General features: G+C 39.9%; 56 protein-coding genes and 1 pseudogene (2 of these 57 cut by a window edge). 19 read left to right on the top strand and 38 right to left on the bottom strand.

Features of this window, described 5'->3' with window-relative positions; genetic code table 11:
- On the bottom strand, nt 1–210 hold the 5' portion of the coding sequence (locus tag ACFSY7_RS19940; RefSeq protein WP_380149371.1) for an LCP family protein. 789 nt of this gene lie to the left of the window's left edge; 210 of the gene's 999 nt are visible here — the first part of the coding sequence; the start codon lies at nt 208–210; its stop codon lies off the left edge, out of view.
- A gap of 163 nt (nt 211–373) precedes the next feature.
- Here ACFSY7_RS19940 and msrA point away from each other — a divergent pair, with 163 nt between their 5' ends.
- The 7 genes from msrA (at nt 374) to ACFSY7_RS19975 (ending at nt 8,567) form a co-directional block, all read left to right on the top strand.
- Nucleotides 374–904, top strand: coding sequence for a peptide-methionine (S)-S-oxide reductase MsrA (msrA, locus tag ACFSY7_RS19945; protein ID WP_126990201.1), 531 nt, complete (start codon nt 374–376; stop codon nt 902–904).
- Between the two features lie 89 nt (nt 905–993).
- Nucleotides 994–1,899, top strand: a complete 906-nt coding sequence (locus ACFSY7_RS19950) for an AEC family transporter (RefSeq protein ID WP_126990202.1) — start codon at nt 994–996, stop codon at nt 1,897–1,899.
- Nucleotides 1,900–1,948: 49 nt separating this feature from the next.
- Nucleotides 1,949–2,860: a DMT family transporter gene (locus ACFSY7_RS19955; RefSeq protein WP_380149373.1), complete on the top strand. Its 912-nt coding sequence runs from the start codon at nt 1,949–1,951 to the stop codon at nt 2,858–2,860.
- Nucleotides 2,861–3,020: 160 nt separating this feature from the next.
- On the top strand, nt 3,021–3,782 hold the full coding sequence (locus tag ACFSY7_RS19960; RefSeq protein ID WP_380149374.1) for an SH3 domain-containing protein: 762 nt from the start codon (nt 3,021–3,023) through the stop codon (nt 3,780–3,782).
- Between the two features lie 108 nt (nt 3,783–3,890).
- Nucleotides 3,891–4,949, top strand: a complete 1,059-nt coding sequence (locus ACFSY7_RS19965; protein ID WP_233600541.1) for a DHH family phosphoesterase — start codon at nt 3,891–3,893, stop codon at nt 4,947–4,949.
- 354 nt (nt 4,950–5,303) lie between these two features.
- Nucleotides 5,304–6,821, top strand: a complete 1,518-nt coding sequence (locus ACFSY7_RS19970) for a succinate CoA transferase (RefSeq protein ID WP_139992289.1) — start codon at nt 5,304–5,306, stop codon at nt 6,819–6,821.
- Nucleotides 6,822–6,962: 141 nt separating this feature from the next.
- Nucleotides 6,963–8,567, top strand: a complete 1,605-nt coding sequence (locus ACFSY7_RS19975; RefSeq protein WP_126990207.1) for an ABC-F family ATP-binding cassette domain-containing protein — start codon at nt 6,963–6,965, stop codon at nt 8,565–8,567.
- Nucleotides 8,568–8,623: 56 nt separating this feature from the next.
- Here the strand turns inward: ACFSY7_RS19975 and ACFSY7_RS19980 are convergent, their stop codons facing one another.
- Together ACFSY7_RS19980 and ACFSY7_RS19985 are read right to left on the bottom strand one after the other, a co-directional pair.
- A complete protein-coding gene (locus tag ACFSY7_RS19980; RefSeq protein ID WP_139992291.1) occupies nt 8,624–9,046 on the bottom strand; it encodes a hypothetical protein in 423 nt (140 codons plus the stop codon).
- A gap of 113 nt (nt 9,047–9,159) precedes the next feature.
- Nucleotides 9,160–9,459, bottom strand: a complete 300-nt coding sequence (locus tag ACFSY7_RS19985; protein WP_126990209.1) for a hypothetical protein — start codon at nt 9,457–9,459, stop codon at nt 9,160–9,162.
- A gap of 315 nt (nt 9,460–9,774) precedes the next feature.
- Here ACFSY7_RS19985 and ACFSY7_RS19990 point away from each other — a divergent pair, with 315 nt between their 5' ends.
- On the top strand, nt 9,775–10,515 hold the full coding sequence (locus ACFSY7_RS19990) for a GTP pyrophosphokinase (protein WP_126990210.1): 741 nt from the start codon (nt 9,775–9,777) through the stop codon (nt 10,513–10,515).
- Between the two features lie 118 nt (nt 10,516–10,633).
- On the opposite strand, the gene ACFSY7_RS19995 is transcribed toward ACFSY7_RS19990, so the two are convergent.
- Nucleotides 10,634–10,828, bottom strand: coding sequence for a hypothetical protein (locus ACFSY7_RS19995; RefSeq protein WP_126990211.1), 195 nt, complete (start codon nt 10,826–10,828; stop codon nt 10,634–10,636).
- Between the two features lie 518 nt (nt 10,829–11,346).
- On the opposite strand from ACFSY7_RS19995, the gene ACFSY7_RS20000 reads away from it, so the two are divergent.
- A complete protein-coding gene (locus ACFSY7_RS20000; RefSeq protein WP_380149376.1) occupies nt 11,347–11,589 on the top strand; it encodes a hypothetical protein in 243 nt (80 codons plus the stop codon).
- 32 nt (nt 11,590–11,621) lie between these two features.
- Here ACFSY7_RS20000 and ACFSY7_RS20005 read toward each other — a convergent pair whose 3' ends face one another.
- The 7 genes from ACFSY7_RS20005 to ACFSY7_RS20035 form a co-directional block, all read right to left on the bottom strand.
- Nucleotides 11,622–12,407 carry a hypothetical protein gene (locus tag ACFSY7_RS20005; RefSeq protein ID WP_380149377.1) on the bottom strand — a complete coding sequence of 262 codons (786 nt, stop codon included), beginning with the start codon at nt 12,405–12,407 and terminating at the stop codon, nt 11,622–11,624.
- A gap of 227 nt (nt 12,408–12,634) precedes the next feature.
- Nucleotides 12,635–14,338, bottom strand: a complete 1,704-nt coding sequence (locus tag ACFSY7_RS20010) for a hypothetical protein (RefSeq protein ID WP_380149378.1) — start codon at nt 14,336–14,338, stop codon at nt 12,635–12,637.
- 281 nt (nt 14,339–14,619) lie between these two features.
- Nucleotides 14,620–16,344, bottom strand: coding sequence for an assimilatory sulfite reductase (NADPH) hemoprotein subunit (gene cysI, locus ACFSY7_RS20015; RefSeq protein WP_380149379.1), 1,725 nt, complete (start codon nt 16,342–16,344; stop codon nt 14,620–14,622).
- A 14-nt stretch (nt 16,345–16,358) separates the two neighbouring features.
- Nucleotides 16,359–18,146 carry an assimilatory sulfite reductase (NADPH) flavoprotein subunit gene (locus ACFSY7_RS20020; RefSeq protein ID WP_380149381.1) on the bottom strand — a complete coding sequence of 596 codons (1,788 nt, stop codon included), beginning with the start codon at nt 18,144–18,146 and terminating at the stop codon, nt 16,359–16,361.
- Nucleotides 18,088–18,906 carry a sirohydrochlorin chelatase gene (locus ACFSY7_RS20025; protein WP_380149383.1) on the bottom strand — a complete coding sequence of 273 codons (819 nt, stop codon included), beginning with the start codon at nt 18,904–18,906 and terminating at the stop codon, nt 18,088–18,090. Before ACFSY7_RS20025 ends, ACFSY7_RS20020 begins: the two co-directional genes overlap by 59 nt.
- A gap of 13 nt (nt 18,907–18,919) precedes the next feature.
- Nucleotides 18,920–19,684, bottom strand: a complete 765-nt coding sequence (cobA, locus tag ACFSY7_RS20030; protein ID WP_380149385.1) for a uroporphyrinogen-III C-methyltransferase — start codon at nt 19,682–19,684, stop codon at nt 18,920–18,922.
- Between the two features lie 196 nt (nt 19,685–19,880).
- Nucleotides 19,881–20,042 (bottom strand): YezD family protein, encoded by a 162-nt coding sequence (locus tag ACFSY7_RS20035; protein WP_126990219.1) that lies wholly within the window; start codon nt 20,040–20,042, stop codon nt 19,881–19,883.
- Between the two features lie 183 nt (nt 20,043–20,225).
- Between ACFSY7_RS20035 and ACFSY7_RS20040 the strand changes: the two genes are divergently transcribed.
- From ACFSY7_RS20040 to ACFSY7_RS20060, 5 genes are all read left to right on the top strand, one after another.
- Nucleotides 20,226–20,849, top strand: coding sequence for an NAD(P)-dependent oxidoreductase (locus tag ACFSY7_RS20040; protein ID WP_380149386.1), 624 nt, complete (start codon nt 20,226–20,228; stop codon nt 20,847–20,849).
- Nucleotides 20,850–20,913: 64 nt separating this feature from the next.
- Entirely contained in the window at nt 20,914–21,444 is a 531-nt protein-coding gene (locus ACFSY7_RS20045) for an isochorismatase family protein (RefSeq protein WP_139992307.1), read from the top strand.
- A 120-nt stretch (nt 21,445–21,564) separates the two neighbouring features.
- Nucleotides 21,565–22,479 (top strand): alpha/beta hydrolase, encoded by a 915-nt coding sequence (locus ACFSY7_RS20050; protein WP_380149387.1) that lies wholly within the window; start codon nt 21,565–21,567, stop codon nt 22,477–22,479.
- Nucleotides 22,480–22,597: 118 nt separating this feature from the next.
- Complete coding sequence (locus ACFSY7_RS20055) at nt 22,598–23,488, top strand: ferrochelatase (protein ID WP_380149388.1); 891 nt, start codon at nt 22,598–22,600, stop codon at nt 23,486–23,488.
- A 59-nt stretch (nt 23,489–23,547) separates the two neighbouring features.
- Nucleotides 23,548–24,021 (top strand): S-ribosylhomocysteine lyase, encoded by a 474-nt coding sequence (locus ACFSY7_RS20060; RefSeq protein ID WP_380149389.1) that lies wholly within the window; start codon nt 23,548–23,550, stop codon nt 24,019–24,021.
- 48 nt (nt 24,022–24,069) lie between these two features.
- On the opposite strand, the gene ACFSY7_RS20065 is transcribed toward ACFSY7_RS20060, so the two are convergent.
- From ACFSY7_RS20065 to ACFSY7_RS20085, 5 genes are all read right to left on the bottom strand, one after another.
- Nucleotides 24,070–24,678, bottom strand: coding sequence for a flavin reductase family protein (locus tag ACFSY7_RS20065; protein WP_380149391.1), 609 nt, complete (start codon nt 24,676–24,678; stop codon nt 24,070–24,072).
- A 72-nt stretch (nt 24,679–24,750) separates the two neighbouring features.
- On the bottom strand, nt 24,751–26,277 hold the full coding sequence (locus tag ACFSY7_RS20070; RefSeq protein ID WP_380149392.1) for a fatty acid--CoA ligase family protein: 1,527 nt from the start codon (nt 26,275–26,277) through the stop codon (nt 24,751–24,753).
- Nucleotides 26,278–26,432: 155 nt separating this feature from the next.
- Entirely contained in the window at nt 26,433–27,371 is a 939-nt protein-coding gene (gene rnz, locus ACFSY7_RS20075) for a ribonuclease Z (protein ID WP_126990227.1), read from the bottom strand.
- A gap of 8 nt (nt 27,372–27,379) precedes the next feature.
- Nucleotides 27,380–28,606, bottom strand: a complete 1,227-nt coding sequence (locus tag ACFSY7_RS20080) for a DNA polymerase IV (protein WP_380149393.1) — start codon at nt 28,604–28,606, stop codon at nt 27,380–27,382.
- 34 nt (nt 28,607–28,640) lie between these two features.
- Nucleotides 28,641–29,471 carry a helix-turn-helix transcriptional regulator gene (locus ACFSY7_RS20085; RefSeq protein ID WP_380149394.1) on the bottom strand — a complete coding sequence of 277 codons (831 nt, stop codon included), beginning with the start codon at nt 29,469–29,471 and terminating at the stop codon, nt 28,641–28,643.
- A gap of 102 nt (nt 29,472–29,573) precedes the next feature.
- On the opposite strand from ACFSY7_RS20085, the gene ACFSY7_RS20090 reads away from it, so the two are divergent.
- A complete protein-coding gene (locus ACFSY7_RS20090; protein ID WP_380149395.1) occupies nt 29,574–30,464 on the top strand; it encodes a DMT family transporter in 891 nt (296 codons plus the stop codon).
- 73 nt (nt 30,465–30,537) lie between these two features.
- Nucleotides 30,538–31,230 (top strand): annotated as a pseudogene (locus tag ACFSY7_RS20095) (D-alanyl-D-alanine carboxypeptidase family protein); the annotation flags it as partial.
- Between the two features lie 309 nt (nt 31,231–31,539).
- On the opposite strand, the gene ACFSY7_RS20100 reads toward ACFSY7_RS20095, so the two are convergent.
- From ACFSY7_RS20100 to mce, 5 genes are all read right to left on the bottom strand, one after another.
- On the bottom strand, nt 31,540–32,661 hold the full coding sequence (locus ACFSY7_RS20100; protein ID WP_139992327.1) for a M20/M25/M40 family metallo-hydrolase: 1,122 nt from the start codon (nt 32,659–32,661) through the stop codon (nt 31,540–31,542).
- 97 nt (nt 32,662–32,758) lie between these two features.
- Nucleotides 32,759–33,916: a hypothetical protein gene (locus ACFSY7_RS20105; protein ID WP_126990233.1), complete on the bottom strand. Its 1,158-nt coding sequence runs from the start codon at nt 33,914–33,916 to the stop codon at nt 32,759–32,761.
- A gap of 77 nt (nt 33,917–33,993) precedes the next feature.
- Complete coding sequence (locus tag ACFSY7_RS20110; RefSeq protein WP_380149397.1) at nt 33,994–35,196, bottom strand: D-serine ammonia-lyase; 1,203 nt, start codon at nt 35,194–35,196, stop codon at nt 33,994–33,996.
- Nucleotides 35,197–35,339: 143 nt separating this feature from the next.
- Nucleotides 35,340–36,887, bottom strand: a complete 1,548-nt coding sequence (locus tag ACFSY7_RS20115) for an acyl-CoA carboxylase subunit beta (RefSeq protein ID WP_126990235.1) — start codon at nt 36,885–36,887, stop codon at nt 35,340–35,342.
- A 21-nt stretch (nt 36,888–36,908) separates the two neighbouring features.
- Nucleotides 36,909–37,307: a methylmalonyl-CoA epimerase gene (mce, locus tag ACFSY7_RS20120; RefSeq protein ID WP_126990236.1), complete on the bottom strand. Its 399-nt coding sequence runs from the start codon at nt 37,305–37,307 to the stop codon at nt 36,909–36,911.
- Between the two features lie 401 nt (nt 37,308–37,708).
- On the opposite strand from mce, the gene prli42 reads away from it, so the two are divergent.
- Nucleotides 37,709–37,804: a stressosome-associated protein Prli42 gene (gene prli42 / locus ACFSY7_RS20125; RefSeq protein ID WP_158620982.1), complete on the top strand. Its 96-nt coding sequence runs from the start codon at nt 37,709–37,711 to the stop codon at nt 37,802–37,804.
- A 203-nt stretch (nt 37,805–38,007) separates the two neighbouring features.
- On the opposite strand, the gene ACFSY7_RS20130 is transcribed toward prli42, so the two are convergent.
- The 3 genes from ACFSY7_RS20130 to ACFSY7_RS20140 all read right to left on the bottom strand — a co-directional run bounded on the left by ACFSY7_RS20130 (nt 38,008) and on the right by ACFSY7_RS20140 (nt 39,788).
- Complete coding sequence (locus ACFSY7_RS20130; protein ID WP_380149399.1) at nt 38,008–38,991, bottom strand: aromatic acid exporter family protein; 984 nt, start codon at nt 38,989–38,991, stop codon at nt 38,008–38,010.
- Nucleotides 38,992–39,071: 80 nt separating this feature from the next.
- Complete coding sequence (locus tag ACFSY7_RS20135; RefSeq protein ID WP_139992333.1) at nt 39,072–39,512, bottom strand: BrxA/BrxB family bacilliredoxin; 441 nt, start codon at nt 39,510–39,512, stop codon at nt 39,072–39,074.
- 66 nt (nt 39,513–39,578) lie between these two features.
- Nucleotides 39,579–39,788 carry a hypothetical protein gene (locus ACFSY7_RS20140; protein WP_126990239.1) on the bottom strand — a complete coding sequence of 70 codons (210 nt, stop codon included), beginning with the start codon at nt 39,786–39,788 and terminating at the stop codon, nt 39,579–39,581.
- 182 nt (nt 39,789–39,970) lie between these two features.
- Between ACFSY7_RS20140 and ACFSY7_RS20145 the strand changes: the two genes are divergently transcribed.
- Nucleotides 39,971–40,381: a GyrI-like domain-containing protein gene (locus ACFSY7_RS20145; RefSeq protein ID WP_380149400.1), complete on the top strand. Its 411-nt coding sequence runs from the start codon at nt 39,971–39,973 to the stop codon at nt 40,379–40,381.
- 111 nt (nt 40,382–40,492) lie between these two features.
- A complete protein-coding gene (locus ACFSY7_RS20150) occupies nt 40,493–40,831 on the top strand; it encodes a hypothetical protein (RefSeq protein WP_126990241.1) in 339 nt (112 codons plus the stop codon).
- Between the two features lie 38 nt (nt 40,832–40,869).
- On the opposite strand, the gene meaB is transcribed toward ACFSY7_RS20150, so the two are convergent.
- From meaB to folD, 14 genes are all read right to left on the bottom strand, one after another.
- On the bottom strand, nt 40,870–41,940 hold the full coding sequence (meaB, locus tag ACFSY7_RS20155; RefSeq protein WP_126990242.1) for a methylmalonyl Co-A mutase-associated GTPase MeaB: 1,071 nt from the start codon (nt 41,938–41,940) through the stop codon (nt 40,870–40,872).
- Nucleotides 41,940–44,084, bottom strand: coding sequence for a methylmalonyl-CoA mutase (gene scpA, locus ACFSY7_RS20160; protein ID WP_126990243.1), 2,145 nt, complete (start codon nt 44,082–44,084; stop codon nt 41,940–41,942). Before scpA ends, meaB begins: the two co-directional genes overlap by 1 nt.
- Nucleotides 44,081–45,724, bottom strand: coding sequence for a methylmalonyl-CoA mutase family protein (locus tag ACFSY7_RS20165; RefSeq protein WP_139992335.1), 1,644 nt, complete (start codon nt 45,722–45,724; stop codon nt 44,081–44,083). Before ACFSY7_RS20165 ends, scpA begins: the two co-directional genes overlap by 4 nt.
- Before the next feature lie 286 nt (nt 45,725–46,010).
- Complete coding sequence (locus ACFSY7_RS20170) at nt 46,011–46,724, bottom strand: glycerophosphodiester phosphodiesterase (protein WP_380149403.1); 714 nt, start codon at nt 46,722–46,724, stop codon at nt 46,011–46,013.
- Nucleotides 46,717–48,288 (bottom strand): DUF342 domain-containing protein, encoded by a 1,572-nt coding sequence (locus ACFSY7_RS20175; RefSeq protein WP_380149405.1) that lies wholly within the window; start codon nt 48,286–48,288, stop codon nt 46,717–46,719. Before ACFSY7_RS20175 ends, ACFSY7_RS20170 begins: the two co-directional genes overlap by 8 nt.
- Nucleotides 48,289–48,630: 342 nt before the next feature.
- Nucleotides 48,631–49,440 (bottom strand): sporulation transcription factor Spo0A, encoded by an 810-nt coding sequence (gene spo0A, locus ACFSY7_RS20180; protein ID WP_126990247.1) that lies wholly within the window; start codon nt 49,438–49,440, stop codon nt 48,631–48,633.
- A gap of 319 nt (nt 49,441–49,759) precedes the next feature.
- Nucleotides 49,760–51,457 carry a DNA repair protein RecN gene (recN, locus tag ACFSY7_RS20185; RefSeq protein ID WP_380149407.1) on the bottom strand — a complete coding sequence of 566 codons (1,698 nt, stop codon included), beginning with the start codon at nt 51,455–51,457 and terminating at the stop codon, nt 49,760–49,762.
- Between the two features lie 16 nt (nt 51,458–51,473).
- Complete coding sequence (ahrC, locus tag ACFSY7_RS20190) at nt 51,474–51,923, bottom strand: transcriptional regulator AhrC/ArgR (protein ID WP_126990249.1); 450 nt, start codon at nt 51,921–51,923, stop codon at nt 51,474–51,476.
- 103 nt (nt 51,924–52,026) lie between these two features.
- Nucleotides 52,027–52,848, bottom strand: coding sequence for a TlyA family RNA methyltransferase (locus ACFSY7_RS20195; protein ID WP_126990250.1), 822 nt, complete (start codon nt 52,846–52,848; stop codon nt 52,027–52,029).
- The gene (gene dxs / locus ACFSY7_RS20200; RefSeq protein WP_380149410.1) at nt 52,848–54,752 is read right to left on the bottom strand and encodes a 1-deoxy-D-xylulose-5-phosphate synthase; all 1,905 of its coding nucleotides are present in this window, start codon (nt 54,750–54,752) and stop codon (nt 52,848–52,850) included. Before dxs ends, ACFSY7_RS20195 begins: the two co-directional genes overlap by 1 nt.
- Before the next feature lie 200 nt (nt 54,753–54,952).
- Nucleotides 54,953–55,834: a polyprenyl synthetase family protein gene (locus tag ACFSY7_RS20205; RefSeq protein ID WP_126990252.1), complete on the bottom strand. Its 882-nt coding sequence runs from the start codon at nt 55,832–55,834 to the stop codon at nt 54,953–54,955.
- A 1-nt stretch (nt 55,835) separates the two neighbouring features.
- Complete coding sequence (locus tag ACFSY7_RS20210; RefSeq protein WP_126990253.1) at nt 55,836–56,066, bottom strand: exodeoxyribonuclease VII small subunit; 231 nt, start codon at nt 56,064–56,066, stop codon at nt 55,836–55,838.
- Nucleotide 56,067: 1 nt separating this feature from the next.
- Nucleotides 56,068–57,414, bottom strand: coding sequence for an exodeoxyribonuclease VII large subunit (gene xseA / locus ACFSY7_RS20215; protein WP_380149411.1), 1,347 nt, complete (start codon nt 57,412–57,414; stop codon nt 56,068–56,070).
- 144 nt (nt 57,415–57,558) lie between these two features.
- Nucleotides 57,559–57,671: the 3' portion of a bifunctional methylenetetrahydrofolate dehydrogenase/methenyltetrahydrofolate cyclohydrolase FolD gene (folD, locus tag ACFSY7_RS20220; RefSeq protein WP_126990255.1), read on the bottom strand. The gene runs 739 nt beyond the window's last position; the window shows 113 of its 852 coding nt (coding positions 740–852); its start codon lies beyond the right edge, outside the window; its stop codon occupies nt 57,559–57,561.

The following is a 57,671-nucleotide window of genomic DNA, read 5'->3' on the forward strand; positions in this document are numbered from 1 at the left end:
AATATTTTCAACATTATTAATCGAAGGATCTCCTTTAAATTCAATTTCTTGTTTATTTTCTTTTGACGCGAGATTATGCCCCGCCTTGTATTGGAAATAAAAATATCCCCCTAGTGCAAGCAAAATAGCGAAGAAAAATACGCCAAAGACACGTCCTTTACGCAATTTACGTTTTTTTCTTTTTGCCTGCTGTCTACGCTGTTCTGTCATCGAGAAGCCTCCTTTATTCCTTATATAAACACTAAGAATTATCTTTACTAACGAAAGCAAGTATGTTTACAATGAAAACGTATAAACGCCCTTCTACATATTAGTAGTGATTTGTAGTAGAATCAAGCGTTATCAATCATTCCCCCACGAAGGAGATTTCATAATGACACAGTCAACTTTACACAAAGCCACATTTGCAGGTGGTTGTTTTTGGTGTATGGTCAAACCATTCGTTGAATGGGATGGCATCGAATCCGTTATTTCAGGTTATATGGGCGGTACAGCCGCTACTGCTACGTATGAGCAAGTTAAAAAAGGCACTACGGGGCATAAAGAGGTTGTCCAAATAACCTATGACCCTACTCTGTTTTCATATGAACAATTGCTTGAATTATATTGGCAGCAAGTCGACCCTACTGATGATGAAGGGCAGTTCCAAGACCGCGGTGACAATTACCGTGCAATGATTTTTTATCACGATGAAAAGCAGCGTCAAGCTGCTGAAGCGTCCAAGCAAGCATTAATTGCCAGCAAGCGCTTTGCACAAGTTGTCACACCAATTGTCCCCGCACAAGCCTTTTATAAGGCCGAAGATTATCATCAGGATTTCTATAAGAAGAGTCCACAAGAATATCATGACGACCGGAAGCAATCAGGTCGTGATGACTTTATCGATGCACATTGGCAAAAATAATTCGTTATTAAGACGTATCTATGTATGAAAGGTTCTTTTATGTAGTACCCTCGTCAAAATTTTATAAAACACGCTAGGAGATGGAATATATGGCATTGATTCTTATTATCTTGCCGGTGTTGATCGTCTTTGCGATTGGATATATCGGGCAAAAGAAACTACAGCTTGATATTAAAACGATTTCGACGATGTCTCTTTATTTAATGTCGCCACCACTTGCCTTTCGTACTTTTTATCAAACGCCGATTACAAAAGATTATGCATATATTTTTGCCTTTGCAATTTTACTATGTCTTCTATTATTTATTGTGACATGGTTTGCTTCAAAGAGCTTACGCACGTCGCGTTCAGAGTCTTCTGCCATGATGCTCGGAGCGGTCTTTATGAATAGTGGCAATTACGGCGCACCTGTCGCATTATTTGCATTTGGGAATGAAGGCTTTCATGTCGCCGTCATTATTATGGTCATCCATTCGCTCTTTATGAACTCACTCGGCATTTTCTTTGCATCAATAGGTTCAAAGGACAATGCCTCGGTGAAAGAAGCACTCAAGCAAGTATTTCATATGCCGGTATTATACGGTGCCGTGGCAGGTGTAGCCCTCCAATTACTGCATATTCCAATCCATCAATCGATTATGGATGGTCTTAGCCTCGTCGCCGATGCATCGATTCCGGTTGTCATGCTTGTCCTTGGTATGCAATTAGCATCGATGTCACGTCGTCGTGTCAACTATCCCGTTATGGGTGTTACAAGCGTCATTCGTATTGTTGCGTCGCCACTAATTGCCGCTGCCATTTTATACTTTATGCCACTTGATCCGTTAATTAAATCGGTGCTTATTTTACAAGCGGCGATGCCTGCAGCTGCAAATACAACAATGCTCGCACTGCAATTTGATACAGAGCCAGACCTTGTATCATTCACAACATTTATGACAACGATTGTTAGTATTATTAGCATTCCGGTTGTACTCTTTTTCCTTGGTGTATAGCAGCAGCTGCTGTTGTACACTTTTTATTAGCTTAAAAGGAGGATGTTCATTGAAAGCAATTCCACCATCACTATTATTACTAACCGCCACCTTATTATGGGGTGGAAATTTTGTTATCGGGAAAGCTGTCGCTACTAACTTGCCACCATTCACGCTTGCATTTCTTCGCTGGTGTGTGGCCCTTATCATCTTTTTACCGATCGTTTGGAAGCCCTTAAAGCGTGATTTCAAACAAATCATTCAGCACTGGCCAATTTTACTCCTACTAGGATTTACTGGTGTCGCCGCCTTTAATACACTCGTCTATATTGGCGTTCACTATACGACATCGATTAATGCTTCACTTATGAATATGTTAACGCCGGTGTTCATTTATTTATTAAGTTTTATCTTTTTAAAGGAGCATTTAAATCGCTTTCAGTTAATCGGCACGGCCATGTCATTCATCGGCGTCTGCTTAATTATTTCACATGGTTCTCTTGTATCACTGCTTCATTTCACGTTTAATAAGGGCGACGTTATCGTCATTATTGCGGTCATTTTGTGGAGTATTTATTCACTTCTAGTTAAACAATACGCAACGCACCTTCCCGGACAAGCGACCTTTTTTCTGTCGATTGTCATCGGCACGATTATGCTCGCACCATTTTTCATTTATGAGCAAATAACTGTCACAGCACCAATTGTCTGGAATGGCTTAAGCTTTTTTGCGATCTTTTACACCGGTATTTTCGCATCAATCATTGCCTTTTTAGCATGGAATACTGGTGTCGTTCGTTACGGAGCGAACCGCGCTGGTATTTATTTAAACTTCATTCCGGTATTTGCATCTATTTTCGCTGTGGCTTTTTTAGATGAATCCCTACTATGGTCCCAAATCGCTGGTGGCTTGTTTGTTATCGCAGGCGTTTATACAACGAGCTTGCATCTTAAAAAATCTTTCGCATCTTCTGAAAAATAATTTTTACCGCGCAAACCACCGCCCTACATACATTTGATGATTTTTCGCAAAAAAAATTTTCTATTATACAAACTTTTCATCGTGCCAAAACGTTTAATTATTACAAGAAAAGGTTATGAATAACTATAAGACAAGCATGACCTACAAGGAGGCGTTTAAGATGAAAAAAATGACAAAAACATTCGGTACTATCGCATTATCGCTAGGATTACTTTCAACGACCATCGCGACAGACACTGTGAATGCAGCAACGTATGATACCGCATCAATTAAGGATTTCCGTACTGTACATACGCAGACTTCGGTATATTCTAAACCATCGCAAACAGCCAAAAAAGTAGGCTCACTTCGTTCAACGGAAGCAGTTGTTATTAACAAAAATGTGGCAAATGGTTGGACGAAAATCCGTTTCGGTTTTGAGACAGGATATGTGAAAACATCCGCGCTAAAAAAAGCGGCTGCGAACACGTCTACATCATACGCAAAAAATATTTCAAAAAAATATACGTATGCAATGCCACAAAACAAAGGCTCTGAATTCACAACACAATATGTTGCACAATTTAAAAAGGCAATGGCGTATAACGACTCATCTGTTAACTTCTGGTTCTATAATTCTGAGCCAGATGCACAAGGGGTAACAGAGTACGATACAGCGAAAGGTTTATATGTTGGGAATGTGGATACAGGAAAGCTAGAGCTAGCTGTCCCATACCCAGCGAAAAAAGGCACTTCATTTAAAGGCTTTGATCATAAAAAGTCAGTTGTATTTTCGACAACAGCTACTGTAAAACTTCACGGTAAAACGTATAAAAACGTCGTTATCATTAAAAATGGCGGCCAACAATATTACTACGCACCAAACAAGGGGCTAATCCAATTACGTGAAAATGGTAAGGCACTTGTTAAATTAGTAAAATAACGCAAAAACGTTAAAGAGGCTTGGTTGCGACCAGCCTCTTTTTTTGTTGCGCACGACGCCTCAATTGTACGCGCTGTGGTATAATGAGCACTATGTTTAAAGAAAGGCGTGAACACGTTGAAATTAAAAAATTTACCAAAAAAAATTGGTCACTATGATAAAGTTCACTTAATCTCGCATACAGATTTAGATGGCGTTGGACCCTCAATCGTCTTGCAAGCTTATGGCATTATGCACGAAGCTGATTTTGTTGAAACACGTAAAGTCGATGAAGCAGTCCTTGCTCGTTTAGAGGAGCTTCAAGATAATGAATTATTAATCATTACCGATTTAAGTGTAAGTGAAGAAGTCGCTGAAGCGATTACGAAAGTAAACAAAGAACCAAATGCACGCTTTGTTTGCCTTATTGACCATCATGCCTCTGCTCTTTATTTAAATGATTACTCATGGGCATCTGAGATTCCTCTATTAGATGACATTAAAATGTCTGCTACTACATTAATTTTCAAATACTTAGATGAGGCTGGCTATGTGGTCAATCCTCAGTCTCAAGAAGAAGATGCAGAAGTCATCGATTATAGCCCACAGCAAATTGCTGTATTCTTTGATCGTTTAGCACGCTTCGTTGAAAATGTACGTCTATACGATACATGGGATTGGCACGCATTAAAAATTCAAGAAGCTGCTGACTTAAATACGATTTTCTATGCACGTCGACGCCATGAATTCATTAAAGACCGTTTTAACTACATCTTAACTGGCCAACTATTTACAGAAGCCGATGACACGTACTTAACGTTCTCAAAAGATGAATTACGAAAAGTGTTGAAGAAAAAAGAAAAACAACTCGTTATTGTAAAAGACTATTCATTAGAAGGCCATGACACACCACTTAATATCGGTGTTGTTGAAACCGATTCGTATATTAGCGAACTTGGCAATCATTTAGCGGAAAAATTCGCTGAAGAAATTGATTGCGTCTTTATTGTTAGTCTTGTTAAAAATCGTGTATCCCTTCGTTCAATTGGCAAAGCAGTCAATTTATCAGAAGTAGCGAAGCACTATAATGGTGGCGGACACCCTAATGCATCAGGCTGTGACCTATCAGCACTTGGTATGGACTTTATCGTTGCCATCCAAAATGCACCGAAAGCTATTAAAAAATAGTAATTTTACAAAAAACGGCACTATCCCATTATTTTCATTCACATTTTGGACAAAATTTGATTTTAAGAGAAAACCGCGCTGCAATGCGGTTTTCTCTTATTTTTAGGTAAAATGAAACCGTTTACTTTTGTCAGAAAATAAAAAAATTATATGTTAGGGCTAGCGGAATGTGTCTATTTTGTGTAAAAATGTACGTAGGTAATTGAATTAGGATTTAATTACATCAATACGTGAATTCATCGGATGAATTAGCATATTTAAGTCATCCATCGTGGCATCCATATCTTTATACATAAAGAGGTCCACAGTAATTAATGACCGTGTCATTAAATATCTTTTTTAGGGGGAGTTATTGTGAAAGAACAAATCGCAAAACGCTTAGGCATTAAAGGATTAGAAGAAAAAGTAATGACTGCTAGTGAAGCTGCTGCACTTATCGTAGACGGTACTGTTGTAGGTATGTCAGGCTTCACACGTGCTGGTGACGCGAAAGTCGTTCCTATGGCATTAGTAGAACGCGCTAAAAACGAACAAATTAAAATTGATGTATACACTGGTGCTTCATTAGGTCCAGAAGTTGATAATCACTTAGCTGCTGCTGGTGTTATTAACAAACGTGGTCCTTTCCAAGGTGACCGTGTAATGCGTAACTTAATCAACACTGGTGAAATCACTTATGTCGATGCCCACCTTTCTCACAACGCTGAGTTAGTTCGTCAAGGTGTTATCGGTCCAATTAAACACGCAATCATTGAAGCTGTAGCAATCACTGAAGATGGTTACTTAATCCCAACAACTTCAGTTGGTAACTCACCAATCTTCGCTGATTACGCTGAAAACATCATCGTAGAATTAAACATTACACATCCAGAAACATTAATCGGTATCCACGATATTTATGTTCCAGGTGAACAAGGTAAACGTGAACCATTCCCAATCACAAACGCTGACCAACGTATTGGTACAAAAGGTATCAAAATTGATCCTGCAAAAATCCAAGCAATCGTTATTTCTGAAGAGCCAGATGCACCTTCATTAATCGTTCCTCCAGACGAAGAAACACAAAAAATGGCGGACCAATTATTAGAATTCTTCCAATCTGAAATCGACGCTGGTCGTTTAACAAAAGAATTAATGCCTCTACAATCAGGCGTAGGTTCTGTAGCAAACGCTGTACTTGATGGCTTTGCAAACTCAGATTTCGAAAACTTAGTCGTATCTTCAGAAGTACTTCAAGATGCTGTATTCAATTTAATCGATGCTGGTAAAGTACGCTTTGCAGCAGCAACTTCTATTACATTAACAGAAGAGTTACAAAAGAAAGTTTACGGCAACTTAGAAGCATACGCTGACAAGATCTTACTTCGCCCACAAGAAATCTCAAACCACCCAGAACTTATCCGTCGTTTGGGCCTAATCTCGATCAACACTGCACTTGAGTTAGATATCTACGGTAACGTAAACTCTACGCATGTATCAGGCACAAAAATGATGAACGGTATCGGCGGTTCTGGTGACTTCGCACGTAACGCGCGTCTTGGTATCTTCGTAACGAAATCATACGCTAAAGGCGGCGATGTTTCTTCAATCGTGCCAATGGTTTCTCACGTTGACCACACTGAACATGACGTTGATGTTATCGTTACAGAACAAGGTATCGCAGACTTACGTGGCCTAGCTCCAAAAGAACGCGTTCCATTAATCATCGAAAACTGTGCACACCCAGATTTCAAAGAACAATTATGGGATTACTACAACCGTGCAGTTGAAAAATTAGGTAACGTACAAACGCCTCACATCTTAGAGGAAGCTTTATCTTGGCACGTAAACCTAGCTGAAAACAAAACAATGAAAAAAGAAGTAACAAAATAACTTCTTTTTAGAGAGAAGCTGTCGAAATCGACAGCTTCTTTTTTCATGTACAATCCCCTACTATTTCAAGCGAAACGCTATCTTGAAAACATTGTGCATGTTATAATGGAACCATTGTGAAAAAGGGAGGAACATAACTACATGATTCAAGTAAGTAATGTAGGTCTTCGCTATGGCGATCGTAAGCTATTCGAAGATGTTAATATTAAATTTACACCAGGTAACTGTTACGGTTTAATCGGCGCAAATGGCGCAGGTAAATCAACATTCTTAAAAATTCTTTCTGGCGAAATTGAAGCGCAAGAAGGTAACGTTAGTATGAATCCAGGTGAACGTCTTACTGTTTTAAAACAAAATCACTTTGAATACGAAGAATTTACCGTTTTAGAAACAGTCATGATGGGTCACAAACGATTATATGAAGTTATGCAAGAGAAAAACGCCATCTACATGAAAGATCCATTCACAGATGAAGATGGTATCCGCGCAGCTGAACTTGAAGGCGAATTCGCTGACATGAACGGTTGGGAAGCGGAATCAGATGCCGCTATCCTATTACAAGGTCTTGGTATCTCAGATTCAATGCACTATATGAAAATGGCTGAACTGACTGGTTCTGAAAAAGTTAAAGTGTTATTAGCTCAAGCACTATTCGGCAAACCCGATGTACTATTACTAGATGAACCTACCAACCACTTGGACTTAAAAGCGATCCAATGGTTAGAAGAATTTTTAATTAACTTTGAAAACACAGTCATCGTCGTATCCCATGACCGTCACTTCTTAAATAAAGTTTGTACACATATCGCTGACCTTGATTACTCAAAAATCCAAATTTACGTTGGTAACTACGATTTCTGGTATGAATCAAGTCAATTAGCACAAAAAATGTTAAACGATCAAAACAAGAAAAAAGAAGAAAAAATTAAAGAGTTACAAGCATTCGTTGCACGTTTCTCTGCTAATGCTTCTAAATCTAAACAAGCAACATCTCGTAAAAAAATGTTAGACAAAATCGAATTAGATGATATTCGTCCATCAAGCCGCAAATATCCATTCATTAACTTCACAATGGAACGCGAAATTGGGAATGACGTATTAACTGTAGAAGGTTTAGGTAAAACGATTGAAGGCGAGCAACAATTTAAAGATGTCCGCTTATCAATCAACCCTGAAGACAAAGTCATCCTTCTTGGTAATCCAATCGCGAAAACAGCATTCTTAAAAATTATTGCTGGTGAGGACGAAGATTACGAAGGTACATTCAAATGGGGTGTAACAACTTCTCAAAACTACTTCCCTCTTGATAATGAAGAATTCTTCCAAGGTTCTGAAAAAACACTAGTGGAATGGTTACGTCAATTCTCACCAGAAGACGAAACAGAAACATTCTTACGTGGTTTCTTAGGCCGTATGCTATTTAGTGGTGACGAAGTGAAGAAAAATCCTTCTGTTCTTTCAGGTGGCGAAAAAGTACGTTGCATGCTTTCTCGCATGATGCTTTCTCATGCAAACGTACTACTGTTAGATGAACCTACTAACCACCTTGATCTTGAATCAATCCAAGCATTAAACGAAGGATTAATTAACTTTAAAGGTGCGATGATCTTTACATCTCATGACCATCAGTTCATCCAAACAATTGCGAATCGTGTAATTGAAATCCGTGAAGACGGTTCAATCTTAGATAAACAATTATCATATGATGATTTCCTTGATTGGAAAGAAGAAAACAAATTAAACTAAACGCTTAAAAAAAGCACGTTCAACGTATCTAAACGTTGAACGTGCTTTTTAATTCGTTATCGGTAGTTAAACTGGTAAAAGCTTGGTGTGCGCGTTTCAAGCTCACAGACGCAGTGGTAAGGGTAGGTCACATGTAAAATAGACGCTTCCTCTACTGGTGCTCCATTATTTAATGCATTTAGCTTGCGCTCCATTTCAGCAAATGAACGTTTTACTGATGCTCCGCAATGTTTACAATAAATTTCCACTTCATAAACACCCTGACTTTCATAAAAGGCGGTATCTAAATAGATATTGGAAAAAGTCCCATTGCTTGATACTTTAACGAGTGGATGATTAAAAAATGCTTTCATTTTATTTGTCGTATCTTTGGCGATAGTTTTCACTTTACTTTTCACTTCTAAGCGCTTTGTTAACTTCTCATCTGGTAATTTAATGAATGTTACTTTTGAATCGAAGCTCATTTTAATTTCTGACATACAATTCCCCCTAACCATCCTTATTACTCTCATTATATGGAAAAGTAAAATGTTCTACAATGCTCTATACAAAATAAAAAGGAATCGCGTCATAACGCAACTCCTCGAATGATTTATGAAGCACGATGGCTACGACGACCTGTAAATAGATCGATAAAATAAGCTAGTGCAATAAAGCCATGTACAAACCAGCTAACAATTGGAATCCATGTAAATAATGTGGCAATAATCGCTAAAATCGGCACAACCTTTGAATCACCTGTTGCAAAACGGAAGGCTAAAATGACACAGTGAATAATAAATGCTGTTGTAATCGTTGCAAAGCCCGTTCCCCACGTCACGATATCACTCAAAACAGGGATGGCAAAAAAGAATTCATATAAAAAACCGACAATCGTTGGTAATAAAAACATTGCGTTCACTCCTTTTTATTCGCTATACATACTATACGAATGAAGTACTTAAAGGTTTCAATCAATTTCTGTTACAAACCCATATTTTGAAATACCGACGATATGCTCCGTTTCAATGTATTGTTCCACTGTTATGACACCGAGGGCAAGTAGAAACATCATCATGGCAAACATCCCTACTATAATTTTCTTTTTCATTATTGTTCAACCTCTCTGCCTTAATAAGATAAGCATAGAACAATATTAAGTCTATTATGTGTCAATTGCTGAGAAATTTTGTATACTATTAGTAGAACGTGCAAGGAGGCTATTACAATGGTTCGCATTCAAACAGAACAACGTGAACAAATGCGTCAATTTCGTGTAGAAATGACACGTTTTATGATGGCGTATAAATTTGCGCTTGATGAAATGGATACGAAAGTTCGCATTTTAAAAGAGGAATTTCAGTTAATGCATGAATACAATCCAATCGAACATGTGAATACGCGCTTAAAATCACCCGAAAGTATTTTGAAAAAGGTTGCAAAACGCAATCTTCCTTATACACTAGATGCTATTAAAGAGAGTCTAACCGATATTGCTGGCATACGTATTATTTGCTCATTCGTATCAGATATTTATCGCTTAAAAGAAATGTTTGAGCGTCAAAGTGACTTAGAAATTGTTGAAGTAAAAGACTATATTGCACATCCAAAAGAAAATGGTTACCAAAGTTTACACATGATTTTAAAAGTACCGGTCTTCTTATCTGATCGTGAGGAACATGTCTGTGTAGAACTCCAAATCCGTACCATTGCAATGGATTTTTGGGCATCACTTGAGCATAAAATCTATTATAAATACAATAAGCAAATCCCTAAGCGCTTAACAGATGAATTGAAGGAAGCAGCTATTGCAGCAGCACAACTTGATTATAAAATGGAAAGTTTAAACCAAGAAATTAATATTTTAAAACAACAGGATCATGCAAATGAGGAACCGATCTCTAGTAACGGAGAAGCACTAAAAATTTTATCTGCATTAAAACAAATTGGTCTTTACGAACAAGCATAATAAAACACCGGTATTGTCTATTCAGACGGTGCCGGTGTTTTATTCGTCGTTTCATAAATGAATGGACGTGACGACCATTCTTGTCTATGTAATGCCCCGTCAAGGAGCGAAATCGATGTTATGCTTCCTCTAAAAAACGATAGCCTTGCTCATCCATCGCTTTTTTCAACGTTGTAAATGCTTTTGGTCCAATACCATGTAAACGTTGTAGTTTTGTTGCTGAAATGGACTGTAAATCTTCCAATTTATACAGTTCTGCCGTATGTAACGCACGAATTGCAGGGCGCGCAACACCTTCTGGCCAATGATTCATTGTACGAATATCCTCCTTTAAAATTAGGCATATGCCTACAACCCCAAGCTCAATTCACAAAAACGTGCATATAAAAACAACGACCTACAAGAGTATGTCGTAAAAGTATATGTTTTTTTAGCTATACGTTAAGTTGAGAAATGAATTATTTAGTAGATAGTTATCTATGGGGATTTAATGGCGTCCACTGTGTTACTAGAACCCATTAAATAATGAATGTGTAGTATAACAAAATACTTCTTACAAGTTCACTATTTTAGCACATTTTTTCTATTTTACGAACAAGGAATGTTGTTTTTTTTGAAAAAAAATGGCTTTTTTTATAAAATGTCAAGATGTGTTCATAATTTTAGTTTTTTTTGGCAATCATTCTATTTTTACGCTCTTCTAGTGAATCCGTGAACTAGATAACAATATGTACACTGTTATTTTTTGACGCATAAGTTATGGTTGATTTACACTGAAGAGGATAGAAAAAAATCGCTTCGTCCGTTAATAAATGATTGGAGGCTCCACAGATGAATATTTTTTGGTATGTGAATATTATTGCGATGATTGCTTATATTGCGCTATTTTATTATAAATGGAAAAAACCAGCTGCATTTTCACATAATGTATTGTATCTATTATTAGTTTTCGCAATCGTATCTTATTTTATCGCAGAAGGACCTTATCCACTTACACGTGCTGTAGCATTTTTCGTATTATTAATACTTGATTTAACCTTATTATTACAGCAAAAGCAGCATAAACAACCATAAGAAAAAGCAGGAATGTACGTTCCTGCTTTTTCTTATACAAACGCATCTTTAGAACGAATACTTGTAAAATATTTACTTAATTCTTCACTATAATGGGCTGCATCAATATAAGGTACAAATAATTCGTTTGCACGGCGTTTCGTGTCCTTTGTAGCATTTGACGTAGCAATACATAGCGCATCACGACATTCAAAATAAGCGCGACCTGTTGCAAAATTTTCAATTTCTGTCATCGTCAATATTTGTGTTACGCCACCAAGCATAAAAGCAAAACGTCCTTCATTTGAATTCGCAATTAGATGCACACCATAATCTTCTGAAGGTGGTTTTTCGATATCATTAAAGCCAATTTGCTCTAAATAAAAAATCAAGGCTTCAAGTGCCTGTTCATGTGTACAGTTTTCTAGCGATGCACGCATAATCATCAACGGTACTGAAGCATCTTTCTTAGTAGGCTTTGGCTCTTTAGGTAGTTCTTGTTTTTCACGTGATTGTCTCGTGCGAATTGAATTTTTATAAAGAACTCGAAGAGCATCTGCAAATAAATATACACCCGCCACAATAAATAAACCTAAAAGAATACTCATCCATCGTGTCGTCCATGCATAATGCATTGCCTGCATTATTTTGTGTCCATACGTATTTCCCGACATAAAAAAAGCAAAGAGTAAAGGGCAAATCGCAGCATAGAATATTAATCCAAATGACAGTATTAACTGAAGCCATACTGAATGTAATGGTGTAGCAGCGCGCTTTATTTGCTCATCGCTCGTCAACATTGTTGACTCTTGGTGATGTATTGATTTTTGTTTGTTCATCAAGTTCACCCTTTACTTTATCATCCTCTCAAGTATACAAGACAAAAAATACGGGCTCATGAGATAAACAACTTAATTTTAAGGTTTTTTTAATAGTTATAAAAACATACTTATTTTATATTATTTGCTTTTAAATGATACTTTTTAATCATTTTATGTTTTTTTATAAAAGTAACTATTAATAACCACATCATACGTATTCATTTTTTAGTTATTTATACTGTTTTTTAAATAACAGGCTTTTCTACGGTCAATTGCAGTGACTCGATTGTCAGTGGTAATGCATCAACCACTGTTTGTGATAATGTATAATCGGTCGCTACAATTTCTGGTAATTGCAACGCTTCGTCAATGACCTTTACATAATCTAATGGTAATGATGCGATATTTGCGATACTTGCTTGTAAACGCAATTGTTGCTTCGCATCTAAATAATGCTTTGTCATCGGCACAATTGTGGGTAAGAATTGATTTAAAAGTACCTGTGCCTCACATAATCCATCAAAGCGCTTTAGACGATGAATCGCTTTAAAACGCTTTGTCGGGTCATTCGGAACAGCATAGTTAATCGCTTCTACCCGCTCACTTAAGCTTGCTAGCTCGGCATTTACGACTTCTTGAAGACGCTGCGCTATCAGTGGCAATGCCTCAATAACGGCCTCCTCATAACGTTTTGTACGCTTATAAGCATCAAGCATTTGCGCACGAATTACCGGTAATTCAGCACGAATACGTTGTAAGCGCTCATTATGCTCTTTTGTAAATAGATTCAACATTAATTTACTACGTGATTTGCGCTCTAGCGTCTCTAATTCTACTTTTACTTCATTATATTGTTGGTGCACACGGCGATAATAATGAGCTGCTTCTAAATAATCATTACTCACCGTGACAAATTCTAATAAAATATGTTCCTTAATAAATGATTGATGCTTAATAAACTGCACGACTTGGTATAAAGTTTGTGCGTTCATATATTGTGTCACAACTCGACCTGCACGTTGTTTTAATGCATCAAATTCCTCACTATCATGGGAAGGGACTTGTTCTAATTGCGTAATCTCATGCTCTAATTGCTGACGTGCTTCTAAATATGGATCTCGTTGTAATAGATTTGAAATTTCCGTATAAAAGCGTTCTAGCCATTGTAATAGGCGATCGGCTAATTTTACAATACGTATTTTATTGTATTGTTCATTTTCTAGTAATGTTTCTTGAATTTTCGCTGTGTCAGATTCGGCAATAACAGCTCTAAAAGGACTTTCTTCAATTGTTAAAGGTTCTTTACTAATCGCTAGTGGTTGAAAGCCCATTTTTGAAAGGCGCTTTAATAAACACTTTTCAGACGGTGTCATATCTATCTCTTCTAGTAACCAGTAAATATCATCCGCGCGGCGTAATACGCTTGGCGGAATAAATAGCGCATGCTCTTTTGACATCGCTGGCACATCAATGAGCGATACGTGCTCTAATAAATGTTCATTTAAAAAGACATCAACATAATCAAGTGCTTCCTGAAGTAAATGAGCACCTTCACTTGCCATCGATGTAAAGAGCGCTAAATGTCTCAAATCAAATGATGCTACTTGTCCATCTAAAAAATGGGCATCTAAACGCTCCTCTAAGCCAGCGCGAATAATTGAGACACTAACAACAGCGCCCTTCTCAAGTAATAGTGGCATTAACGGACGCTGCAGCTGATTATTAATGAATGTTGCTTGCCGTTCACTATCACTGCTTAGTACTAACACTTTTTTTGGTTGCTTTATATCATCGATAATAATACTTAAAATTTGTGCACTACGCTTTACATAGGATGTTTCTTTAATTAATTGATATAAGTCTTTTAACTGCTTGATGACATTATCAAAAAATTGTTTTTGTTGCTCATATATTGGCATATTTTCCGCGTTTGTTTGTTCAATCTTCATGTGCTATCTCTCCATCCATGCAAATCTCTATCTAATTAGTATGCGTAAATTCTTATTTATTTCGCACTACTTTATGTCTACTTTGTTTATCGGCATAATACGTCATACTTATTGTTAAAAAATTCATTTGGAACCTATATACCCAAAAAAATATTTTGAAACACGTATATTTTTAGTTCTTTCAAAGTCAAATGGATGTGTTTTTCCCTATTTATTTATTTTTTTATAAATAGAAAAAGAGTAGCAATCATTCTTAGTAGATGATTGCTACTCTTTTATTATTACGCGTGTGCGGGTGTATTTGCATGGAAGTTTGTACCGTCTGTTGTTGCTGTCACAACGCCAATACGAACAACGAAATCACCGAAGTGCTCTCCTTCTTCACGCTCTGTTGCATAACGGTTAAGCAATGTTGTGAGCTCTGCTAAAATACGTTCTTCATCGATATTTTCTAAATACATTTTACTTAGGCGGTCCCCGATGAATGAAGCACCCAAGTACATATTATAACGCCCTGGCCCTTTACCGATAAAGCCAATTTCAGCCATTGCGGCACGAGAGCAGCCATTTGGACAACCTGACATACGAATAACGATTTCCTCTTCATGAAGACCCGCTTCATCGATGATGGCATCAATTTTCGTAATTAAACCTGGTAAATAGCGTTCTGCCTCTGCCATCGCAAGACCACATGTCGGCAGTGATACACACGCAATCGAATTACGGCGAATCGCTGAGTAGTGCTTACCATCTGTTAAGTTATGATCTTCAATTAATTTTTGAATGACGCGTTTTTTCTGTGGTGTCACGTTCGCAATCATTAAGTTTTGGTTCGCAGTCATACGGAATTCCCCAGTATGTACTTTGGCAATTTCACGAATACCTGTCATCAGTGGGTAACCGTCGACATCTTTAATACGACCATTTTCGATAAATAATGTGAAATGCCATTTACCGTCTGTGCCCTTCGTCCAACCATAATCATCTCCGCGGCTTTCAAATACTGCCTCACGTGTTGGTTCAACGTCATAACCTAAACGACGGTTTAACTCTTCTTTAAACCATTCGATACCTACTCGGTCAATCGTATATTTGAATCGTGCGTTTTTACGGTTTGTACGGTTCCCGTAGTCACGTTGAATCGTTAAGATTTTTTCACATGTATCAACGATTTTTTCTTTTGCCACATAGCCAATCGTACGTGCTAGTTGTGGATACGTTTCTTGTTCACCATGTGTCATCCCCATACCGCCACCGACAGCGATGTTAAAGCCTTGTAGCTCGCCATCTTCTACGATAGCAATCAAGCCAATATCTTGTGAATAAACATCGACATCATTGCTTGGTGGGACAGCTAAACCGATTTTGAATTTACGTGGTAAGTAATGTTCACCATAAATCGGTTCAATATCTGGTGTACCGGCTACTTTTTCACCGTCTAACCAAATTTCGTGATAGGCCTGTGTACGTGGCAATAAGTGCTCACTAATTTGTGCGGCATAATCATAGATTTCTGCGTGTGTTGCGGATTGATGCGGATTGACACCATTCATAACATTACGGTTTACGTCCCCACATGCTGCAAGTGAATCAAGCAATACGGAATCCATTTTTTGCATGAATGTTTTCACATTCCATTTTACAATGCCATGAATTTGGAATGCTTGACGCGTCGTCACTTTCAATGTACCATTCCCGATCGTATTTGCCGCTTCATCCATCATTAACCATTGTTCTGGTGTTGCCGTCCCCCCTGGTGTACGTACACGCACCATGAATTGATACGATGGCTCTAATTTTTTCTTTTGACGTGTTAAGCGTTCATCACGGTTGTCTTGCATATAGCTACCATGGAATTTGATTAGCTGTGTATCCATCTCTGGAATTTTCCCTGACAATGGCTCTTTAAACGATTGCTCGATTGTTCCACGTAGGAAATTACTTTCGTCTTTAAAAATTTCATTTGCACTCGGTTTGCCTTGCGGTGCTTCTACTTTCTTCGTCATGGTAAAGCCCCCTCTTAATAAACGTCGCGTTGGTAGCGTTTTTGTTGTTGATACTGCACTAATGTCTCTACTGCTTCCTCGCGAGAAATATTGCCTTGTTGTTCAATGATTTGTAGTAATGCCTCATGCACATCTTTCGCCATTGCTTTTTCGTCGCCACAAACATAAATGACAGCACCTTGCTGCAGCCATTCGTATACTTCTTGTGCATGTTCTAATAAACGATGTTGCACATAAATTTTTTGTGCTTGGTCACGAGAGAAGGCTACATCCATTTTCGTTAATGTGCCGTCTTGTAAATAATTTAACCACTCTACTTGGTAGAGGAAGTCATAAACGAAGCATTGGTCGCCGAAGAATAACCAAGATTTGCCTTCTGCACCTGTTTCTGCACGCTCCTCAACAAATGAACGGAACGGTGCAACGCCTGTGCCAGCACCAATCATAATAATCGGTGTATCTGCATCTTGTGGCAATTTAAAGTTTGGATTTTCCTTCGTGAAAATTGATACCGTATCGCCAATTTCTAGGCGTTCTGCAACTTGACCACTTGTAACGCCCGTACGCGCACGACCATTTGCCTCATACGCTACTTTGCCGATTGTTAAATGCACTTCATCTGGATTCGCTGTATAACTAGAGGCAATACTGTATAAACGGTGTGGAATTGCACGAAGCTGTTCAACGAATTGCTGTGGTGTCCAGTCAAATGGACCATACTCTGTCACAAAATCAATTAAGTCACGGCCGTAGCTATATGCATGGAAATCACCTTCTAAAATCGGTGTAATGTCCGTTTTTGTAAACGCCGCTAGCTTTTGTACAAGCGGTTTTGACACAACCGTAATTTCAAGTGTATTCGTTAATGCTTCAAGTACAGTAACTGTCGTGTCTTGCACCGTTACTTGTGTTGTAGCATCAAAGCCTAAAACTTCTACTAATTGCGCCGCTAGTGCCGGGTCATTTTGTGGAATAATTCCAAGACTATCACCCGGTTCAAACGTTAAGCCTGAGCCTTCTAATGATAATTCGATATGATACGTTTCTTTATTTGAGCCATCCATGTTCAAATTGATTTTTTCTAAAATCTCAGCCTGGAATGGATTCTTTTTATTATAGGTTGATGTTGGTGCCGGTGCTGTAACGGTCTGAGTGGCTACTTCCGTTTGGCTAGACTGCTTTAACAATGCTTGTTGTACAGTTGTTAGCCACGCTGCTGCATCATCCTCATAATCTACGTCACAGTCTACACGTGGTGCGATTGCTGTAGCGCCAAGCTCACTTAGACGTTGATCAAAGTCAGCACCCGTTTTACAGAAGAATTCATATGAGCTATCACCTAGTGCTAGCACAGCATAATTTAGCTGGTCTAGTTTCGGTGCGCGTTTACTATGCAAGAAATCATAGAAACCAATCGCATTATCTGGAGCTTCCCCTTCACCATGCGTACTCGCGATAATGAATAAATTATCCAGCTTTTTTAAATCTTTTGGCTTAAAATCACTCATGGAAGCGACGTTAACATCTACTTGATTTTGTGCTAGTTCAGCACCAAAGCATTCCGCTAATTTTTGGCTATTACCTGTTTGTGATGCATAAAGAATCGTTGCTGTAATCGTTTTAGGTTTGCTAACTTGCTGCAGACCTTCTAATACGGCTGTTGCTTGTGCTGCTACAGCCTGTGGTGCGCTTAAATAACCATTCAACCAAATTTTTTGATTATCTGTTAAATTTGGGAGTAGCTCATTTAATAGCTTCACCTGTTGCTCGGTAAATGGACTGTTTTCGACTTGTAAAACCATGAATAATCACCTCATTATTAATGTTGGTAGCATTGACTACCGCTTCATTTGTGCGCTCAACAAGTACGTCTAATACTTTGTTGCCATATCCTAAGCTTTCGCAAATAATGAGCTGTTGCTCGACTTCTGCCTCTGCAATTGTTTTTTCAATATGTTTGCGCAATAACCCTTGGAATAATAAATATGGAACGATAAAAATTTTCTTTGCTCGATTTTGTTGTAAATTTGCAACATAGTCTTCGAATTTTGGTCCATTGCCGTATAAAAAGGCAATATTGACATTGCGTACACCAAAAAACAACTTTAGACGTGTCGCAATTTCTGTAAAATCACGTAATACTGCTGGGTCGCTACTACCACGACCAATTAGCAATACTTCGGAATCTTCTGTTAATTTTTCATGTGATTCTTGAATGCGTTGAAATAGTTGTAAAATCAACCGACGATCAATCCCAAAAGGCTTCCCATATGAAAAGCGTACATGCGGGAAACGGGCTTTTAGCGGCTCAATTGCATCGGGTATATCCTCTTTCGCGTGATTGGCAGTTAACAGTAAAATCGGGACAATCGCAATCGATGTAGCGCCCTGTGCAACACAGTTTGCTACGCCCTGCTCAATTGTCGGCTCCGCAAGCTCTAAAAAGCACATCTCCTGAATCGGCAGACGTATGCGCTTTTTCGCACGTTCAACGAATGCCCTCGCTTCCTCAATTCCTGCTGCTACCCTCGTTCCATGTGCTACATATAATACGGCTTGCATGCCTTTTCCTCCTTTACTTTAAAGCGGTTTGTAAAACGGGCTGTTCATTAAACCAAGCAATCTTCTCGCGCATACGAACCACTTCCCCGACGATAATCATGCTTGGATTTTCAATGCCTTCTTCATCGACAATACGTTCAATTGTTTCTAATGTCCCTGTCACGGTGCGCTGCTTATCATATGTTCCCCAATGGATTAGCGCCACCGGTGTTTGTGGACTTTTGCCGAAGCGTCGTAATTGTGAAACGATATATGGTAAATTTTTTACACCCATATAAACGGCTAATGTTTCGATATTCACTAATGATTCCCATTTTAAATCATCATCTTTGCCTGCTTGGCGATGTCCCGTCACAATAGCAAAGCTGCCGCTTAAGTCACGATGCGTCACAGGAATACCTGCATACGCTGGTGCTGCGATACCTGATGTCACACCAGGTACAATTTCAAATGGAATGTTTTCGTCTGCTAGCACTGCTGCTTCTTCAGCACCACGGCCAAATACGAAAGGATCGCCACCTTTTAAACGTGTTACGACTTTGCCTTCTTTCGCATAGCGTACGAGTGACTCATTAATATGTTCTTGAATCATCGCATGACGGTTTGGTAGTTTGCCACAAAACACAAGCTCTGCACCTGGTTTTGCATATGTTAATAGTTCTTCATTTAATAATCGGTCATATAAAATGACATCTGCTTCTTTAATTGCACGTAAGCCTTTTAACGTAATTAGTTCTACGTCACCAGGACCCGCGCCAACAATGTAAACTTTCGTCATAGCGATTGCTCCTTTTCTATGCTGCAATTATGTAAGTGAACAAAAAAAGCCCTCATTTCTCCCATGGTACATGATTACTATCACATCATAAGTAAAATAAGCGCCTCTAGTTGTCTAGTCAGCTGTTCGATTTTTAATTCCTAGTAAACATGTACAGATAATAAAATAAACTGTAAACAAAGTCAATAGCTAGGATTTATTTTTGCGTTTTACGTTGCTGTTGAAATCGCTGTTTTTCTACTCGATTAATTTGGACAATTACGCCGTCCTGAATTGTAATTTGTACTTCACCAAATTCAATTCCTTCAATTGCCTTTGCAATTGCTTCTAAACGCTCTGCATGTGTTGGTTGCGCCATGTTCGTGTCCTCCCCTTCAATCCTTAGTAAACGAATAGGTTTTAACAAGAATTGTTTCAATTCTATGCTGTAAGACAATAAATGTCAACTTTTTTTTGAGAATTAACAGAAAATTCGTCAAAAAGCAGAGTAGTTTACATTTTTCTATATTGCTACGATAATAGAAGTGGAGGTGTTTACATAATGGATAAATTAGTTATTTTTGGCGCAACAGGTGGCGTAGGTCAGCATGCTGTCCGCCAAGCATTATCAGAGGAATATGAGGTTGTCGCATTCGTGCGCTCCCCTGAAAAATTAACGCTTGAGGATGAACATTTAACGGTCATTCAAGGAGATGCTTTTGATGCAGAGGCAGTCGCACAAGCAATTGAAGGCGCGGATATGGTTGTTTCTACACTTGGTACACCGAAGGATAGTGATATCGAAAATCCAATCTCTGTCATGGTGAAAAATATTGTCGCCGGCATGACTAAGCACAATGTGAAACGCATTGTGTATACAGCGAGTGCGGGTGTCGATGGTGAAATTCAAGGTGAACGTGGTCAACAAGTGATGACGTATTTAAAACCGTATTTAATCGATCATAATAAATCAATTGACGCTATCAAAGAGGCCGGCTTAACATATACGATTATTCGTCCAATGGGCTTAACAGATGATGAGCCAAAACGTCGCTATGCGCTCTCTTATGATGATGTACCTGAAGCTGCACAATCAATTAGCCGTGATGATGTGGCAAATGCGGTTATCATGGCCATCCCAAATGCCAATTTCATGGGCCAATCAATCGCTGTTTTCAACATCTAATACATGAATCCACACTCCCTAGCATGGTATAGTGAAGCTATATTCATGCTAGGGAGGTTTTTTTATGACAACAGCTTGCGTTATTATTGACGTGCAAGGAAAAATTTTATCGGTAATGAATGACCCCGCACAAACATCTGAAAATCTAGTAAAGCTCCTTACGGGTGTCCAAACACTTGGCATCCCGACCATTTTACTTGAGCAATACCCCGATGGTTTAGGTCCAACAGATGAAGCCATTCAAACGGCTCTACCGCATGTACAGGCTATTGCAAAAACATCGTTTAGTGCATATCAAAGCGAGGCATTTATTGCCGCACTTCAAGCAGTTGACGGTTTAGAGCGCATTATTTTATGTGGTATTGAAGCACATATTTGCGTTTATCAAACCGCACGCGATTTACTGGAGGCTGGGTATATTGTCGAAGTCGTGGCAGATGCGGTCGATTCTCGCACAGCGGATAATAAACAAATCGGCATTGATCGGATGGCACAAGAGGGTGCGCTCATTACGAGCGTTGAAATGATTTTGTTTGATGTACTTGGTCATGCAAAGCACCCTCACTTTAAAACGATTAGTAAGTTAATTAAATAATAGAATAAAAAGATTCGGAAATAACCGAATCTTTTTATATTTTAATACCAAGTTTACTTGTAGGAATAATATTGTATATGTTATACTGACGCTACAATCATTCGAAAAGGGGTTTTTCACATGGCATTACATCCAGGTTCTGTTGACTATATCGAGGCACATAAAGGCGTACAATATTACGAACAAACACCTGAAGAAGCACGCCGCGAGCGCGCACTCGCACCAAAATTTAGCGTGCAGGTTGCAGGTATTCAAACGATTGAGGATCGTGTAATCCCTGTACGTGACGGCGAAATTAATGTGCGAATTTATACACCTGAGGGCAAAGGTCCCTTCCCTGTCATTGTGTATTATCACGGGGGTGGATGGGTATTTGGTAGCCCCGAATATGCAGATGGCGGCTGCCGCTATTTAACTGCGGCAACACAGGCAGTTGTTGTAAGCGTTGATTACCGCTTAGCACCTGAATATCCTTTCCCTACACCTGTAAATGACGCCTATGATGCCCTTGTGTGGGTGCATGAGCATGCAGCGCAATTACATATTGACCAGGAGAATATTACCGTTAGCGGTGATAGTGCTGGTGGTAATTTGGCAGCAGTTGTTAGTGCATTAAGTGCCGATTATGATGGGCCACCGATTAAACAGCAGGCACTCATCTACCCAGTACTTGATACTGATTTCACTGTAGCAAGCTATGATACCTTTGGTGAAAACTATGGCTTAGATAAAGAAGGGATGATTTGGTTTACGGAGCAATATGTCGATGCTGTAAATCAGAAAAACTCACTCGTTGCACCACTTCAAGCGAAAAATTTTGCACAGCTACCACGTACACTATTAATTGCGGCACAATATGATGTGCTCGTAGATGAAGGAATTCGTTATATTGACAATCTTCAGCGAGCTGGTGTACCGGCACAACGCATTGAGCTTGAAGGGCTCATTCATAGCTACTTTAGTAAAATTGAATTTTTCGATACTGAAACGAAAAAAACAGCCGAGCTAATTGCCAAATTTTTAACACCTTGTTAGTTAAAAGAGACCTGTATATATGCGGTCTCTTTTTTAGTGCAATTATCACATTTCAATTGATATTGATTATCACTTTCATTTATAATAGAAGAAATTTGTTAAAGGAGGAATTTTTTCTATGTTAGGGATTTTGTTTTATGCTTACGGTGCGCCGCAATCCATTGATGATGTGCCCGCTTATTTTGAACACATTATCGGTCGTACACCACCCGCTCCCATGATGGAGAATGTTACACAGCAGTTTAAACATTTACAAACAGCGGACCCAATCACGCTGTACGCACCACGCATCGCAGAAGCACTTGAAACGGTACTCAACCAAGACGGCGCGAACACGGTGCGTGTCTACAATGCCTATAAGCATACAGCACCATTTACCGATGATGCGATTCAAGCGGCACGTGCTGATGGCTGTACAGAGCTTTTAACGCTGACCGTCAATCCCATTTACTCTGCTTCAGGTGGCGGTAGCTTCCATGAAGAAGTAGCTGAAAAAGTAACAGATATGCCCGTTATACCACTGAAAAATTATTATGAAGCGGCATCCATTGTTGAAATGTATGCACGTCGTGTAAAAGCTGCCTATAATTTCTTACCACGTGAGGCAACGAAAAAAGTGTTTTATACTGTACATAGTCAAATTGTTGACCAAGAGCGTAATGCGCCATATGTTGCGGCTTTTGAAGCATTCGCGAAACTTGTATCCGAGAAGGCCGGTGTACCCGACTTTGAAGCGGTATATCGTAGCGGTCGTAAGGGCTGGTTAGACCCAGATGTGAAAGAGGCGATTCGCCGCGATACAGCTGCTGGCTTTGATGGCTTTGTGACATGTGAATTATTATCGATTGTTCCAGATATGGAGTCTTTCTTTGAAATCGGACGTGACTGCAAAGTATTATGCGATGAATTACAAGTTGCTTTCGTCCAAAGTGAATTCATCGGCGATAGTTTTGATGGTATCATGGCCCTTGCCAATGAAATTAAACAGCTTCATTATGCAAAAATTTAGATATTTCAAATAATTAAGTGGTACAATAAAGTGGAATTGATCGTAAAGGGGATTTTAAAATGTCAAAAGATAAAACAAATGTCGAGAGCTTCGACCTAGATCACACAAAGGTGCAAGCGCCCTACGTACGACTTGCTGGTACCAAAACGGGACAGCACGGCGATGTCGTAACGAAATACGACGTGCGCTTCAAGCAGCCAAATAAGGAACATATGGACATGCCTGCCCTCCACTCACTTGAGCATTTAACAGCTGACCGTATTCGCAATCATTCAGATCAAATTATCGATTGGTCGCCAATGGGCTGTCAAACAGGCTTTTATGTATCACTCATTAACCACAATGATTATGAAGATGTATTAACAATTTTAGAAGCAACGATGAAAGATGTACTAGAAGCTGACAGCGTGCCTGCTTGTAATGAAGTACAATGTGGCTGGGCAGCAAGCCATAGCTTAGAAGGCGCAAAACAATTAGCACAGCAATTTTTAGATAAACGCGATGAATGGACACAAGTATTCGCCACTGAATAACGAACTATCAAAAAGCAGCACGCGCATAATCGCACGTGCTGCTTTTATTTATTTTGGACGTGCGCGTGTAAAAATATCGCCAAGCTTCGCATAATGATTACCTGCTAAACGGCTCACGGCTTGAAGCCCATGCTCATCGACATAGCCTTTTTCCACATCATAATATGCTTCCTCTATATGAAAGCGCTCGACTTTTACGATAAATAAATCAAATGTCGGATATTCATCAAGTGTGACCGCTTTTTCAAGCGTACATTCCATACGAAACGGTGCCTCTAAAATTCCTGGTACATCGATTACCTCACTAGCTACTTCCGTTAAATTCGTCCGCGCAAGCTCACTGTCATTATAGGCTAAACTAGCGGCCGTTTCATTGACCATATCTACATTTTGCTCACTCGTTAAATGCACGACTAATTGCTTTATCGCATAAATATTACGAGCCGTATCTTTTGGTTGCCCGTCTTTTCGTTGCACAGATATGGAGATTAGCGGCGGATTGGCTGATACAATATTGAAATAGCTAAATGGTGCCGCATTAACAATTCCCTCTGATGATTTTGTTGTCACAAAAGCAATGGGACGCGGAATAATGGCCCCTGTCATTAACTTATAATTTTCGCGTTCTGTACGCTCGTTTGGATTTATTGAAAGCATATCATCACTCCTTTATGTCAGCATAACAAAAAAGAAGAGAGACAGCTATTTAGTTGTCCCTCTTCATGATTTTTAAGATAGTTTTTGTAGTTCGCGGCGCAAGATTTTACCGGTTGCATTTTTCGGTAGCTCTTCTAAAAAGGCAACGCGACGTGGCACTTTATATTTTGCTAAATGCTCACGACAATATGCGATTACTTCTTCTTCCGCCAAGGCATCCTCTGTTTTGACAACATACGCCATCACAATCTCTCCTTGCTCTGGGTCCGGCATCCCGACCGCAGCAGCCTCGGCGATTGCTGGATGCTCATACAGTACCTCTTCTACTTCTCGTGGGTAAACATTGTACCCACCGACAATAATGACTTCTTTTTTGCGGTCGACAATGTAGAAATAGCCTTCTTCATCACGACGCGCAAGATCGCCCGTATGGAGCCATCCATCTTTTAGGGCCGCAGCTGTTGCATCTGGCATTTTATAATACCCCTTCATGACATTTGGTCCCTTCACGACAAGCTCCCCAACTTGTCCGACCGGTACATCATGACCATCTGGGTCCACAACACGATTTTCGACATTGACGATTGATAGACCAATTGAACCTGCTTTATTTGGTCGGTCAATTGGATTGAAGCACGTCACCGGAGAGGCTTCTGATAAGCCATAGCCTTCACGAATCTTCACATCATATTTCGCTTCAAAATCATGTAATAATGCGACTGGTAGTGATGACCCGCCTGAAATCCATAAACGAACACTTTGCATATCTTCCTTGGTCGCACCAAGGAATTGATATAAGAAATTAAACATCGTTGGCACGCCAGCAAACATTGTCGCATTATATTTTTTAATAATACGCGTCACTTCTGCTGGGCTAAACTGTGGCACAATAAGCAATGTCCCACCTTGAATAAGCGGTGCATTTAATGCCACTGTTAAGCAGAATACGTGGAACATCGGCAGTGTCGTTACAACGCGATCATCATGACGAATATCTAAATATTTCCCAACATCACTTGCGTTAGCATATAAATTATCATGCGTTAGCATCACACCTTTTGGCTTTCCTGTCGTGCCGGATGTGTATAAAATAATTGCCGTATCGTCACCGACTGTCTCGATATCTTCTAGTGGATGCGTTTGTTGCATAAATGACATAAACGGAATAAACTTTTCAGCCACTGGACTCGTCGCCCAGCTCGTATCCGGTGTTGTTTCACAAATGATATATGTTTCCGTATACGTGCTATTCTCTAATTTTTCAATAACTGGCACGACACGGTCTAATGCAACAACCACACGTACGTCGCCATCATTTAAAATGTATGAAATCTCATCCGCTGTGTAGATGGGATTAATCGGAATAACGGTAATGCCTGCACGGAATGCCCCATATAACGCCACGATATAATGCGGTGAATTCCCTAATAATAGCGCTATATGGTCCCCTTTTTGTAAGCCTAGATGCTGAAGTCCTGCTGCAAAACGACTAATCTGTGCATCAAGCTCTTGATACGTCGTTCCTTGGTCCATAAAAACATACGCATGTTTATCCGCACACTCGCGGGCTGTTTCCGTAAAACGCGTTGATAAATTCATGTTTGTTCCCCCTTATATGGAATGAATGGCTATTCACATTCCATATTATAATCTAATTTACTAAAAAAGGAAAACAAAAAATATGTATTAAAGAGAATTTTTTTGATTATAAAAGAAAAAACGAGAAATGCATAAAATGCAGCCCTCGTTTTTCATTATTTTTCAATTAACTGACGTTGATGCCATTCAAACGTGCGAAAGTCCGATACTAAGTATGTTTTTTCATGAATAGCACGCGCTTCTTTCGTCATGCGCGCTAAATCCTTCGCTAAGAAACGGGCGCTTAAATGATTTAACAACAAGGTACCAACACCTGCTTGCTGCGCAACCGTTGCCGCCTCTATATTCGTCGAATGACCATATTGGCGTGCAAGCTTTGCTGTCGCATGGTCAAATGTCGATTCATGCACCAAGACATCCGCTTGCTGTGCTAATGCTAATGCATTGTCACATTGGCGTGTGTCGCCTAAAATGGTCACAATAAAGCCTGGCTGCGGCTCGCTTAAAACATCGACACTACGAACAGCGGTCCCGTCTTCTAGTACAATGTCTTGCCCAGCTTTTAAGCGGCCAAGTAGCGGCCCCTTTGGGACACCAAGTGCAGTTGCTTTTTTAATATCTAGTGCCCCTGCTAACGGCTTTTGCTCGATACGGTAGCCGAAGCAAGGGACTACGTGCTGTAGTGGCATCGCACGTACGATAAATTGCTCGTTTTCAAACACAATACCTTCCTCTACTTCAACAAATTCAAGCGGATAGGTTAAATGCGTGCCAGTGACATCATTTGTCATCTCTACCCATTCTTTCAATCCTTTTGGCCCGTAAATCGTTAGCGGTGTATCACCACCTAAGAAAGAGCGCGAGCCGATAAATCCTGGCAACCCATAAATATGGTCGCCATGTAAATGCGTCACAAAAATCTTATCAATTTTACGTGGCTTAATGGTCGTTTCTAAAATTTGATGCTGGGTTGCTTCGCCACAATCAAATAACCATATCGTTCCTAGTTCATCTAATAATTTCATAACGAGCGCACTTGTCTTACGCTCCTTTGAGGGCATTCCTGCACCTGTCCCTAAAAATTGTAGTTGCATTGTCGTTCCTACTTTCTATGATCATCTAAAAAATCTTTTGAAAAACTCGTTGGTGCATCATATGTCGATTTTTTCACACGTACACCACGCACAATAATATCTTGTCCAAATTTATCGCGTAATTCATTCATAATATTCATAACTGGCTCATCTCGCACATGGTCCGTAAATGTAAATAAATCGAGCTGTTCCATACGTTGCTGACGATTCTCGACCTGGCTAATACTGACGCCAACTAATCGTAGCGGCGCACCATTCCAGTGCTTGGTCGCGAGCTCTTTCGCCTCACGTGCAATATCATGCTGCTCATAAATTGCATTGACGAGCGTCTTACTACGTGTCGTCTGCTTCCAATCGGCGCTACGAAGCTGAATGGATATGGTTTTCCCTGCAAGATTTTTTGCTTGTAGGCGATTGGCTACACGCTGTGATAGCTGTGAAATCACGTCATTTAGCTTGCGCTCAGACAAAATATTTTCTGAAAGTGTTGTCGAATTACCAACAGATTTCGTATCATATATCGAAGTTGGGTCAACTGCACGATTGTCGATACCATATGCCTTTTCACGCATCCGTACACCATTTTTTCCAAACCAAGCACGAATATCTACTTCACTCGTAGCCGCTAAATCCCCAATTGTTTTAATATTGTGTGCCGCGAGCTTTTCTGCTGTACGCTTGCCAACGCCATGCATTTCAATAACTGGCTTAGGCCATAAAACAGCTTCAACTTGACGCTTTCGAAGTACGGTAATGCCCATCGGCTTTTTCATATCGGATGCCATTTTTGCTAAAAATTTATTTGGCGCAATGCCAATTGAACACGGCAAATCAAGCTCCTTTTTCAAGCGCTGTTGAATGTCCTCAGCAAGATTTAACGCATCTGCTCCGTGGACAATCGCCGTCACATCCATATAGCCTTCATCAATCGATACCGGCTCTACCAAATCCGTATACTCCCGTAGTATCGTAAACATCGCATTCGATGCGGCGCGGTACCGCTCAAAATTAGGCTTTAGCATAATCAATTCCGGGCATTGCTTACGCGCTTCTGTTACGCGCATCGTCGTATAAACCCCTCGTGCACGCGCTTCATAGGAACATGTCACAACAACTCCTCGCCGCTCTTTTGGGTCACCACCAACTGCAATCGGTTTGCCTTTTAGCGCTGGATTAATTGCTTGTTCAACCGATGCATAAAAACAGTTCATATCAATATGGAATAAAATGGCCATAGAGATTCCTCCCGAACTTTTGTTCTTATTTTTATTATAACATTTGAAACTGCTTCGGTGTAATATCATATGCTTCTTTGAATTTTTGAATAAAATAGCTTGCACTTGAAAAACCAATTTCTAGTGCAATATCCGTTACGGCTTCATCTGTATGCTGCAGTAATTCCCTACTTTTCTCTAAACGATACTTTAAAATATATTGAAAAGGGGTCATCTGAAGCGATTTCTTGAAGAGACGAATCGTTTCACTAGTGCTTAAATACACGACGCCCGCAAGTTCATCAAGCGTTAGCTTCTCCGTATAATGGATATGAATATACACTAGTAGTTCTTTTAAGCGCTCATCAAATGCCGGCTTTGTCACGCCTTTTTCAGCATGTGTACAGAGCAAATGAGCGACTTTAACAAAATCATCGTAAATGGTAAATTCATCGTCGCTCGCCATTGCATGTGCGATGATGGCTAAACATTCCTGTTGCCATCCATCATCTGTTAGTAATACATATCCATGCTTTGGCCCACGTTGTTCAAAGCATTGACGTAAAAAACGCGGCAATAAATCTGGTTGAATATTCCAACAGCGGTATCTCGCGTCGTCCGTTAGCGCATACGCTTCATGCACAACACCTGAATGAATCCACAAACCTTGACCCGCTTCAATCGTATGTACATCTCCTTGAACATGCATTTCGACACTGCCCGCTTCAACAATTTGCATTTGCCATTCATCATGCCAATGAAGTGGTATATAGCCTACGCTATTTGCGACAATCAACGTATTATAAACAATCGATGGAAATTCTGGGTTGTCATACAGTACTTGTTCCTGACCGAAAGGATTAATCGGGATATTACGTCGTTGCATGTTGCTCACCTCAATATCTTGATAGTTTTTGCGGATAAACCGCTATTTTTTCCGTTATCATTCCATTATAGTCGATATATCTTGATAGAAATAGGTGATAATGTGAGGAATCAACGATTTCTTGGTATCGTACTCGCGCTAATTGGCGCAAGCTTATGGGGATTAAATGGTACGGTGTCACAATATTTATTTCAGCATCAGCATGTCGATGTCAACTGGTTTGTGACCGCCCGCTTACTCGGGGCAGGTGTTATTTTACTCGGTTTACAATTAATTCGTAAAAAGCCGATTATGGCGGTTTGGCATTATAAGAAATTCGCGCTTCATTTAGTATTTTTTAGTATCGTTGGTATGCTTGGTGTGCAATATTCCTATATGGCGGCAATTGCGTACGGTAACTCTGCTGTCGCAACGCTACTACAATATACGGCACCCGTTTTTATTATCTTGTATTTAATTTTTTCTCGTCAGCAACCTTTTTTACGTATGGATGTTCTGATGATTATCGCTACACTTGTTGGCACATGGCTTTTGTTAACAGGTGGCTCTCTCGCTAATTTTTCGGTGCCGATGTCAGCCATTATTTGGGGCCTTATCTCGGCTGTAACGTTAGCATTTTATACACTGTATGCAAAAACGCTACTCGCGCATTTTTCAGCGCTTGTCGTTATCGGTTGGGCAATGCTAATTGCCGGCATTGGTATGAACTTTATTCATCCGATTTGGGCGGTCGGCACGATCGATTTTACATGGCAAACCAATATTGGCCTGTTCTTTACTATCTTCTTTGGTACAGCCATCGCATTTTGGTTTTTCTTCCAAAGCGTTGGATACTTATCGGCTAAAGAATCTACCTTACTCGGTACAGTAGAACCATTAATGGCGATTTTTAGTAGTATTATTTGGCTTGGTCTCGCATTTTCCGGTCTACAAATGCTCGGTGCGGCTTTAATTCTTAGCATTGTATTAATTATTTCATTAATGCCCAAATAAACTGTAACTTTTTGCTACACTTTCTCGTTAATTACTATATACTTAGTAACGAATGAGTTTTAGGAGGAGAAAGATGAAGAAGCTTGCATTAGCACTTGTCGCCATCGTTCTCGCTCTTGTTGTTTACAGTGTCGTATCAGCTACACAATCGACCGAAGAAGTGAAAAAAACTGTGCCAAAGAAACCAACAACACAAACGGTTTCTGTTACAGCCGATGACATTTCAAAAGGACAGCTTGTACTCATTAATGCCGATCATGAAGTCAATGACAAAGCAGTTCCGGAAGATTTAGTAACCTTATCGAAGCATCCAAAGCTTATTAAAAATTTTACAACAGCAGATGATTCGATTAAGATTTCTCGTGACATGCTAAGCGCTTTTCAGCAGATGATTCACGATGCGAAAAAAGACAATGTCACACACTTTGTTATCAATAGCAGCTATCGTTCGAAAAAGGTTCAAGCAGAACTTTACCGTACGAAAGGTGCAGACATTGCACTACCAGCCGGTGCGAGCGAACATAACTTAGGCTTATCAATGGATATTGGTTCAAGCCTTGGTTTAATGGAAAATGCAGAAGAAGGTAAATGGTTAGCAAAAAATGCCGCAAAATATGGCTTTATCTTGCGCTACCCTAGCGATAAAACGGATATTACAGGCATTCAATATGAAGCTTGGCATTTCCGTTATGTTGGCCTACCACATAGTTTAATTATGCAAAAGCGTGATTGGGTACTAGAAGAGTACATGAACTATTTGAAAAAGCATGACGCATTAACAACAACAGTAAATGGCATGACGTATACGATTGAACATCATGATGTAAAAGCGACGGGCACAACAACAATTGAAGTGCCACTTGAACAAAGTTACACCGTTTCTGGCGATAACGATCAAGGAGTTATTTTAACTATTTGGAACCCACAAGAAGACCCACAACAACAAGAAGCGGCAAATCAAACAACGACGACAAAGAAACAACAATAACCGCATAAAAAACCCCAGAATCCGCTTCGTTTAGCGACTCCTGGGGTTTTATTTATAATATTTTTCCAAGTAGTTTGCGTTAAAAAATTAGTTTGCAGTTGTTGTTACGTTAACGATTGCTACTAATAAATCAGCTAATTTTTCTAATTCTTCTACTGGAATACGTTCGTTTGTTGTATGAATAAATTCATAACCAACCGCTAAGTTGACTGTTGGAATGCCGTAGCCTGCGATAACGTTTGCATCACTACCGCCACCTGATTGTGCTAATTTTGGTTCGCGACCGATAGCACGAGCTGCTTGTTGTGCAATTTGTACAACAACATCTTGCTCTGTGAAGCGGAAACCAGGGTACATATTTTTCACTTCTACCTCAGCAGCGCCGCCCATTTCTTTAGCTGCCTCTTCAAAAGCAGCTTTCATTGATGCCGCTTGTGCTTCTACTTTGTCTTGATCCAATGAACGACATTCTGCTAATACCGTTGCTTCGTCCGCCACGATATTTGTTGCTTTACCGCCTTCAAAGCGACCGATATTTGCTGTTGTATCGCTATCGATACGACCAAGTTTCATACGTGCAACGGCTTTAGCTGCAATTGTAATTGCTGAAATGCCTTTTTCTGGTTCAACACCAGCATGTGCTGTTTTACCTTTTAATGTGGCAAAGATTTTTGTTTGGTACGGTGCTGCGACAACAATTTCACCAATTTTGCCATCTGAATCAACTGCAAAGCCATATTTTGCATAGACTTTTTCATGGTCTAAGAATTTCGCGCCTTCAAGGCCTGACTCTTCACCAGCTGTAATGACATATTGAATGTCACCATGTGCGATTTTTTGTTCTTGAATGCGACGTGCAAGCTCGATTAATGCAGCAAGACCTGCTTTATCATCAGCACCTAAAATCGTTGTGCCATCTGAATAGATATAGCCGTCTTCTTTAATGATTGGTTTAATTCCAACGCCCGGAACAACAGTGTCCATATGGGCTGTGAAGTAAATCGCATCAATGCCCTCTGTATTGCCTTTTAATGTCGCGATAATATTACCTGATGCATGGCCGTTTTTCGTATCGGCATCATCTACATAAACATCAAATCCTAGCTCTTTTAAAATGTTTTGTAATACAGGTGAAATTTTTTCTTCATGATACGTTTCTGAATCAATTTGTACTAATTCTAAAAATTGTTCTACGATTCGACTATTCAATGGTAAGACTCCTTTATATTCAACCTAGCATGTCCTGTTAGGCTTGTAGCTATGCTACGTTTCCACGTATCACTATACCACAAAATCCCTATTTTCGTTACTTTTCGCGCCCCATTAAGCGGTTTTTGCTGAGCGCATTTTTAATAATGGCGGTGCATTTCATCATGCCACCATCTTGTTTACTTTTTTGACGTGTATAATCTTTTGCTAGCGCATGTAAAAATTGACGAACGCGTGGTGAGTCCTTGCCTTCTTCGATTTGATGTTCAAAGCAATAATCGTTAAAGAATAAGTTTAAATAGCGCTGATTATTCGCAAAAATGAGCGGCTCTTTTTCACCATATAAGCGCGCATTTTCCTCATTGATAAAATCAATAATGCCTAGGACCGTTGCCGTTGCTCCTTCGTAAAGGGATAAGTAATTACGCAGTCCCTCTTCAAGCGTACATTGTAGGTGATAGACGCGAATCGCCTGTAATGCACGTTCAATATCTACATTCGGGATATAAATATATTTCATGCCCATAATGTGAATATTTTGCTGTTCTTCAACTATCGATTGATTATGCATTAATAACTGATAAATTTGGTCAAATTGCTCATAGGATAATAGCGCATAGGCATCTAAAAAGCGCGCGACATCCCCTTGAATATCTTGACTAATTTCTTGCATTTCTTGCGCTAATAAGAAATTATTAAATGTTGTTAACTGTTGTTTTTCTACCGGTAATAGCGTCGGCATTAATAATTTCGTTTCACGAATAAAGCGCATACCCGATAGCTCGACATCGCCTTCATGGAAATAAAAAGCACGTGGTTGACGCGATTCTATTTCTTCTAATGTCATATGTACGTCTGTGATGTCTTCTTGAATGTGATTGTAAATATCAATGGCCACACGTGAGAAAATAAATGTCAGATTACTGCCTTCAAATGGACAGCTTTCATCTTGATAATGTTTATAATAAAAGAACACAATCGTTTGAAAAAAGTCATAGGCATTGCCTAGTGGGACTTTTGTAAACTGTGCAAAAAACTCAATGGCACGTGCATTAAGTGCTCGCTGCTCCTTCGTCTTACCATCTAGCAATTCATTGTAAAAATGAATCGTTTCGATGACATCGATATATGGCTTATCAACGCGAATATCAATATAGCGATGATCGAGCTCAATTGCGATAGCATGTCCTTCTCGTTCAAGCGTTACTTGAGGCTCTTCTTCTTGTAAACGTTTTTGTTTATTCCAAAAGCTCATCCATGCACCTCCTGTTGTCATTCCTTCATTCATCTTTTTCTATTATACAAAATAATACAGTGCCTGCCCTCGTTTAATTATATAAAATCATGACTTTTTTCTGTAGCGGGTACTAAGCCACCGCCTGTTGCCCATACGAGATGTTGTGCTGTCGGATAACGTGATGCTAGTAAAACAGCACCTTCAAAACCTGCTGCTGCGGACGGTTCCACATAAATGCGTTCAGTTGTCCATAGTAGCTGCTGTAGCTCGCGCAGTCGGGTATCTGACACTGTTAGCACCCCATCTAGTAGCGGCTCCATTAAACGGCCTACAAAGCGTGATGCACGTCCAACAGCTAAACCATCTGCAATCGTTTGATTTGTTAAGCCAATATCTTCTACACAAATAGCATCATGCTTGCCTGTAGCCATACCAAGCAACATACAGGGCGATTCGACCGGCTCGACCATAAAACATTTCACTGCTGCGCCAAATTGTGCCTTCAAACCATAAATAACGCCACCTGGCCCGCCACCGACACCACATGGAATATAGACGACAAGTGGTGTCGCTGTAGTTGGCTTTTGTGGCAATTGATTCGCGAGCCGACGTGCAGCAACAGCATAGCCTGCAAATAATTGCTGCGAGTTTTCGTCATCGATAAAATGACTATATGTGTCGTCCTCTGCTTGTTTGCGCCCTGTTTCAACTGCCACGCTATAATCACCTGCATGCTCGACGACTTGAACACCTTTTTCTCGCAGCATATCCTTCTTCCACTGCTTAGCATCATGTGACATATGTACAACAACTCGAAAACCTAGCTTCGCACTCATCATACCAATCGATAAGCCAAGATTACCTGTTGATCCGACAACAATCGTATGGTTTGATAGCTCATCAATGATTGCTTGCTCTGCAAAAAGCGTATACGAATCTTTTGTCGTAAGTAGTCCTGCTTGTAGCGCAATGGACTCGGCAAGTACCAATACTTCATGTATACCCCCGCGTGCCTTAATAGAACCACTTACTGGTAAAATATCATCACGTTTTACGAAAAGAGATGCCTTAAACTGGTGTCCGAGCTGCTCGAGCGACGCAAGTGGTGACTCAATGATGCCATTTGTCGCGCTTGTTTCCGGAAAGGCGAGCATAAAATACGGCGCAAAACGCTGTAATCTTCGCTCTGCCTCATCAATTAACGCCGCATCAAATAAAAATGTCGTTGGCTGCTGTTCCACTTGTGGATTGTCCCAAATGACTTGCTGCCGTTGCTGTAATTGTTCAATAATTGTCATAAAACTCCTCCTACTAGTTAGTATACGAAATTTTAATACGCATGTCCTTTTTTACCATATAGACTAGCGAGCTAAATGTTTTATTAGTTAAATAAAAAAACATCGAACCTACTAAGAGGCTCGATGTTTTACGGCGATTCGACTTATAGTGGAATATTGCCGTGTTTTTTCGCTGGACGATCTTCTTTTTTGTTGCGTAACATTTCAAGTGATTGCATTAACTTAATACGTGTATCACGTGGATCAATCACGTCATCTACTAAGCCGTAGCTCGCTGCAACGTAAGGATTTGCGAATTTTTCTTTGTATTCTTCGATTTTTTGAGCGCGCAATGCTTCTGGGTCCGCTGATTTCGCGATTTCACTCGCATGGATAATGTTTGCGGCACCTGCTGCACCCATAACAGCGATTTCAGCGTTTGGCCAAGCGAATACCATATCTGCACCGATTGCTTTTGAGTTAAGTGCCACATATGCACCACCGTAAGCTTTACGCAGAATAACAGTAATTTTTGGTACAGTTGCTTCTGAATATGCATAAAGGATTTTCGCACCGTGACGAATAATACCGCCATGCTCTTGTTTAACGCCTGGGAAGAAACCAGATACGTCTTCAAATGTGATGATTGGCACATTGTAGGCGTCACAAGTACGTACAAAGCGTGCTAATTTATCAGATGAATCGATATCTAGACCACCTGCTAGTACTTTTGGTTGGTTACATACAAGACCTACTGATTCACCATCGATGCGTGCAAAGCCGACTACGATGTTTTTCGCGAAGTCTTTTTGTACTTCCATAAATGTACCTGGGTCAGCTACTTGTTCAACCACTTTACGTACATCATATGCCTTTGTTTGATCCGTTGGTACGATATCTAAAAGCTCTGGACGTTCGTGGTCTTTTTCATTAAATTCAACACGTGGTGCTTTCTCTGTGTTGTTTTGTGGTAAGTAGCTTAATAATTGCTTGATTTGGTCGATTGCTTCTTGTTCGCCAGGAGCTCGGAAGTGAGCATTACCGCTTACTGCATTATGTACTTTCGAACCGCCAAGACCTTCAGCAGAAATTTTTTCACCCGTTACGGTTTCAATAACTTTTGGACCTGTGATAAACATTTGAGATGTTTTATCAACCATTAAGATAAAGTCTGTGATGGCTGGAGAGTACACTGCACCACCAGCACATGGTCCCATAATTACGGAAATCTGAGGAATCACACCTGAGAAGATTGAGTTGCGGTAGAATACTTTACCGTAACCATCAAGTGATAATACGCCTTCTTGAATACGTGCGCCGCCTGAATCGTTAATGCCGATGAATGGTGCGCCATTTTTCGCTGCTAAATCCATTACATTCGCAATTTTGTTGGCGTGCATTTCACCAAGAGCGCCACCAAATACTGTGAAGTCTTGAGAGAATAAATAAACTGGACGGCCGTTGACTTTACCATAACCTGTTACAACACCATCGCCAGGGCCCTCTAAGCCTTGCATACCGAAGTCTACTGTACGGTGTTGTACGAATGGATTGATTTCTACGAAAGTACCTTCGTCTAGTAATAAATCAATACGTTCGCGAGCTGTTAATTTACCTTTAGCATGTTGTTTTTCAATGCGGGCGTCACCGCCACCCATTTCGATTGTGCGTTTTTTATCATATAATTCATTAATTTTATCATACATATCCATAGTTTCTGATTGCTCCTTTTCTTAGCCTCGATCTACTAATTCATAAAGAACACCGAAAGATGATTTCGGGTGAATAAACACTACTTTTGCGCCGCCAGCACCAATTTTAGGTTGTTCTGAAAGGAGGCGTGCACCTTCTGCTTTCATACGTTCCATTTCTTGTTCAATGCCTTTGACTTTTAATGCAATATGGTGAATTCCTTCGCCACGTTTTTCTAGATAGCCGTGAATCGCAGATGACTCAGAAAGCGGTTCCAATAACTCGATATGCGTATTGCCGCCATCAAGAAAAGCAACTTTCACTTGTTCTGATTCTACTTCTTCGACTTTCTCCAAGTTCATGCCTAACACATCAGTGTAATATGCAATACGCTCGTCAATATTTCGAACGGCGATGCCAATGTGATCTACATTCTCCACGAGTCCCCAACTCCTTTTTGTTGTATAACACAAGTGTAACGAATTTCTTTAAAATCCTCTACTGAACCCCTTCATTTGAAAATTGATAGAAAATTTTAAATCATACAAATGTATATCCTTATGTTAGCTTAATTCTAAAAAAAATCTAGTTTTATCGTAAAAAAGAGCATTTTTTGTTTTTTATGCACTATTTTAGAGCCATGTTTTTGCAACATAGCAACCACATGTGCAAATTTTCAGTTTTTTTAATCTGTACTATAACTATTTTCAATCGTTTCTCAAAAGATTTTTTATTTACATTATTTATTATTATTTTCAACTACTTCTTTTCAACAATTAAACTTTGCGAATAAAATAAAGATTTGGTACACTATGGTCAACAGAGTGAAGGAGTCGACGTTATGAGCAATAAGAAATTCCAAAAAGCGGTTATCATTTTAATGGCTGTCATTATGGTCGTATCTACCGTTGCATTCGGTTTAACGATGTTACTGTAATCATTCAAACCCCGCTACTACAAAACACTGGGCCAATACTACAAAACACTGGGCCAATACTACAAAACACTGGGCCAATACTACAAAACACTGGGCCAATAACATCCTATCCCCAGCAAAAAAACATGAGCATAACAAAAGAAGGAACCGCCAACGCGCGGTTCCTTCTTTTTTGTGTGAGCTGATAATCAAACGATTCACCCTTAATTAAAAACAGGTTTGCCCTTTTTAATTTTTAAGCCTTTAAAGTTTTGCTTGATTGATAAATATTGATCCATTTCCTCAAGGAATTGATACAGTGAGGCCATCGCCACAAACTCTTCATGCGTTTGTGGCAGTGGTAGCTCCTGAAATTCTTTCTTCACTTGAGATAACTTTTCACGATATTTTACAGCCGTATTCCCTGAGTGCACATTATTCGATAAATCATCCATAAATTCGGCAATCACATGTGCTTGTGTCACAATTGTTGGCAGATTGGTGATTTTCGGCAAAATACGCTCAATAATTTCAAGCTGCTGCTCTCGAATATCAAAATAGCGATAAAACAAGTTTTCTTTACGTGTGATGTGATTTTCAACATCTTGGTAGGCAAGGGATTTCCCTTTATTGACTGCCTCTGTAGCAAGCAATAACTCACGCCCATTCCAATTCGTATCCCCTTCACGTAAATATTTAGCAATTTCACTAAAAATCGCACTATAATTTTTTTCAATTTCGATGCGATACGTATTTAATTCGCGCTCAATATCCGGCATTTGCATATTCACAAGGAAGCCAACCCCAAACCCAACAAGCATAATGAGTAATTCATTTTCAAGCAGTGCCAGTGTAAAATGCTGTTCATTAAAAATATGCAATAAAATAACGGATGATGACACAAAACCGGGCGTTACTTTTAGCATTACCAAAATAGGTAATAGAAATAGCACGAGAAGTCCTAAAATCAATGCGTGATAGCCTAGAAACGTAAAGAACACATAACTCATCGCGAGCACGAGGAATGAGGCAACAATGCGCGTATAAATCGCATGAATTGATTTACGTTTCGTTGTTTGAATACTTAAGATTGTTAAAATACCTGCGCTCGTATAGTATTCTAAATTTAAAAAAGCAGCGAGCCAAATGGCAAGTGCGACGCCAACTGCTGTTTTGACAGTCCGAAATCCTATTTTAAACTTTCTCATAATCTACCCCTCCTGCCTTCAAAATGGCTTAAAACGCACAAAAACCGCGCCTATGCACGGTTTCTGAATTTCGCTCATAATTACATTTCTTCGCAATAATCTTCGAAGTAGCCTTGTAAGTTTGTCACAACATTTACAGGGTCGTGACCTTCGATTTCATGACGAGGAATTTCAGCAACGGCTTGACCATCTTTCATTAAGACAAATGATGGAGATGATGGGATATGGTCCTCACCAAATAACATACGTGCCATTGCTGTTGCTTCTTTATCTTGACCCGCGAAAACTGTCACAAAGTGATCAGGACGTTTTGGGTAGTTTTGTGAATAAACAGCTGCTGGACGTGCGATACCGCCTGCGCAACCACATACTGAGTTCACCATAAATAATGTTGTTCCCGGTTGTTTTGCTGCTTCGTCCACTTCTTCTGCTGTGCGTAATTCTGTATAACCATTCTCCGTTAACTCTGAACGGCATTGATTAATCATTGATTGATATAATAAATCGTATTCCATTGCCATATTAATTAGCCCCTTTCACTATCTTCATCTTACTATAACAGCCTCTGCACTCGATTTCAAAGGTTCCTACTTGGAATGAGTGTGGTTCTTATTATTTTTATCGTAAAATACCATTGCGACAATAAATAGCGTCATGACAATGAACACAAGTGCCGCATAATGTGGCTGATAACCGTATACCGGATAGCTTACGAAGAGCCCGAGTAATGAGACGACAGCAATCACGGTTAAAATTTTGGCGACATCATGAAATTGCATATGTTTTTTTGTTGTCATCCTTCAAAACTCCTTTAAATTTCTATAAGTGCCTTTATTTTAACATGCTCAAATTCACTTGAAAATGAATGTTTTTTAATTTTTTAAATATTACGAGAATTATTCGAAAATTAAAGGCTTCTACGTTATAATGAACATAAGGTGCATGCACCGATGATTTTGGAATAGAAAGGATGAATTTTATGCAAACACGTATTGAAACGATTGCCGACGAAGTGCTTCGCGGCTTAAACGTTTATGAAGGAAGAATCGCTGATATTTCAGAGCAGTGGCAAGAGCTTGCGGATGTATTAGACGATTATGAAGTAAACACGGATGTACTCTATGGTGTTTGCATTTCATTTACCGAAGATGGCATCGATTATTTAGCAGCTGTCAAAGAGGAAAATATGCCAAAAGAGGTAAAATCAATTGCGGTGCCGATTCCAAGTGGACGCTATCTTGTAGGTACCATTCATCAGCTCAACGAAATTGAGCCGACATTCCAGGCACTCCATAGCCATCAAGACTATACGCATCGCCCAGGTATTAGTTTTGAAAAATACATCGGCAAGAACTTAGACCATATTGAAATTTGGGTCCCCGTTGAATAACGGCCCTAGATAAGGAACAGGCATACTATATGCCTGTTTTTTTACGGTATAAAAGCCGCAATAGAACCTAGTAGGCATGAAAACGTCCTCTAAAAAAAGGAGGGCTTCCGCGTGAAAAAAATAATGCCGATCATCGGCGTACTTTGTTTAGGTATTGCCTTATTTCTGTCTTCCTACGCCTCTGAAACGAGGCCAGATGCCATTCATATGAAACAAATTACGCTAGATAAAGATACGCTAAGTATAAAAGCAAATTATACCGACAACAGCGCGCATTTCAAGCGCTACACGTATCATATCGATGGTGATACGCTCTATATCGAAATACAATCGTCGCATTTCGTTGGTGCGGACACCATCGACTTTACACTGAAGGATAAAAAATTAAAAACCATCCACACCGTTTATTTAAAAGATAAGACAAACGAGAAAAAAATTTATGCCAAATAAAAAGAGCTTCTCACAACGTGTTGTAAGAAGCTCTTTTTCTATGGTTTAAACAGTGTCTCAATTCCTTGAGCAACGGTTAAATTCCCTTTTAAAATTTCTTGCTCTAAGCTAGCGACAGTATCCTTACGACCTGCTGTGGCATAAAAATCATCGACTAATTTGTCTAAAATCATTTGGCGGAACCAGTCGGTCGTTTGACTGTTGCGTCGCTCATTCCATACATGGTTTTCAAGCGCCGTTTCCTTAAAATCATCTAGCGTCTTAAACACCTTATCAAAACCAGTCTTTTCATAAGAAGAGGCCGTTAGTGTACGAGTCGTCCAGCCTGGTGTTGCTGGCTGAAGTAGATGCAAGATTTGTTTGTATTCCATTGCTGTTTTCTTAGCATTTCGAAGATTATCACCGTCTGCTTTATGCACTAAAATGCCATCTGCAAGCTCCATAATCCCCTTTTTCATGCCTTGTAATTCATCACCTGCACCGGTTAATACAAGCAATAAGAAGAAATCGACCATATTACGTACAGCCGTCTCACTTTGTCCAACACCCACTGTTTCAATCAAGATAATATCATAGCCTGCTGCCTCACAAAGGAGCATCGTCTCACGTGTTTTGCGGTGCACACCACCGAGCGTACCAGCGGACGGACTTGGACGAATAAACGCATTTTTTTCACGCGATAATTCCTCCATACGTGTCTTATCTCCTAAAATACTGCCGCCTGTGACACTTGATGACGGGTCAATAGCAAGCACCGCTACTTTGTGACCTTCATCACAAAGCATTTTACCAAACGTTTCAATGAACGTACTCTTGCCGGCTCCAGGTACACCGGTAATGCCGATGCGGATACTATTTCCTGTATACGGCAATAAACGTTTTAAGAGCTCTTGACCGAGCACCTTATCGTCTGTATTTGAGCTTTCGAGTAACGTAATGGCTTTCGCTAAACGAATCCGATCGCCTGCACGGATATCCGCTACCGCAGCATCGAAATCAATTTCTTTTTTCTTTCGTCGAACGAATTTACGACGTGTTGTCGCCTGCATGCCATCATGACTAGCTGCAACCCCTGGCTGGACAAATAACGCCGACTTTTTATCGTTCATTATTCAGCCTCGTACCCTAATTGTTCGTAGATTAGCTCAATAATTTTTTGAGAAGCGATTGGCAATACAGTACCAGGGCCGAAGATTGCTTTTGCACCGCTTTCGTATAAGAAATCATAATCTTGTGCTGGCACAACACCACCAACGATGACAATAATATCTTCGCGGCCTAATTTTTTCAGCTCCGCGATTAATTCTGGTACAAGTGTTTTATGACCCGCTGCAAGTGACGATACACCGACAACATGTACGTCATTTTCAACAGCCATAACTGCTGTTTCTTCTGGCGTCATAAATAATGGTGAAATATCGACGTCAAAGCCAAAGTCTGCGTAAGCTGTCGCAACAACTTTCGCACCACGGTCATGTCCATCTTGACCCATTTTCGCCACAAGAATACGTGGACGACGACCTTCTGCTTCTAAGAATTCATCCGTCATTTGTTTTACTTCTGTAATGGCATCTTGGTCTGAATAATTCGTAGCGTACACCCCACTAATTGAGCGAATAACTGCTTTATGACGACCTGATACGTTTTCAATGGCATCAGAGATTTCACCAAGTGTTGCACGCGCACGCGCAGCATCTACAGCAACCGCTAATAAGTTTTCTTCACCTGTTTCCGCAGCTTTTGTTAGACGCGCTAAATGTTTTTGTACTTCTGCATCGTCGCGGTCTTCTTTCATTTTGTTAATACGGTCAATTTGCGATTGACGTACTAATGTATTATCGATATCTAGGATTTCGATTGGCTCTTCTTCTGTTAAACGGTATTTATTTACACCGATAATTGTTTCTGCATTCGAGTCAATTTTCGCTTGGCGTTTTGCTGCCGCTTCTTCGACTTTCATTTTCGGAAGACCTGTTTCGATTGCTTTGGCCATACCGCCTAAGCCTTCAACTTCTTCGATTAATTCCCACGCAGATTGTGTCAACTCATCTGTTAATTTCTCAACATAATAAGAACCGCCCCATGGGTCAATCGTTTTTGTCATGCCTGTTTCGTTTTGTAAGAATAATTGTGTATTACGTGCGATACGCGCAGAGAAATCTGTTGGCAGTGCAATCGCTTCATCTAACGCGTTCGTGTGAAGTGATTGTGTATGCCCCATTGTTGCCGCATTCGCTTCGATTAATGTACGTGTCACATTATTGAATGGGTCTTGTTCTGTTAGCGACCAACCAGACGTTTGTGAGTGCGTACGTAGGGATTGCGTTTTTGCGTTTTCTGGCTCGAACTGGCTCATTAACTGTGCCCAAATACGACGTGCAGCACGCATTTTCGCGATTTCCATGTAGTAGTTCATGCCGATTGCCCAGAAGAATGATAAACGTGGTGCGAATTTATCGATATCAATACCCGCTTCTAAGCCCGTACGTGCGTATTCAAGACCATCTGCTAATGTGTAGCCTAGCTCGATATCATTTGTTGCGCCCGCTTCTTGGATATGGTAACCAGAAATTGAAATCGAGTTGAATTTTGGCATGAATTTTGATGTATATTCAAAAATATCCGCAATAATTTTCATCGACATTGCTGGTGGATAAATATATGTGTTACGTACCATATACTCTTTTAAAATATCATTTTGAATCGTACCTGATAATTTATCTGGTGAAACACCTTGCTCTTCTGCTGTCACGATGTAGAAGGCAAGTACCGGTAATACCGCGCCGTTCATTGTCATCGATACAGACATTTGGTCAAGTGGAATCCCTGCAAAAAGAATTTTTGTATCTTCAACCGAGTCAATTGCTACGCCGGCTTTACCAACATCACCTGTTACACGAGGGTGATCTGAGTCATAGCCACGGTGCGTTGCAAGGTCAAACGCTACAGATAACCCTTTTTGACCCATCGCTAAGTTACGACGATAAAAGGCATTTGATTCTTCAGCAGTTGAGAAACCTGCATATTGACGAATTGTCCAAGGACGACCTACATACATTGTTGGGTAAGGGCCACGCGTATTGGGTGTCACGCCTGCTACATCATTTAAATGTTTTAAACCTTCTGTATCTTCTTTTGTATAGACATGCTTCACTTCGATGTCTTCGTTCGTCATAAACGTGTCATCTTTTTTCGTATACGCTTCTTTTGTTAATACTTCTTCAATATCAATTGCTCCAAAATTCACGCTCATCGTTGTACCTCCTTAAGGCTTGTTTGAATGCCTTCAAGTTTTTCGTAAATGTTCATGCCCGCATATAAGGCACCATCAATACCATCGATATCAAATTTACCGGCAACATCAAGTAATGTGCCCGGTTGTTTTGAAGCGATGATTTGTGGTAATACGGCTTCAACATCCTCATCAACAGCTGAGAACACAACAACTTGTGCATCCGTTGTTGCTAAGTAGTTTTTCGCTGCTTCTACATCGGTAAATGGCTCTGTTACGTCTGCCGTTACACCTGCTGTAGCGAAAATACCTGTTACGAAATCAGTACGTGGTTTGATTTTTTTCAGTTCACCATAAGCAAGTACGGCTACTTTTACTGGATTTTCTTTAAAATCAACGCGTAATTTTTCAAATGGTTGTGCTAAACGATTAACGTCAACAAAGCTTTCTGCTGGTACTTCTTCTGTCGCATCCGCGAAGTTATTTGTACCAACTAATACTGCTTTACGTGTTTCTACATCCGCAAGACGTTTATCCCATACCACTTTTACATCTGCAGCGATTTTTGCTTGTGCTGCTGTATAGCCGCCTGCTGCTTGGATTTCTAAGAAGTATGCCCATGCATTTTTCACAAGGTCATGTGTTAATGATTCAACGAAGTATGAGCCACCTGCTGGATCTAATACTTTTGTGACATGTGACTCTTCTTTAATCACAAGTGCTGCGTTACGTGCGATACGTACCGATTGATTTGTTGGACCTGTTAATACATTATGTGGGTGTACGGTTACTACGTCTGCGCCACCGATTACTGCTGAGAAGGCTTCATTGCCTGCACGCAGTAAATTGACATACACATCTAATTTAGAGAATGAGCGTAGTGATGTTTCCGTCACGATTTGAACTGGTTTTGGTGACGTTACACCATATGCTTGTGCAAAGGCTTTCCATAGTACACGGAATGCACGAATTTTTGCGATTTCCATAAAGAATTGTGGGTCGATTGCAAATGATGCAAAGAATTTGTCTTCGTTCGCTGCAAAGTCCTCACCTAATAATTCTGCTGCTTGCGCTAATGCAATTGCTAATTCCTGTGTCGCATTCGCACCTTCATAGTGTACCGTTTGTGTATGGGCATTTAATGTGCGTACATTTGCAAAATCAGTAAGCTCTACTGGTTCTGCTGACACGATAAATCCAGTTACCGTTTTATCCGTCACAAAGTTGAAAACATTTACTACTTCTTTATTATCAACGTAAAGAACAACTTGCTTATGTGTATCGATTAAGGCTGCCAATTGTTTTAACGCTGCCTCATCCCACTCAAAGCTCACTTTCCCTACTGTTACATATTGTGCTCCACGCGCAAAGGCATCATTTGTTTGTGCAACGAATTCTTCAATTGAAGAGCCAAAAGCTTGTTGTGCTACCCCAAAGTCACCATCAGCTTTTAATGCACGTACAGTTGATACTTGCTCCTCTAATTTGCCATCAAGCGCCTCTAGTAAACGTTCCTCTGTGTATAGAGGTTCTAGAGTGATCCCCTCGATAGTTTTTGTTAAAAGCGATTCAAAAGGTTTTCCTTTTAATTGCTTTACAGCAGCCTCCTGCCATTGGTCGTAAGAAGGCTTTTCAAATGTTACTTCTTTTAAGTTTGTCATACGGTCGCGTAGACGCTTCCCCCCTTCAATGATTCTAGCCTTATTTTACACAAAGATTCTGACTGTTAAAAGTATAAAAATGGATAATATCGCGCTTCTTACCTATTTTCGCGTCTATCATTTTCACATAAACTCATGAAAAAACTTATTTTTTTAGAACATTTAGCGCTTTTCCTAGCGAAAAAATATGTATCCGCTTGCATTTAAAATTTTCTGAAAAAACATTCTCTGTGCTATAGCACTATCACAAAAAGACCTATTAAATGGAAAAAACAGCGTATCTGTACTATGATACGCTGTTTTTATAAACGACTGCCGGATAATCCGTAATCCAGCCGATGACTGTTTGATGTGGGTTTTTTAAATAGTTTTCTTGTCCTGTTATATTATAAAAACGTACTTTTTTGCCCGCTTGTTGTGCCGCATTTAAATACTTCGCCTTGTAATAGCGCTTTTTGTTCGCATGAATAACATCGATATGCGCTGCCGCTTGAAGCGATGTCCAGTCGAATGCTTTTTTCGGAATAAATGCGGTTTCAAGTGATGGATTAATACGCTTCACATCACGTAAAACGTCCTCATGAAACGATGAAATATGGACATGCTGTAAGCGACCACATTTTTTCACAAGTGATTCAAGCGCCGCAAATTGACCGATAAACGATTCTTTTAATTCGATATTTACCGGGATTTGCTGTGGGATGAGCCATGCTAGCAACTCATCAAACGTTAATAGCGTCGTACCTTTTTTTAAAAAGCGCTTCCCCACTGTTAATTTACGAATTTGATTGTATGGAACTTCATTTAACTGATAATTCTTGCCAGTTAACCGCTTCAAATTTAAATCATGCGTCACAATTGCCACATAATCCTTTGTTAATTGCACATCAAACTCTAGGCCATCTGCTTGCTCTTCTAGTGCTTGTTGAAACGCCGCCATCGAGTTTTCAGGTGCTTTTGTAATAACCCCACGATGCGCGTAAATTGGTAATTTAGACATTCAATTTCCCGCCTTCAATTTTAAACGAACCACATGTCGTTTTTTTCAGCATACTTGAAAACTTACCAATTTGTAAAACGGTTCCTGGGTATGCTTCTTTTGTTACGGAGATTTCCTCTTGTCCAACCATGCGTACACTTAATAACACCGTTTGAATTTGTTCATCCAATTGAATAATTCGTTTTTTTAATGTAGCTGCTGTTTGTTTTGAATTTTCAAATGCAAAACGCTGCTCCTGTGTCATTTTGTCGTAAAATGATTCTAGCTGCGCCACCTGAATTTCGCGCTTTTTATACTCTTCTTTTAGCTTCTCCGATTCATCTGCAAATGCACGTGCCTCTGCCATACGTTCTGTGCGATCTGGCACAACAATTGATAAATTCGTACGCCGTTCATGTGGATTCCCTGCATACGCCACTTTAATCGACTGCGTGACCGACGTTTCACCGCCAATAATTTTACCACGATGCTCATCTAAGTACACATTTTGCGCCACTAAATTAGAACCCATCGCATAATTGCTAATATAAATATCTTCCCTTGCTTCTAACAACACATCATTGGCATGCTTGGCATAAATATTCTTACCTGCGCGCACAACCATCGTATGATTGCCAAAAATCCCACCACGTATATTGACATCTCCCGCAATCGATTCAATAAGTTCCGCACCTGTCACACCGGTATTGCCCTCAATTGAAATATCACCAAGGGCACGTACACGATATCCCGGTGTTACCGTACCTTTAATTAAAATCGAGCCTTTAAAATCTAAATTGCCCGTCTCAATGCCCACATCACCTTGAATGGTCAAATGCTGTAATAGTTTTACGGTGCCATCTGAAATATCTAATACGCCGTTATGACGCGCACGTAATACAATACGGTCCTCTTCTTCACTTTCATAGACCGAATTTGGATCATAGCGTAGCGACGCATCCTTACCTGCTAATGCCGTAACAATTTCACCGTATACATTAATACCGCTCTCGCCCTCGGTCGCTGGAATCTTTTCTCCGAGCCATTGGTTCTCTTCAATTTCGCAAATAAAATTCATATCAAAATAATCCGCACGTCCATCTTCACGAATCATCGGTTTTATAACTGGACTTTCAAAGTAATTAAGTACAGCGTCCGCACCACGCTCTGGCTCAATTCCTTTCCCTACAATGATGTTTTTTTCATTGATTACTTGTTCGGGTGTTACATGAATTATTTTGCAGCGTAATCCCATACTATCGGCAATCATTCTAATCTGTTTATTCAATTGCGCTTCATTTCGTACGAGTGCATCTTCCGTATCGTTTACTTGCAGTGAAACAGTCATCGAATCTTTTGAGATGCTTAGCACAAGCACCGGAAGCCAAATACCAATCTCATACGGCTCCGGCGCTGGCGTTTGCAATGCCTCTCGTAATGTTTGAAAACTTGTTAACTTTAAGCGTCGTTGTTGCTTCATAATGGTTTCAAAGTCTTTTAATTTAAAGCCTTCTTTATGCACACGAATAAAAATTTTATCCAAGCTCTCATAGACTTCAAAAAACACATTTTCGACTAATACCATGATGCGGCCTCCTTCACAGTCAAAAATCTTTATGTATATTTTCATTGTATCAAATTCATTTTATAGAACACATAGCCTATTGTTAAAATAGTATTATACACCTATTAATTACATTCACTTTATTTTTTCTTTATTTAATAGTACTAAATACTTATTTAATATTATAAAGAAGTTTTAAAAACTGATAGAAGAAAATATTCCTCATACGAAGCGCTATTAAGACCTGTTTCATTAATAAGTCATAAAAAAACTCCTTTTTATCAGCTTTATTAAAAAACTAATAAAAAGAAGTTCATTATTTAGCATGGATACTCGTTGAAAACAAATGTACCATTAAATAGTTTAATTCATCATTTCCATGCGTAATTTGTCCGCAACCATCGCGATAAATTCTGAATTTGTTGGCTTTTGCTTCATATGATGTGAAGAATAACCAAATAGGTCTGCAATCGCTTCATAATTTCCGCGATTCCAAGCTACCTCAATCGCATGTCGAATTGCACGTTCAACACGCGATGATGTCGTATCGAATTTTTTCGCAATGTCTGGATATAATATTTTTGTGACAGAGCTCAATAAATCGACGTTTAAATACACCATTTGAATGGCTTCACGTAAATAGCCATAGCCTTTAATATGTGGCGGAATACCAATTTCCTTAATTAAATCCGTCACCTGCATATCTAAGCGTTGTTGGTCCACTACTTCTGGTTGCAATCCTTGTAAAATGCCTGTATTTACAAGTGGCGTTTGTTGGTTTTCTAGTTGCTTACTTGTCCCTTGCCCGCATTGCAGTACTTTTGCTTCTAAACGTTGCATCTCGAAAGGTTTTAACATGAAATACGCAGCGCCTAACTCCACTGCTTGCTTCATCACATCTTCTTGACCAAACGCTGTTAACATAATCACCTTAATTGACTGATACGCCACTTGTTTGTGAATTTCTTCCAGCACTGCTAATCCATCTAAATGCGGCATGATAACATCTAAAATTAATACATCTGGAATGCTTTCTTTTAGCATTTCTAGGCACTGCTTACCATTTGATACGGTATTAATAACCTCAATTTGAGGATTTTCCGATAAATGACTTGCTAGTGCGCGTACTAATTCTTTATTATCATCAGCAATCGCGACTTTTATTTTTTCCATCACGTAATCCCCCTATGCCACAGCAATCTCTTACAGTTCTACTCTTTATCCTATCTATTGTAACAAAAAAAGCACATTCTGAAAATACGAATTGTTAGATGGCCTTTTTATTCAAAGAAGATTGGTACTTTCCATTCAAAATATAGAAAAATTATGTAAAAAAGAGTAAAAAAAACAAAAAAAGAGGCTGGGTCATATGTATAAAAACAACCGTTCATATGAGCATAAGAAAAACCGGAATCGCGCTGTAGCGCGGTTCCGGTTTTTCGTTGCGAACGCTCAAAAAGGAAAATGACGTGTTTTGTCCCAGCATCTTTTTTTATAATCGAAATTCTTTTTTACGCTCATTGGCGATTTCGACAAGCTCTTTGGCATGTAAAAATGTTTTTTCTGTAATTTCAGGACCTGACATCATACGACTTAGCTCATCAATACGTTCGTTGCCTTCGATTTCTCGTAGCGACGTATACGTACGCTGCTGATCTTCATCTTTTTGAATATGATAATGATGATCTGCCATCGCCGCAACTTGCGGTAAATGAGAAATACATAGTACTTGTGAATGAATCGAGACTGCGGCAATTTTGTCAGCGATTGCTTGCGCAACACGACCACTAACGCCTGTATCCACTTCATCAAAAATAATCGATGTAATCCCCATTGTCGATGAGAAAATCGTTTTGAGCGCTAGCATAACACGCGATAACTCACCGCCCGATGCAATTTTCGTTAATGGTTTCGGTGGCTCCCCGACATTCGTTGAGATATAGAACACAACTTCATCTGCACCATTACGATCAAATTGACCATCTGGTAGATGATCGAAATGTACGACAAACTGTGCTTTCTCCATATATAACTCACGTAGTTGGGTCATAATGGCTTCTGCAAGTGCAGTCGCCGCTTTTTGACGAATGCTCGTTAATTTATGCGCAAGCTTCAGCAATTTGTCATTTAGCTTCTGTAATTCCGCCTCTTGCTTTTGCATATTTTCATCATGATTTAATAAAGTATGCAGCTCCGCATCGATTTTATCGCGGTACGTTAAAATCTCTTGCAACGATGTGCCATATTTTCGTTTCATCGATTGAATGAGTTGTAGACGCTGTTCTACTTCATTTAAACGCTCTGGGTCAAACTCTAAATCATCGAGCAAGCTTTTCACACCAAACCCCGCTTCTTGTAGCATATAAAACGCATTGGCGACATTCTCAGCATGCTCTTTAAAGTTTTCATCCACCGAAACGATGTGCTCAAGCTCAGACATTGCACGACCGATAAAATCTAGTCCATTTCCTTCACCAAGGATTGATTCGTGGGCAGCATTTGCACCTTCAAAAATTTTATTGAAATTCATTAAGCGTAAGCGCTCTTCACTTAATTCTTCCTCTTCTGTTACTCGGAACTGACAAGCATCAATTTCTTCTAGTTGGAATTGATATAAATCAATGCGCTGTGCGATTTGCTGTTCGCTTACCGCAAACGCAGCGATTTCTCGCTTTAACGCTCGATACGCATCATACGCCGTCGTATAACGTTCTTTATCCGCTGTCAATTGGTCTCCCGCAAATTGGTCTAGCAAATGGATATGTTCCTTATCATTCATAAGCTCCTGTGATTCATGTTGGCCATGAATATCGATAAGATACGACCCAATTTCACGCATTTGTGTGAGCGTCATCAGCTTGCCGTTGACACGACATACACTTTTGCCACTCTGATTTAAATCTCTACGTAAAATAATTGTTCCTTCTTCTACTTCTACACCAAGCGCTTCACATGCTGCATAAACAGGATGCTCATCTGGCACGGTGTATAAACCTTCTAACTCTGCTTTTTTGGCTCCATGACGAATAAACTCCTGCGAACCTCTGCCACCAGCTAATAATTGAACGGCATCGATAATAATGGATTTACCAGCGCCTGTTTCACCCGTTAGCACAGTTAATCCATTTTGAAAATCGACTGTTAACGACTCAATAATAGCAAAATTGCGTATCGATAATTCTTTTAACAATTCCGACTCACCTCTATTACAGCATTTCGATTAAACGACTTTTTAATACGTCGCGGTCACTTTCCTCGCGGCATAAAATCAAAATCGTATCGTCGCCACAAATTGTACCTAAGATTTCATTCCAATCTAAATGATCCAATAATGAACCTATCGCATTGGCATTACCCGGCAATGTTTTCATCACTAAAAAATGACTCGCTCCATCGATTGATACAAATGAATCAGCTAGCGCACGATGTAATTTTTGTAGTGGATTAAAACGTTGATCTGCTGGCAAACTATATTTATAGCGTCCATCTTGCATGGGTACTTTAATTAAATGAAGCTCTTTAATATCACGAGAAATCGTTGCCTGTGTTACGTTAAAACCTGCTTGCTTTAATAAATCGACTAATTCGTCTTGTGTTTCAATGTCTTGATTCGCGATTAAATCACGAATGCGGATATGTCGTTGACTTTTATTCATTTTTCTTCACCTCTATGCATAAATATGCTTTCTAAAAATAACGGTATCACCAAAATCAGTAAATGACAAGAAAAAACACGGGCCTACTCAAAGGCGACCCGTGTTATTTTAATTGGCTATGCGCCTCTTGTACAATCGCTTTTAAGTCGATTTCTGGAACAGCTTCATCACCTGGTAAGGGATTGTGTAAGTGGAATAAAAATTCAATATTCCCTTCACCACCCGTAATTGGTGAAAATGATGCTTGCTTCAATACGAAACCGAGACCTTCTGAAAAGGTAGCGATTTTTTCTAACACTTCTTGATGTACTTTTGCATCGCGAACGACACCTTTTTTACCGACTTTTTCTTTACCCGCTTCAAATTGTGGTTTCACAAGTGCAATAACATCGCCACCCGGTACGAGTAGTTGTTTAAGGACTGGTAAAATTAATTCTAGCGAAATAAAGGACACGTCGATTGTTGCAAATTCTGGTAACCCTTCTGCTAAATCAGGTGCTGTGACGTAGCGGAAATTGGTTTTTTCCATTACTGTTACGCGCTCATCTGAACGTAGCTTCCAGGCTAATTGGTTCGAGCCAACATCGAGGGCGTAACAATGACGTGCACCATTTTGTAATGCACAATCTGTAAAGCCACCCGTTGATGAACCGATATCAAGCATTAGTTTCCCATCAACTGATACGTCAAAGTTTTTTAATGCTTTTTCTAATTTCAAGCCGCCGCGACTAACATATGGAATTTGTTGCCCTTTAATGCGTAGTTCCACATCACGTGAAAGTTTTTCACCTGGTTTGTCGACACGTACATCGTTCGCAAAAACAATGCCTGCCATAATCGTACGTTTTGCGCGTTCTCGTGTTTCACATAAACCGCTTTGTACAAGCAATACGTCCGCGCGCTCTTTTGATACTTTATCTGTCATTATGCTTTTAAACCCGCTTGCTGTTTAGTTTTTTCGACTAAAGTTGTTAGATCAGCTACAACTTGTTCCTTCGTCATATGAATGTCACGTAGCAATAAATCAACGCTACCATGCTCAATAAACTCATCTGGAATACCCATACGTTTTAGCTGTGCTGTATTGTAGCCATGGTCATTAGCAAATTCTAATACCGCACTACCAAAGCCGCCTTCAAGCATTGATTCCTCAATTGTTAAGATTGCTTTGCCTTCTTTAAATAGACGGTGAAGCATCTCTTCATCTAACGGTTTAATAAAGCGGGCATTAACAATTTCTGTGTCGATACCTTGTGCTTCAAGCTCTTCTGCTGCTTGTTCTGCCATTGGAATAGTTGTACCAAATGTTAGAATGGCTGCATCTGCGCCTTCACGCAATGTTTCCCACGTGCCGATTTCAATGGTTTCAAGCGTTGAATCCATTCGTACACCACGACCATTACCACGTGGGTAACGCATCGCAATCGGGCCATCATCATAGCTTAACGCCGTTTTGACCATATGTTGCCCTTCATTTTCATCTTTTGGCATCATGATCGTAATATTTGGCATTGAACGTAAGAATGGAATATCAAACACACCTTGGTGCGTTTCGCCATCTGCGCCAACCAAGCCTGCTCGGTCAATCCCAACAAAGACATTTAAGTTTTGTCGGCATACATCATGGAGCATTTGGTCGTACGCACGTTGTAAAAATGTTGAATAAATCGATAAGAACGGTTTACAGCCATCTGCTGCCATACCTGCCGCCATCGTTGTCGCATGTTGCTCAGCAATCCCTACGTCAAAGAAACGCTCTGGGAATTCTTCCGCGAAGCCCATTAATTTTGAACCTACAGGCATTGCCGGTGTAATCGTTACAACTCGATCATCTTCGCGCGCTATACGTGTTACCGTATCCGCTACTAATTTTGACCAACCAGGAGCTGTTGTTTTCGATTTAGGGAATTCACCCGTTTCCATTTTATATGGACCCGTACCATGCCATGTACCGACTGTATCGGTTTCAGCAGGTGTATAGCCTTTCCCTTTTTTCGTAATAACATGAATCAATACAGGACCTTCTGTTTGCTTCGCATTGTTTAATGTTTGCTCTAGCGTATCGAAGTCATGGCCATCAATGGGACCTAAGTACGTAAAGCCCATTTCTTCAAAGAACATGCCTGACATTACTAAATATTTCAAGCTATCTTTCACGCGTTCTGCAGCTCCTGCTAATTTCCCACCAACTGCCGGGATTTTTTTCAGGAAGCCTTCCACGTCGTCTTTTGCTTTATTATACGGTGGTGCTGTACGGAGACGTCCTAAGATATTATGCATTGCCCCAACATTTGGTGCAATCGACATTTCATTATCATTTAAAATGACAATCATATTCGTTTTTTCATGACCGATATGGTTCAGTGCTTCCATCGCCATACCGCCTGTTAATGCGCCATCGCCAATGATTGGAATGACATAATTCTTTTTACCTTGTACATCACGTGCAGCAGCCATACCCATCGCTGCTGATAGAGATGTTGAGCTATGACCTGTTTCCCAGACATCATGCTCTGATTCGATGCGTTTTGGGAATCCACATAAACCTTTGTACTGACGTAGCGTATCAAACTGCGATGCGCGACCTGTTAAAATTTTATGCACATATGCTTGGTGTCCTACATCAAATAATAGCTTATCTTCTGGGCTATTAAATGTGCGATGTAGGGCAAGCGTTAATTCGACAACTCCTAAATTCGGGCCAATATGACCACCTGTAATCGAACATTTTTCGATTAAGAATTTGCGGATATCCGCACTTAAGCTTTCTAGTTGCTTATTGTTGAGTTGTTTCAAAAAGGATGGACTAGATATTGTTGTTAAATCCATCGCCATCACACACCTTTATCATTGATTTTCTGTCAGCTTTTTTTAAAATAGAGCGTATCCAATACCCTCCTTTACCCGTCACACATCGTGACTATGCAAAATTAGGCCGAATCCGTTCAAATGATATATATAACTTAACAGTCAGTTGCTATCTATTATACCAATCATTGATGTTTCAATAAACTTAAAAGAATTTAAAATTACTTATTTCGCTTCACAATATATGTGGCTAGCTCTTCAAGAAGTGTGCTATCACTCGGTAATTTCCCAAGTGCTGTAAGAGCTCCCTTATAATGAATATCTAACTTCTCTTTTGCACCGTCTAATGTTAGAAGTGCAGGGTACGTACTTTTATCGCTCGCAACATCTTTTCCAGCTGTTTTACCAAGCTCTTCTGTCGTACCTTCGATATCTAAAATATCATCTTTGATTTGGAAGGCTAAGCCAATATGATATGCATAATCGCGTAAAATGGCACGTTCCTCATCTGAAGCACCCGCTAATACGGCACCTGATTCAATGCTAAAGCGTAAAATAGCGCCCGTTTTATTTACATGCACATTGACAAGTTCATCTAATGTTAATTGACGTGTTTCACCGTCGATATCAAGCACTTGGCCACCAACCATACCTTCTGCACCTGCTGCGACACTTAATAATTCAATTAATGTCACTTTTTGCTCCGCTGTAAGGTCCGTCATACGCGCAATGATACCAAATGGTAATGTATTTAGCGCATCGCCTGCAAGGGTTGCATACGCTTCGCCATATACTTTATGATTCGTTAATTTACCACGACGATAATCGTCATTGTCCATGCTTGGTAGATCATCATGAATTAATGAATACGTATGAATCATTTCGACTGCTGAACCAACCACATACCCATTTGCATGATTTTTACCAAAATGATCGAGTACAGCGAGTACGAATAGGGGACGTACACGTTTTCCTCCTGCTTTTAATGAATAACTCATTGCTTCTTTTAAAATCGCAGGTGCTTGGATTTTTTCTACTAAATCGAGCATCACTTCTTCAATTTTCGGCATTTCTAGCGCCATAAATTCTTTTAAATTCGTCATGTTATTTCTCTCCATCCGTTGCAAAAGGTTGTTGTGAACCATCTTCATTAACAACTGCCACAAGTTGTTGCTCAGCTTGTTGTAATTGTTCGTGACAATTTTTTGATAATATCATGCCTTGTTGATATAGTGCAATCGCATCCTCTAATGAGGCATCGCCTTGCTCTAACTTGCGCACGATTTCTTCTAATTCTGTCATTGATTGCTCAAATGTTTTCTTTTTCGAAGCCACGTTAATCCTCCTTTTGTGCGGTGTTTATTACCGTTGTCTTAATCTGGCCATCTGCTACATCAATCGTTAGCTGGTCTCCCGGCGCGACACGTTGTGTAGACATAACAACCTCATGTTGTTCATTATATACGATACTATAGCCACGCTCCATAATAGAAAGTGGATTTAACGCACTCATCGTCCGTAAAACATGCTCAAATTGACGCTGTTTCCGGTTCACCTGTTGCATCGTTGCCTGCTGTAGACGATGCTCTAAATTCGTTAAGCGTTGTCCTTCATACTGGAGCTGTTGCGTCGGTATATAGCGCGCTAACTTTGCTGTTAAGCGCTCAAGACGCTGTTGTTCACGCGTCATTTGGCGTTCGTAGTTAAGGCTTAGTTGGTCCTCTAAATGTGCTAAACGCTCGTCAAATGGTCGGTAAAGACGCTCTGGATACATCATTGGATATGACTCTGTTACCTTTTTAAGACGCATCGTTGCTGTTTCGAGTTGCACGCGCATCCGCTGTACAAAGCGTGTTTCAAGTGAGCGAATATGCTGTGCTAAATCCATGATGTCTGGCACCGCCATCTTCGCTGCACCCGTTGGCGTCGGCGCACGTAAATCTGCCGCAAAATCGGCAATCGTCGTATCGGTTTCATGGCCTACCCCACTAATGATTGGAATGCGGCTTTCAAAAATCGCTCGCGCGACGATTTCTTCATTGAAAGCCCATAAATCCTCAATCGAGCCACCCCCACGCCCGACAATGAGCGTATCAATTTCTGCCACCGTATTAGCTTGGCGAATCGACTGCACAATACTTGCCGCTGCGCGCTTCCCTTGTACGAGTGTCGGGAAAATATAGACATTTGCTAATGGATAATGGCGCTTTAACGTCGTGCAAATATCTTGAATGGCTGCACCAGTTGTCGCTGTAATAACTCCTATCGCTTGTGGGTATTTTTTAATTGGCTGCTTAAAGCGCTCGTCAAATAGCCCCTCTTTATGCAGCTGTTCTTTTAATTGTTCAAATGCTAAATAAAGGCTACCTACACCATCTGGCTCCATTTTCGTCGCATAAAACTGATAGTTGCCACCGCGCTCATACACATTAATGTCGCCTTCTATCAGCACATTCATGCCATTTTCAACGTGAAATTTTAGCTGACCTGCATGGCGTGCATACATGATGCCTTTAATTTGTGCTTTGTCATCTTTTAATGTGAAATATAAATGCCCTGACGAATGTAGCTTCACATTCGACAATTCCCCTTTGACATAGACCTTTCTCAAGTACGGATCCGCTTCAAATTTGCGTTTTATGTACTTTGTGAGTGCTTCGACAGTTAAATATGCCTCGGTCATGCTCTCACGCTCCTTTTATCATAAAAAAAGAGGATGTCCTAAGCGACACTCTCCTATGCGCTCTACATGCATTGGAAAGATTGGCACCATCGGGACATCCCCTCTGTGTTAGTATTCATTTTAACGTAATGAAAGAATTTTGTCTTATGAAAGCTTTTGCTTCGCAGATTGTACCGTATTGACTAATAACATTGTAATCGTCATTGGGCCAACGCCACCAGGAACCGGTGTAATCGCTGAAACCGTATCGAATACGT

The sequence above is a fragment of the Kurthia populi genome (assembly GCF_042686175.1).
In the GTDB taxonomy this organism is placed as follows: Bacteria; Bacillota; Bacilli; order Bacillales_A; family Planococcaceae; genus Kurthia; species Kurthia populi.

What these genes read in the sequence shown, in the direction of transcription:
- ACFSY7_RS20020 (WP_380149381.1), bottom strand. Translation starts at nt 18,146, where the DNA reads ATGGTTTTACAAGTCGAAAACAGTCCATTTACCGAGCAACAGGTGAAG.
- ACFSY7_RS20025 (WP_380149383.1), bottom strand. Translation starts at nt 18,906, where the DNA reads ATGCAAGCCGTATTATATGTAGCACATGGAACGAGGGTAGCAGCAGGA.
- ACFSY7_RS20045 (WP_139992307.1), top strand. Translation starts at nt 20,914, where the DNA reads ATGACAACAGCTTGCGTTATTATTGACGTGCAAGGAAAAATTTTATCG.
- meaB (WP_126990242.1), bottom strand. Translation starts at nt 41,940, where the DNA reads ATGAACGATAAAAAGTCGGCGTTATTTGTCCAGCCAGGGGTTGCAGCT.
- ACFSY7_RS20105 (WP_126990233.1), bottom strand. Translation starts at nt 33,916, where the DNA reads ATGAGCTTTTGGAATAAACAAAAACGTTTACAAGAAGAAGAGCCTCAA.
- ACFSY7_RS20000 (WP_380149376.1), top strand. Translation starts at nt 11,347, where the DNA reads ATGAATATTTTTTGGTATGTGAATATTATTGCGATGATTGCTTATATT.
- ACFSY7_RS20070 (WP_380149392.1), bottom strand. Translation starts at nt 26,277, where the DNA reads ATGAATTTATCAACGCGTTTTACGGAAACAGCCCGCGAGTGTGCGGAT.
- ACFSY7_RS20170 (WP_380149403.1), bottom strand. Translation starts at nt 46,724, where the DNA reads ATGTCTAAATTACCAATTTACGCGCATCGTGGGGTTATTACAAAAGCA.
- ACFSY7_RS20145 (WP_380149400.1), top strand. Translation starts at nt 39,971, where the DNA reads ATGCAAACACGTATTGAAACGATTGCCGACGAAGTGCTTCGCGGCTTA.
- ACFSY7_RS20050 (WP_380149387.1), top strand. Translation starts at nt 21,565, where the DNA reads ATGGCATTACATCCAGGTTCTGTTGACTATATCGAGGCACATAAAGGC.
- ACFSY7_RS20080 (WP_380149393.1), bottom strand. Translation starts at nt 28,606, where the DNA reads ATGGCCATTTTATTCCATATTGATATGAACTGTTTTTATGCATCGGTT.
- ACFSY7_RS20135 (WP_139992333.1), bottom strand. Translation starts at nt 39,512, where the DNA reads ATGGCAATGGAATACGATTTATTATATCAATCAATGATTAATCAATGC.
- msrA (WP_126990201.1), top strand. Translation starts at nt 374, where the DNA reads ATGACACAGTCAACTTTACACAAAGCCACATTTGCAGGTGGTTGTTTT.
- ACFSY7_RS20165 (WP_139992335.1), bottom strand. Translation starts at nt 45,724, where the DNA reads ATGACAAACTTAAAAGAAGTAACATTTGAAAAGCCTTCTTACGACCAA.
- scpA (WP_126990243.1), bottom strand. Translation starts at nt 44,084, where the DNA reads ATGAGCGTGAATTTTGGAGCAATTGATATTGAAGAAGTATTAACAAAA.
- ACFSY7_RS19990 (WP_126990210.1), top strand. Translation starts at nt 9,775, where the DNA reads ATGGTTCGCATTCAAACAGAACAACGTGAACAAATGCGTCAATTTCGT.
- spo0A (WP_126990247.1), bottom strand. Translation starts at nt 49,440, where the DNA reads ATGGAAAAAATAAAAGTCGCGATTGCTGATGATAATAAAGAATTAGTA.
- xseA (WP_380149411.1), bottom strand. Translation starts at nt 57,414, where the DNA reads ATGACCGAGGCATATTTAACTGTCGAAGCACTCACAAAGTACATAAAA.
- cobA (WP_380149385.1), bottom strand. Translation starts at nt 19,684, where the DNA reads ATGACGAAAGTTTACATTGTTGGCGCGGGTCCTGGTGACGTAGAACTA.
- rnz (WP_126990227.1), bottom strand. Translation starts at nt 27,371, where the DNA reads ATGCAACTACAATTTTTAGGGACAGGTGCAGGAATGCCCTCAAAGGAG.
- ACFSY7_RS20205 (WP_126990252.1), bottom strand. Translation starts at nt 55,834, where the DNA reads ATGACGAATTTAAAAGAATTTATGGCGCTAGAAATGCCGAAAATTGAA.
- ACFSY7_RS19950 (WP_126990202.1), top strand. Translation starts at nt 994, where the DNA reads ATGGCATTGATTCTTATTATCTTGCCGGTGTTGATCGTCTTTGCGATT.
- ACFSY7_RS20005 (WP_380149377.1), bottom strand. Translation starts at nt 12,407, where the DNA reads ATGAACAAACAAAAATCAATACATCACCAAGAGTCAACAATGTTGACG.
- ACFSY7_RS19985 (WP_126990209.1), bottom strand. Translation starts at nt 9,459, where the DNA reads ATGTTTTTATTACCAACGATTGTCGGTTTTTTATATGAATTCTTTTTT.
- ACFSY7_RS20115 (WP_126990235.1), bottom strand. Translation starts at nt 36,887, where the DNA reads ATGGATATGTATGATAAAATTAATGAATTATATGATAAAAAACGCACA.
- ACFSY7_RS20035 (WP_126990219.1), bottom strand. Translation starts at nt 20,042, where the DNA reads ATGGCGCAACCAACACATGCAGAGCGTTTAGAAGCAATTGCAAAGGCA.
- dxs (WP_380149410.1), bottom strand. Translation starts at nt 54,752, where the DNA reads ATGGATTTAACAACAATATCTAGTCCATCCTTTTTGAAACAACTCAAC.
- ACFSY7_RS20060 (WP_380149389.1), top strand. Translation starts at nt 23,548, where the DNA reads ATGTCAAAAGATAAAACAAATGTCGAGAGCTTCGACCTAGATCACACA.
- ACFSY7_RS20110 (WP_380149397.1), bottom strand. Translation starts at nt 35,196, where the DNA reads ATGACAATTATTGAACAATTACAGCAACGGCAGCAAGTCATTTGGGAC.
- ACFSY7_RS20140 (WP_126990239.1), bottom strand. Translation starts at nt 39,788, where the DNA reads ATGACAACAAAAAAACATATGCAATTTCATGATGTCGCCAAAATTTTA.
- ACFSY7_RS19975 (WP_126990207.1), top strand. Translation starts at nt 6,963, where the DNA reads ATGATTCAAGTAAGTAATGTAGGTCTTCGCTATGGCGATCGTAAGCTA.
- ACFSY7_RS20010 (WP_380149378.1), bottom strand. Translation starts at nt 14,338, where the DNA reads ATGAAGATTGAACAAACAAACGCGGAAAATATGCCAATATATGAGCAA.
- ahrC (WP_126990249.1), bottom strand. Translation starts at nt 51,923, where the DNA reads ATGAATAAAAGTCAACGACATATCCGCATTCGTGATTTAATCGCGAAT.
- ACFSY7_RS19960 (WP_380149374.1), top strand. Translation starts at nt 3,021, where the DNA reads ATGAAAAAAATGACAAAAACATTCGGTACTATCGCATTATCGCTAGGA.
- cysI (WP_380149379.1), bottom strand. Translation starts at nt 16,344, where the DNA reads ATGACGAAGAAAGTAGAAGCACCGCAAGGCAAACCGAGTGCAAATGAA.
- ACFSY7_RS20130 (WP_380149399.1), bottom strand. Translation starts at nt 38,991, where the DNA reads ATGAGAAAGTTTAAAATAGGATTTCGGACTGTCAAAACAGCAGTTGGC.
- ACFSY7_RS19980 (WP_139992291.1), bottom strand. Translation starts at nt 9,046, where the DNA reads ATGTCAGAAATTAAAATGAGCTTCGATTCAAAAGTAACATTCATTAAA.
- ACFSY7_RS19995 (WP_126990211.1), bottom strand. Translation starts at nt 10,828, where the DNA reads ATGAATCATTGGCCAGAAGGTGTTGCGCGCCCTGCAATTCGTGCGTTA.
- ACFSY7_RS20055 (WP_380149388.1), top strand. Translation starts at nt 22,598, where the DNA reads ATGTTAGGGATTTTGTTTTATGCTTACGGTGCGCCGCAATCCATTGAT.
- ACFSY7_RS20175 (WP_380149405.1), bottom strand. Translation starts at nt 48,288, where the DNA reads ATGGTATTAGTCGAAAATGTGTTTTTTGAAGTCTATGAGAGCTTGGAT.
- ACFSY7_RS20195 (WP_126990250.1), bottom strand. Translation starts at nt 52,848, where the DNA reads ATGACAGATAAAGTATCAAAAGAGCGCGCGGACGTATTGCTTGTACAA.
- ACFSY7_RS20040 (WP_380149386.1), top strand. Translation starts at nt 20,226, where the DNA reads ATGGATAAATTAGTTATTTTTGGCGCAACAGGTGGCGTAGGTCAGCAT.
- prli42 (WP_158620982.1), top strand. Translation starts at nt 37,709, where the DNA reads ATGAGCAATAAGAAATTCCAAAAAGCGGTTATCATTTTAATGGCTGTC.
- ACFSY7_RS20085 (WP_380149394.1), bottom strand. Translation starts at nt 29,471, where the DNA reads ATGCAACGACGTAATATCCCGATTAATCCTTTCGGTCAGGAACAAGTA.
- ACFSY7_RS20065 (WP_380149391.1), bottom strand. Translation starts at nt 24,678, where the DNA reads ATGCTTTCAATAAATCCAAACGAGCGTACAGAACGCGAAAATTATAAG.